Source organism: Koromonas soli (assembly GCF_059726265.1).
The window spans coordinates 1,897,915-1,953,397 of sequence record NZ_AP040872.1; the positions used below are offsets into that span (position 1 = coordinate 1,897,915).

Here is a 55,483-nt window from a genome sequence, read left to right on the forward strand (position 1 = left end):
CCGCAGCACCGTAACTCCAGATTCAGCAAACACTTGCGCCGTCGCCTTCAGTAGCGCAGATTCGCAATTCGCTCCAGCGCCGTGCGCCAGCACCAGTCCATCTCCCGAAGGCTGTTCCGGCCGATGCAGAAATCCCCGGACCTCCGGATCTCGCGTCGAATCCATAAACTCAGAGACCGTTACCTGCGACATGGCACCTTACCTGTGCTCATTATCATCCTTCCGCGACGCCTCCCATACCGGACGGAAATCGTAAGTGGGGTAGAACTCCGTACGGAACGCGCCCCACGCTCCGTGTTCGATCTGCAGGTTTATTTCGCGCAGTCGTGAGGAGGCGAATCGCAACGTCACCACCTGCCCGATTCCCATCATCACGTACCAGGACACCACCTCCACCCCTGCGGGCGGAAAGTTCTTCTGAAACCCGGTCTTCGCCAGATGAGCGTTAATCTCATCCAGCGTTTTCGTTTCATCGTGCCTCAAGAAGATGGTCATCATCGTCTTGTCCACGGCATTGGAATCCTCCGGGGTCTGTGCTTCTGCTGCGCTCGTCGCCACCGCAGCCGCTACCACCCCCGCACCCGCTTTTGCCAGAAACTCGCGCCTCGTATGCTCTGTCCTGGCTTCGGCGCGCCGCACCTGCTCTTCCCTGTTCTCATCCGGCATGAGTCTTTCTCCCCTCCACCTCGCGTCACTCAACAGCTATAGGTTCCTCGCAGAAACACAATCTGTTGATCCAGCGCATACTCTTTCAACACGTGTTCCAGGTAAGCAATCATTTCTTCCTGCATATCCTCTCGCGACAGCAGCGCAACCACGCTTTCTCCATCACGCACCGCCAGGTATTGCAGTCGATGGTCCTTCATCAGGTTCAGACATTCCTGCACCGGGTCACCTACACTCGCCGACACCTCGCATGGGGCCATTACCTCGCGCAAAGGTGTAGCCTCTGTCGCCTGCGCCGCAACACGGGCATATTCGCGGTCCGAAAAAATGCCAACAATTCGATCTCCGCGCATGACCAGCGCCGCCGGAGCGTCGTGCTCAGCCATCAACCGAAGGGCGTCACGCAAGCTTGCTTCTGCTTGCAGTATCAATGGCTTTGAACACTTCCGGTCGAGAATGCTCCGCAATGTCAGCGGCTCAACACGAGCATGACGAGGCATCTCGGCCAGCGTTCCCGATACGCGCTCATCCAGCACTTTCCGATGATTCTCCATCTCTTGACCTGTCCTGCTGCATTGGATGCGACCCGCTCCCGCACATGTTCAACTCTGCCGTTACACCTCCAACCTGCCCGCCGATTGCGGTGACAGCCTCGCGCGTCCGGGATATCCTGTCTCGCATGGAAATCCGAACCATTGCGCCTTTTCTCGACTACTTCACGCGGGTTCGCGAACGCACCCTGCGCATTGTTTCCTGCATTCCTCCCGGGCAGATTGATTGGCGTCCGATTCCGGACAAGTTTTCGCTTGGCGATCTTGCGCGCCACATCGTCGCAACAGAGCGTTATGTTTTCGTCGAGTGCGCCTGTGGTGGACGCAATCTCTACGCTGGCTGCGGACCCGAGTTGGCCCGGAACTACAACGAAGTCATCGATTTCATGCAGCGCCTGCACGCCGAATCCATGGCCATGCTGGCGAGCCTCACCGACGAGCAATTGCAGCAAAAATGCGCCTCCGCCGATGGCACTCCCATGACGACCTGGAAGCTTTTGCGCTCCATGATCGAGCATGAGATTCACCATCGGGGAGAGCTCTACGCCTATGTAGGGTTTCTCGGAGTAGCCGTGCCGCCGCTCTATGGACTTACCTCGGAGAAGCTGCGCGAAATCGCCGGTAAGAATTGATATAGGCAGCTCTTACGCCAGCGAGTTTCATTCCTGCATCCAACGGTCCCAACAGCGAGGTTCCTATGAGCTTCTTAGGATCGATTCTTGGCAGCATCGGGGGAAACAATCCCGAACAGAGCGGAGTGGCCCAGGTGCTGCTCGATCACCTTCAGAACGGACAGTCCGGCGGACTCGGCGGCCTGCTGCAACGGTTCCAGAATCACGGCATGTCCCAACAAGCGAATTCCTGGGTAAGCACCGGTGAAAACGAGCCTATTTCACCCGATCAGGCCGAACAGGGGCTTGGCTCCGACCAACTCCAGCAGCTTGCTTCTCGCGCAGGAGTTTCACCCACCGTGGCGAAGGTTGCGCTTGCCGCCCTTCTGCCCGTCATCATCGATCACCTCACCCCCAATGGACAGGTTCCCGAGCAGCCGACACTCATGCAGCGTATCTCAGGCCTATTGCAACGAAAGTCCGCCTAGGCAGCGCCATTCGATTGTGGCCCTGCGAACTATTTCGCATGTCCAACCGGGATTAAATAGATCGCGGTCTGGTTCGCTGGCAATGAAGTCGCCTGCTGCACCTGTTTCGGATCGACCCCACCAACGGGCACTGCTCCCAGCCCGAGTGCCGTCGCCTGTAGCAGAACGTTCTGCGCTGCGTGGCCAGCTTCCAGATTCACAAACTTCTCGCCCAGGCCTTTTCCTGCGCGGTCGTATTCGCCCGTAATCAGCAACACCGCAGGCGCATGTTTCACCGTTCCCTGCTCGCTCAGCAGCTCACGCACATCTTTGGATGAGCGCGGCAGCAATGCATGCTCGCCAGGAGCATACTCCCATAATCCGTCTGCGGTTGCGACATAGACGTGCAGATAATATTGCGCATGTGCAGAGGGAGCCGTGCGATGTCCCTTAGCGTCGGTAACTCCCTGCGCGGCCCATAGCAGCTGAGCAATCTCCTGCGAGGTCAGTTTCGTCGTCGTCAAGCTTCGCACCGAGCGTCGCGAAGCGAGCGCCTCGGTAAGCGTCATTCCGCCTGTCCGCGAAGCCGGCGGCAGTGCCACTTTCTTGTTCTCCGTTGCGCTCGATACCTGCGCGGCCAACGCGCCCTGCAACAACATGCCCGCTACAACACAGATTAGAAATGCACGCATAAGTCCTCCAATCGCACATTGAAGCACAATCAGAGCTGCATGTGAATGCACTCCGGCGCGTTCGCATTTGCGTGCGATATACTTCCTGATTCGCAGGAGGGAACACAATGGCGCAACCGTCTGATCACAACGAAAACTTCCGGCAGCATCATCCGAAGGTGTGGAATGCCTTCTCCAACCTTGCCGATGAGTGCCACGGTGAAGGCCCACTCGACGAGAAGAGTCGCCGCCTCATCAAGGTTGCACTCGCCATCGGTGCGGGCCTCGAGGGCGCCACGCACTCGGCCGTGCGACATGCGCTAGATGCCGGAGTCACTCCAGCCGAACTGGAGCACCTCACCGTACTCGCCATCACCACTCTCGGCTATCCATCCGCCATGCGCGCACTTTCATGGATACAGGATCAGGATGCGCAGCGAGCCTGACGAGACAATCCGCCACAATCACATCGGGAGAAGCTGATTTCAGGACAGCAGCAACTCCATATAAACATCCGCGCGTTCGTATGGGGAAGGCGTGATCTCTTCCGCCTTCATATGCCTGAATCCGAGCGATTCATACAGTCCTATCGCCGGATGCAGTCTGCTGTTCGTCTCAAGATAAAGCCTTCGTGCTCCCAGTTCGCGTGCCAGCTCGATTGCCCTGCTCAGCACTGCCCTGCCAATCCCTTTTCCCTGATGCGATGCCGTCACCGCCATCTTTGAAACCTCAAATTGCCGCTCGCCAATTGCAATCAGGGCGCAACACCCCACCACGCGGTCGCCGCAGACGGCCAGCAGAATTTGGCCTCCGCCATCCAAAATCACGGCTGGATCGCCGAGCAGCTTTCGATCTTTCTCTTCCAGACGAAAGTACCGCGTGATCCATTCCTCATTCAGGCGCCTAAAGGCATCCTCATCGCCCGCCCGAAAGGGCCGAACCGTTACCTCGCATTCCGTCGTACCAGACATGATCCGATTGTAATGACTTCCCGCGCCACATGGTCTCCCCTCCGCAAACCCCAAGAAGTCACGCCACGCACGCCTACCCCCTCTTGGGGCCGAAAACGCCAGTTCGGGCCATCAGCATCTATATGCCAATGGATGCTCTAGATTGAGAACTCAATGAAAGCCTTTTCAAAAGTAGCCACCGCAGTTGTCATCTCGATGCTCCTCTGTGTGGGAGTATGGGCAGCAGCCCGCTACGGACTGGCACAATCGCTTCTTTCGACAGACTTCCTCGGTCACCAATTCTGTTATCTGAGCAATCCAACACTTATCTGGACTGATTCCTTGGCTGACGGCCTCATATGGCTCTCCTACATCGCCATCGCCGTCGGATTAGCCCTGCTGCTGAAGAGCACTCAATCGCTTCTCGGATTCCGCTGGGTCTTCGTCGCATTTGGTCTCTTCATCGTGGCCTGTGGTTTTACTCACTTTTTCGAGGTGCTCACCATCTGGGAGCCTGTTTATTGGCTCTCGACTTCGGTCAAGGTTCTCACTGCCATTGCGTCCGTCATCACAGCGGTCGTATTCGTGCCCTCCGTACCGCGCGCCGCTGAAGCGATACGGATGTTCAACGAAGCGCATTCCGCGAGCGAGAAGAAGCGGGTCGAGGCACTCTCCAAGTTGCTCGACAATCAGGAGCGCATGCGCCTCGCTTCTGAGAGCTCCGGTTTTGCCACCTGGGAGCGAAGTCTTACCACAGGCGAGTTGTATTGGGATGAGCGCTGCCGGGCTTTGTTCGGAGTCAACGAGGAGCCACGCAAACTGTACTACGAGGATTTCCTGAAGCGGATCCATCCCGCCGAGCGTGCAGCAACCAAGGCGCTCATCGAGTCCTCGCTTGCGGAGCGAAACGAATACGACGCGACATTTCGCATTCAGCGCGACGATGGTGAAATCCGCAGCGTCATTTCGCGCGGCAAGGCATTCTGTGACGAGAGTGGTCGCCCCGTGCGGCTTGTCGGCATCATTCTCGATATCACACGTGAAAAGCAGGCCCAGGAAGCCCTTGTAAAAGCCGAGCGGCTCGCCGTCGCTGGACGCATGGCCGCCAGCATTGCGCATGAAATCAATAATCCTCTCGAAGCTGCCACCGGCTTCTTGTATCTCTCCCGCGGCGATGGGCGCGTGCCAGAGGACGTAAAGCAACACCTCAAGTTAGCCGAACAGGAACTGCAACGCGCAGCTAAGATCACGAGAAGCACATTGAGTTTCTATAGGGAATCTCCCACTCCCACGCAAGTCGATCTTGCCGAACTTCTCAACAGCGTCCTTGAATTTCAGCAGGCCCGGATCAGTAAAGCCGGAGTCTCCGTCGAAAAGCAATTCACTGGCGTAGAGCCCATCGTTGCCTATCCTGGCGAACTCCGCCAGATATTCACCAATCTGATTGCCAATGCAGTGGATGCCATGCCGGAGAATGGCAAGCTGGTGCTGCGCATTCATCCTGCGAGGAACTGGAAAACCAAGCACGCTGGCTACGCTGTTCTCGTCTCCGACAATGGCACAGGAATACCTCCGCATGTGCGGGCCAAATTATTCAACGCCTTCTTCTCTACAAAAGGTGAAAAAGGAACAGGGCTTGGCCTATGGATTACCCGGCAGCTCATCGAGAAGAATGGCGGGTCAATGAAGTTCCATTCCTGCACATCAGAGATAGGCAGTCCGCACGGCACGACGTTCCGAATCTGGCTTCCTGCTAATTAGCCCTGCCTTTGCTTTTGCTTTTCAGGTGTCATCCCAAGCGAAGCGAGGACCCCCTACCCTCTCCACCGACCTCCACGACCAACATGCGCCTCCCTACCGACATCCATATCACCATATCCAAAGGAAGTAGTGGTCGTCGCCGACGCCTCCGCGGGGGTAGGCCGGGCAACTGCACAGGAGTTTGCGCGTCATCGTGCGAGCATCGGACTCCTCGCCGGGCGAGGTTGGGCTCGAAGCGTCGTGAAAAGTCCCCACCGCCGAGCTCGCCGGCACCCATATTACGAATATCTCAGACACCGTTACCGCACAGGAGCGGCAAGCTGCCTGACCCGATTCCTATGATTGCTCCTTCGCGATCTCTTTCGCCTGCTGCTAGATGTCATACTCGCGCTTGAAGCCGAATCCAAGTTGATTGTCCAGATAGCGGATCTTCGTCGGCCGGAATACGTACAGCGTGCTCGCCTTCAGCGCAACCCGAAACACATTGCCCAGCCGAAAACGTGAGACATACTGTTTCGCGATTCGCTTTCGCAGCTCACGATCCTCGACAGCGCTTGCCTCTCCCTGCATCTGCACGCCTTGTATTTCGTTCCACTGCTCAACTTCTCTGTAAACAGTGACCTCGACTCTGGGAGCGATCTGCAGGTGACGGCTGTGCTCGCTCTTCTCTGAAGAAAACCAGAAAAGCGAGCACGCCTCATCGCACCAGTAAAACAGCGGCGTTGCGTGCGCAGTCCCCTCCTCCGAAACCGTTGCCAGCGACAACGTCGAGCGCTGCTGCAGAAATTCTCGAACATGCTCAAGCCCCGGGCCTTGCTGTTTCATCCTGATTGGCATATGCGTGTACGAGGATGATACATGCGCATGCCTTGCCTTCGCGCAGGTCCTACTTCTTCGGCCCCGCAGGGAAGTCCTTGGAGAGCTTTTGGATGCTGTCATCCGCTGGTGTCCCACCCTTGCAATTCGGATGACCGAACCCGCTCAGACTCGTTCCATCAGGCTGAGTATCCGTAATCATGTTGTCTCTCATGTGAGAACCTCCCCCAACAAGCACAGCGCGGCTTTGTGGTACCTAGCCTGCCCCCGACGTCCTCGCAGTTGAGATCAGCGCTTAAGGAACTTCGAGAGTCATTCATCGGCTTTATTGCTGGTTCTAGAACTGGTTGAGCAAAATCTATCGAAGATCCTGTAGAACACGATTACGCCGCCGCTCAGGTGTTTTTTGTGGCGGGTCGAAAGAGGTTCGAAAGGATCCTGAATCCGGCGCCCGAGATACAGAGCATGGGAAGTACGAGAGTCAACTGCTCGTGCGTATTGTTTTGTCGTACCAACGTGAGTACCAGAATCAGCTCCGAAAGCAGTAGCAGAGTCAACGAGAGCCCTCGATGAAATTTGCGAAGCTCGGACTGCAGCCACGAGTCAGGTTGGATCTCTATGACTCGGCCTTCATCAGAGTCGGTGCAGCGGTATTTGATTGGGCAGTCATTACAGTGGCGGGGATGCGCTCGATAGCGCACAGCGCTCGATTCCAGTGCCTCAGCGCGGTAAAGGTGTTTACCGTTGGGACATTTCCACACGTCCAAGTCCGAATGATAAGAGAAACCAACAATCGGGATCTTTCTTGTCCGTCGATGTGAATGGCGTGCTGCGAGTTCAAGGGCCGCAGCGACCAACGCGAGAAAGATCGCGTAGCCGGCTGCTAACAGTACCTGAACATCTACCCCCCACATCGTTTAGTCTCCCTTTGTTGAGCCGGTTAACTCGGTGAAGAGAATGTTCCCCGGCTCCTCTGCAGGGCCACGCTTTCTCATATAACGAACTCCCAACCAGCAGAGGTACAGAACAGGAAGCGTGCCGCCAAGAATGAATACGATATCGCCCGGAAGTCGCAGCCATTCGATGAGCGAATTGGTTGGATTTCCGACGAATTTCAGAGTGCGCGCGTCGTAATATCCGTAGGCGATGGAATGGTAGAGTTGCAGCACGCCCAAAGGAAATAACGTGGCAAACACCATCCACGCCAACCCGAGATTCAGCGACCAGAAACTGATCTTGGCAGCTCGGTCAGACCAGCGCTCTTCAGGAATGATGTAGCGCAAACAGAACAGAGCCAAGCCCACCGACAACATTCCATACACTCCCATCATCGCAGCATGGCCATGATTGGGCGTGAGGGCTGTGCCGATCTCGTAATACGACACCACGGGAAGATTGATCAGAAAGCCAAAGATCCCGGCACCCAGGAAATTCCAAAATCCAACTGCGGCAAGAAACATCACAGCCCAATAGTGCGGGAACAAGGTCTTGGACCTCGTTTCCTGCTCCGCTCCAAGTTGCAGAAAGCTCCATGCCTCCAGTGTCAGTAGCGTGAGAGGGATGACTTCGGCTGCGGAGAAGAAGGCTCCCAACGACATGTGAATTGCAGGCTCTCCTGAAAAGTACAAGTGGTGCATGGTGCCGATCACGCCGCCCGCGGAGTAGAGCACCATATCGAGATAAATCATCGTCAACGCGACGCGTTCATGTACTACGCCTAACAGCACGAACACATACGCAACCATGATCGTCGTGAACAGTTCCAGAAAGTCTTCCACCCAGAGATGCACAACCCAGAAGCGCCAGAAATCAGTGGTCGTGAAATGCGATCCCGGATGAGCGAGCAAACCAACGGCGTAAAATGCCGGAATGGACAGAGCCGAAAAGAAGAATAGCCAAGGCATATTCCCCATGTGATCGCTTTGTAGTCGTCCGCGAAGTCCACGAAAGAGGATGATCACCCAGAACAAAAGGCCAACAGTAAGCAAGATTTGCCAGAATCGGCCCAAGTCGAGGTACTCAAAACCCTGACTGCCAAACCAGATCCAGGCCTTGGTCTTGAACCATCCTTCAATCCCGAGATACTCGCCAATCAAGCTCCCAAAAACGACGATCGCCAAAGCACCCAACAGACCGTATGCCAGCAGGCTTTGACCATGCGGTTCGCGACCGGTGATCATCGGTGCCAGGAATATTCCAGCAGCGAGGTATGATGTCGAGACCCAGAAGATTGCAAGTTGCAAGTGCCACGTCCGCGCGATATTGAATGGGAAGAGGCGCGCAAGGTCGATTCCGAAGAAGTTAGAAATATCAGCCCGATAGTGCTGAGAGGCACCTCCCACAAGCGTTTGCAGCAAAAATAGCAGGCCCATGACAAGGAAGAACCAGGCACACGCCCGTTGTGCGGGGGTCAACAGAACTAGGTTCGGCGGACGAAATGAGACCGTCTGCTGTTCACGTCCATGCCAGCCTAAGAAGTTCCAGCGCCCAAATGCGGCAAACAGCAGACCAATTCCACCCAGTAGAGCAATGAGTGATAGAACGCTCCACACAATGGCATCGGCAGTCGCCCGGTTTTCGACAAGTGGTTCGGGAGGCCAGTTATTAGTGTAGGAGTATTGCAGGCCAGGTCTGAGGGTCGATGCCGTCCAAGCCGACCAACTAAAGAAAGCGGTTAATTGGCGAATCTGCTCAGGGTCCCTAATGGCATTGGGTCGAAGGCCATATTTGGTGGTTGGCTCACCGAAGAACTCGCCATAATAACTTCGCAGTTGTTCGAAGGCATGCACCTGTGCGGGCGTGTAGATCAGGACGTCGGCCGAGCCGTCGAACCGATTGTTCTTAAAGTCGGTTACCGTCTGTGCCTTTGCGCGATCAGAGGAGTCTCCTCCGTAAAACTCAGTCACGCTGAGCGCCGCCCGATGCAGGTAATCGGCGGTGAAATCCGGGCCCAGATACGCGCCATGTCCGAAGATCGAACCATATTCCATCAGACCGTTGCGAAGGAATACACCCTGGCCGGCAAGAACATCGCTACGTGTGAACAGAACATGGTCGGCGGTATCCGTGACTCGCGCCGGAATCGGCGGCTCACCAGTGTAGGTCCGGTACGTCAACATCCCCATCACGGTGAAGCCGAAAATCATGACGATTGCCACAGCCTGAATCCAGCCACGCGAGATCAGGAATTGCCGCCGTTGAGCTAGTTCCATTCCCTGCTCCTCATCTGTTTCATTGAATTTCGTGGATGCCTTGTACCTGTCCCAAATGACAGTTGCAAAGCTTATAGCAACGACCATCATCTGTAGGGAGTACGCCTGTCACTGCAACGGTGACGATTGACTTATTTACGGGAGCGCGTACGCCGACGAGCATTGTGAAGCTTACCGAAGTGGACATTTTGCTAAGCGAATGTCGGCAGTGCGTCTGGTGGCTGGAGGAACTATGAGTACACGTGATGAGAGTTGCAATTCCGGTGAATATCGCGCCAGTCTGACAAGGCTTCCTCAATTAGCTGAGGAGACCATCCAGTTCAACCTGCCGAAGGAACTGGAACAACTTCATCATGCCGGCGCCTGGGATCAAACGAGCGGGCGCAGTTCAAAGACCCTGGCAAAGTATGCAGACTTCAGAGTCGTGTTGATTTCAATGAAGGCGGGTACCCGCATGGATCAACATAGAGCCGAGGGCAGGATTTCAATTCAGTGTCTGGCGGGGAAGCTACGCTTACATCTTCCCAATTCACTACAAGCAGAACTGGCAGTCGGGGATGTATTGGTTCTGGATTGTGGGGTTCCTCACAACGTCGAGGCTTTGGCAGAGAGTGCATTTCTGCTAACGATCTGCTGGCCGAATCCGCACGGAGCGGAGGCAAGCATTGTGCCATGAGTTCTACGCTATCGAAGCGGCTGGAGCGAGGACCTTCGCACCTTGGTAAACATAATCTCGCGTGAATTGCAGGTTCGCTGACCCTCGTGCTCGGGGTGAAGCGCGCCAAATCCAATCGCTATGAAACGTGAGACAAGATGCTGAATCCAAGGCGGTCCATGGCGCCGGTCTAGATGAGTTTGCGCTGGATTGCATTCATCACCGCTTCGAGGCGGTTGTGGGTACGCAGTTTCTGGTTGATGTGATGCAGATGGTTCCGCAACGTCTGAGCGGTAATGCCTAGCTGCTGTGCTACATCGGCAGAGTCCCTTCCCTTTGCAAACAACTTCAGCACCTTCTTTTCGTGTTCGGACAATGAGGGAACCGGAGCGGCGCGCACCGCGCTTTCGCCTACACCAGTTAGCTCTTTGGAAAGATCCAGCATCTTGTGAACGAGGTCTTCGGTTCTCTTCTGATCTGTAATGTCGTGTGCGAGGTGCACGAGCAGGCGACGTCCCGTGCGCGGGTTATCGAAGACTACCGTTGACATATTGATCCAGACCCGCTGACCAGACCGAGTCTTCGCTCGCATATCGAAGTTCGGTATGCTTCCATCCTTCTCGACACACTGCAGTATGCAGGCGTGCTTGTGACACACTCGTGTGCCAAGCGGGCCTACCCCTTGGAATAGCTCATAGCAGGTTTTGGACAGCGCCTCGGACGCAGTGTATCCGAACAGCTTTTCGGCTGCTTTGTTCCATGAACATATGCTGCCTTCTCGATTGACTGTGAAGGCAGCATCGCTAGTACGTTCGAAAAGGGCAAACAGTTCGCTTTCCAACATTTATGCGGAGGCTCTTTCCTCATTAGTACAGATGCTTACTCAATAGTACGGATGCATCATTGCCCAGAATCGGTGCATGAGGCGAACATGGCACAAGTTCCTCTGCGTTCACTTTCGCTATCTCGGTTGGAGCGTATTTCGCGGGTGTCCGTGTTCTGCTAGTTAGTTGAAACAGGCGCGCGCCCGGCTAGGAGATACATGCAGGAGTTTGACAGGTGGTGATCCTGACTCACGAATCTCAATCAACTTGCCGGCGCTCATCGAACACTGGAGAGCAATCGGAAGTTTTGATGAAGCAGCACGCCACAGCAATTCCGTTGGTGGTGATGACCATAGGGCACTCCACCCGCCCGATCGACGTGTTCATTCAGCTCCTCAGGGCTCATGGCGTACAGAGGCTGGTTGACGTGCGCACGGTCCCGCGTTCACGACATAATCCGCAGTTCAATCGCGACCAACTGTCCCCCTCTCTGCATTCCGCTCGCATCCATTACAGCTATATGCCCGGTCTGGGCGGCTTCCGACATGCGCAGCATGACTCTGTAAACATCGGGTGGCACAACGCGAGCTTTCGCGGTTATGCCGACTACATGCGGACTTCTGAATTCCGGAAATGTTTGGACGCGCTGATAGGACTTGCACGGCAGGAGCGAATTGCGGTCATGTGCGCGGAGGCATTACCTTGGCGCTGTCACCGATCCCTGATTGCCGATGCACTGTTGGTACGAGGAATCGAAGTGCGCGAAATCACTAGCGCGACCGGCACGCGACTTCATTCTCTAACGACGTTCGCGCGGGTCCACGGAGTCCAGGTCACCTACCCTGCTGAACAGCCGGCGTAGTTCTGGCAAAATCATACCCGGAAGCGCGGCGCGAAAAGGTATCCGTCGCTGGAGGCCTCGGCGAACTTCGGAGAAAGCCCGACATCGCCACTTGTCAACGAGTACTGCAACAAGATTCAGGTCACTGACGTAGGCTCCTGGCCCAAGCCGCTGCGCCACCGAAGCCAGCGAGACCGGGTACGGCTATCTGAACAGTTCTCGCTTTGCGGCGTTGGAGATGGCTACGACCGCCGGATGTTGCAGCTTACGCTCACCAGAAATAGCGTAGAAGTGTTGTCGCACCTTGTTCGTACGACCGATGATGCGCAAGCCCTTTTCCTTTTGCAACGCCTTCTCCAACATGGACGGCATCGGAAACACGCCAACTCCGGTTTCACCAAAGGCGTGCAGCAAGGCGTAGTCCTCAAACTCGCCAACCACGGCGGGACGCACGCCTTCAGATTCAAACCAGTAGTCGAGCGCTCGACGAAGCGCCGTGTTGTCCGTGGGCAAGAACATGGGAGCGCCATTCAGAGATTTCGGGAAGGTGCGTTGATAACGCGCTGCTTGCCTAGCGGCCGCCACAAACAAGGTGCCGCATTCGCCGAGCAAATGGCTATACGCACGAATGTTCAAGCCTGGATCAACCGGGACATCCGACAGCACCACATCAAGCTCATGCGTCGCCAGTCGGCCCAACAGTTGTGTCGAGGTGGCTTCCCGGCAGACGAGGCGTACCGGCTCGCCTAGATGCAGTGCCGGCTCGATCAGTAACTGCACAATGATCTTTGGCACCGCGTCCACCACTCCTACATCCAGCCGCAGCGGGCGACCAGTAGGCCGATTCTTCACGACATCCACTAATTCGCGACCAAGGGAAAAAATGTCTTCGGCATAGCTATACACCGTTCGCCCCATATCCGTAAGGACCAGCCTGCGTCCGGCTCGCGCCAGCAGTTTCTCCCCCAGTTGATCTTCCAGCAGTTTCAACTGCGTGCTGATCGCCGGCGCCGACACACGCAGTTCGGTACTCGCCTTGCGAATGCTGCCGGCGCGAACAACTGTCCAGAAATAAAGCAGGTGATGGTAGTTGAGCCATTCCATGAGTACTGTCCTCCGCGAGAATGTAGTAATCCACTCAAGAAAATTGATTGTTAACTAAATATTATCAATGCCGTTTTGTTTATGTAGTTTTGTTAACAACGCTCATCTCCTATAGTCGTCCTAGATGAAACAACGTTGGAGGGAACACATGCAGATGGACTTTCGTATTCAGAATACTGATCTAGTTGCCGTGCTCAAGGGCTATATCGAAAGGCGACTGCGGTCTTCTCTGGCGCGTTTCGGCGGCCGCGTAGGGCAAATCTCTGTTCGGATTTCTGGCAGCGCCAGTGGCCAGAACGACTGCCGGATAAGCGCCGAAGTGCGGCCGTTTGGACGGGTGGCGGTTCGAGAAACCGATCCTGATCTGCTTGCCGCCATTGATCGTGCAACCGGACGCGTCGGACGGCTCTTCAGTCGCGAAGTCCAGCGAGTACGCCAAGCCCGCATGGGGCATGAGTCAATCAGGATTGCGGCGTAGTTACTGACGCAATCGGTCGCGACACTCTTCAAGTGAAGAGAGGAGAAGGAGTCGATTGTTCATGGATGCTTCGCACTTATGCGTAGGACTGCTCACCGGAGCGACGATTGTCCTATTGGTGTGGGTGGAAATCCGCTCGCGCCGAAACACGGCAGCGGAAACGGCACCAGTGCCGGAAGAAGCCACGCCTGATTTCAGGAAGAGCAAGAGGAGCTAATAACGTGGTCCGTGCCGCAGAGAATGCCGAACGTGCCGCTAGTTGTCTTGAAATTTCCTGGCAACAATATCGGAGTAGTTGTATGGAAACAGTTTTGACCGAGAGCATGCCTGACCTGCGCGTATCGAGATCGCGCGATTTGAAATCAGAGATAGCCGACTTATTGTAGCGAGTTGGCGCAGATCTCGCGGCATGTTCGGAAACTGAGCGAGCAGTGAATGCGTTCGCACTGCGTTGAAAAAGGAGTAGTGAGATGAAGCCACGCACAATCCTTGTCACTGAAGACGACTTACTGCGGTTGGAACGGATGGCTGAGGCCGCACGCAGATTCCAGCCGCTTAATCACGATCACTTGGCTCGGCTGGAAGAGGAATTGGAAACTGCCACTGTCCTCGGCAGCGACGATGTCCCGCGCGACCTTGTCACCATGAATTCCGAAGTTCGCGTCAAAGACTTGGATACGGGAAAGGTAGCGACGTACAAGATTGTTTTTCCGCGCGATGCGCGGGTCGCCGAAAACCGCATCTCAGTGCTTGCGCCGCTGGGGACTGCACTGCTCGGCTACCGCGCCCGGGATGTCGTCGAATGGGAAATGCCTTCCGGCCGCCGGCGGCTGGAGATTCAGGCAGTCCTGTACCAGCCTGAAGCCGCTGGTCACGCGCAGGCTGTGTGATCGAGAAGTCAACCGTGCAGATTTTGGACAGAGCCTTTCGGCAGGATTTCTTCATTCGTCCGGTGCGGGCGCGAAACGGTCTCACCGGAATGCCTACAACATTAATGTTAATGAATAATGACCCCTCAAACTCGGCTGAAGAGCTTTGGTCGCTCCGGGAGCGGGCAAAAGAGCTGAAGTGTTTGTACACGGTTATCTCGGCTCTTTCCCAACGCCACGAGGCACCTCCCGTTGTATTTAATTGGATTCTCAACGCAATTCCGCCAGCCTGGCAACACCCCGAAGAGACCACGGCCCGAATTGAGTACTTCGGTCGCTCACATGCCTTGAACGATTTCGTAGAAACTCCTTGGCGAATGCGCTCGACCATCTCAGTTTGGCGGACGCAAGTCGGCGCCATTGAAGTCGTGTACAAGACTCCAAAACCAGACGCGTGGGAAGGACCTTTTCTTCAAGAGGAACAAGAACTTTTGGACAACATCGCGCACCGTCTCGGCGAGTACCTGGAATGGAAGCAGCGCGAGCTGGGCGGTGAGCGACTGGGTGCTGCGCCAGAACACTGGCGCTGGCGACAGCGGTGCGCGGAACGAATCGCCGCCTCGATTGATCCAGCAAAATTCGGGGTTAAAGATGTGTACTTGTTCGGCAGCACCGAGCTCGGCAACGCTGGAGTAGGGAGCGACATTGACCTGCTCGTTGTATGCGATGGCAATGAGCAGCAGAACAGAGATCTCCAGAATTGACTTGAAGGCTGGAGCGTTGCGCTCGCCGAAGTTAGTTTTCAACTGTACGGTATTCCGAGTGACGGTATGCTTGACGTTCGATTCCTGAATTCAGCCCAGGCAAAGATCGAGATCTCATCTTTTGCGGCAGCTGGCCAGACGCTGCAGGCTCTGCCGGTCGGAGAGGCATCTGCAACGTCGCGCCGTGACGCGCGTCCAAAGATTTGATAAAAGCCATTATTATGGTCGAGTTCTTCCATACTCCATGTACCGCTCTGCGAGCATGATGAGCGTCCAGCTATAACCCAAGGGCATGTCTGCGAGATCCACGAATCTCACTTCCTTCGCCCACCATTCAGCTCTGGCCGGCCATGAGAGAGGGATGCATGGCCTCGCGAGCGTTATTTTCCGCCAGCACCCCGGAAGAACGGAAACTAGCGGAAATTAGGTCTTCAGAAACGCGAAAACGTCCGTTTATTCCGTTTTGTCCGCTTTCGACAGTAGCTCGTAAGCGATCGCAACATCTCTATTTAGCTTATTTTTCTGTGATTACAAGAGGTTCTGGCGGAGAGAGTGGGATTCGAACCCACGTTAGAGTTTCCCCTAAACACGCTTTCCAAGCGTGCGCCTTCAGCCACTCGGCCATCTCTCCGCTTTTTAGGCAGGATCCGCTTTCGCGAACTCTTCTATTGTAACGTACGCGGCCACTCTCGTGCGCCCGCCATCGGCCTCTGCGCGTGAATTGCTGTGGATTACTGCGAAGTTTACTGCTGTGCCTTGCTCATACCGCCCGCCGGAACCGCTCGCGACTGTCTCACTCCATCGCCATTTCCCGGTTTCGAGTAGTTTTCCAGCAGCTTGTGGTGCATGCAGTAGAGCGCCAACTCCAGCCGGTCGGAAACCCCCAGCTTGTCATAAACCTTCCGCAGATAGTTCTTCACCACCTGCTCCGTCGTGCCAACTTCCTGAGCAATGTCCTTATTGCGCAGCCCCTGAGTTACTCCCGCAATAATCTGCAATTCCTTGGAGTTCAACTTGATCTTCGCTCTCGGCGAGGTCAGTTGCGCAGCCTGTGCGCGGTAGGCTTCGATCACCCAGTTCACGCCCTTGTTATCCAGCCACGTCTCACCCGCGTGCACTTTTCTGATGCAGCGAATCAGCAGGTCCGGCGCAATCGAACGCGACACAATGCCGCGCACGCCGCGTTTCAGAAATTCACAAGTTTCGGTTTCCGTGGGTTCGGTCGCCACCATCACTACCTTCAGTGCTGGAGCCACCGCAAGCATGTTGCTCACTAGATCGTAAGGGGAGTCGCTCAACCCTCGTTCGAAAAGGATCAGGTCGGCGTTGTAGCGTCCCACGGCGGTCACCGCGCTGGCAGCGGACTCCACCTGGGCCACAATGCGGATATCGTCTTCTACCGCGATGATCTTCCGGACACCTACACGGAAGATTGGCTCGCTGTCAGCCAATATCATGCGGATTGAACCTTCTGAATCGTCCCCTAAACCGTCGCCCGGTGTTAGCGGATCGGCCTCTTCACTGGCCATCGTCATCCCGTCTCAACTACAGAGTTCGTTTAGATTATCGGGAGAATTTGTATTCGTCAATGATGGCCCCTACGGCTACTCTGTCGCCAGCAGGAGAGCAGCGCACAACTCTTCCCACACACTCCACCTGTACGTCGGTGTCTGAGCCGAGTGTCTGGGCTGGCATACAGATCGAAAACTTAATGGTTGACCCAACCGGGTAATCGACTCCGCAGTGGATCAGAACGCCGCCGGCCGAAATGTCCTGCGTCTCACCCTCGCGCACCCCTTCATTTCGCAGCAGGGAGACTGGCAGCCGCAATGGAAAGCGGACGGCGCAGCGTAGGTCGTTAGCGTGCTCAGTTTTCACATTCGCCAGCATAGCCTTGACCTCCTGAAATACATAATTACCAAAGTGTCCAAAATCGATATCCGTTCGAGTGCCACACCTATGTGCCCTTCGACTCAGAAACGCGTCGTCTCTGTAAACTGGAATCCTTCAACCCGCATCGCGGGCGCCACCATGTCGAATGCCTCTTCGCCGCAAGCCCTCGCTGGCTCGCTCAAATCCAGTACTTGGCGCAGCATCTGCAACACGCTTTGATTGAACCGGAAATTGCGAATCCCCTTGCCGAGCTTTCCATTCTCCACCAGGAAGGTGCCGTCCCTCGTCATTCCGGTCAATATCTTCTCGTACGCATCCACCTCGCGGATGTACCACAATCTCGTCACCAGCAGCCCGTGCTCGGTTTTCGCGATCATCTCATCGACCGTCTTTGCCTCCCCCGGCGCAACTCTGAACACAATATTGGATGCCGATTCGCCGCCCTCATTCGGCAAACTGAGTCCATGCCCGGTCGCCTGCACCCTTGCAAACTTGTCTGCCAGCTCTGAACGTCGAATCCGCGCCGCCGTTCCCCTTGCCATCGCCACGTCGCGCACCACGCCGTTTTCTACCAGCGTCAGAGCCTGCCGCCCCACACCCTCGCCATCAAATGCCGCCCCGGTCTGCTCCGGATGCGTCACGTCATCCACAATCGTTACGTTCTCTCCAAAGAGCTTCGTGCCCAACCGTCCATTCAGGCACGACCTCTGCTCCAGCAGTGCCAGCCCGCTGAAATCCGCCGCGAGAAAACCGATCAGGTCCACCACCGCCGACGGTTCCAAAATCACCGTGTACTTCCCCGGAGGCAGTTCAACCGGCGACACCGACAGCAGTGCCTTTTCCGCCGCAATCTCCGCCAGCCTTCGCGCATCCAGCCTCTTCGCGCTGACATAGTTCTGCTTCTGCCATCCAGAACTGTCGCTCGCCTGCATCGTCACCGACGCTTCTGCCAGCGTATGCCGGTCCCACCGCGCCACCCCATGCGAATTTAAAACGGCCTCGAAGCTTTCGCCGCACGAGTAGGTTCCCGCAGCGTTCAATCCACTCCGCCGCGCGACCTCCACCATCGCTTCCACCTGCTCCGCCCGATCCGCCGCCGACATCTCAGCCGTCTGCTCGCAGTATCGATCCAACTCCGGCGCGCTTCCCTGCTCCGACCCCGCCAACATCGGCAGCAGCGAATCATCTGCTTCCTGCACCCTTGCCAGCGCCTCTGCCTGCCTCACCACACGCGCCAGGCTCTCATCATCCACGCGATTCGTCGTCGCCCGTGCGGTGCGCCCGCCCAACTGCGCCCGCACAGAAACCTCGCATCCCTCCTCGCTCACATTCTGCGTAATCCCATTGTTCGCAAAACGCGTCAGCGCCGACCGTCCACCATGAATGGTGACTTCCACATCGCCAGCACCAGCCACCCGCTTCACCCGCTCAAACACCTCACCGCACCACGCCCTATCATTCACATTCATCAATCTTTCCCTACACTCTTTTTTCGGTGTCATCCTGAGAAACGCGAAGGATCCCAGCACACTTCGCATCTCGACTGCTATCCCAGGTCACCTGCACTGCACCCAACCTTGCGGAACCTGCACCCAACCTCTCAAACCTCGCGACCTGCCCCTACCCCCGATACGCTCCTCCCACCTTCACCCCCCTGAACCGTGCCGGAGCCGCGCCATGCCCTGTTCCCATCCCCTGTTCCGGCTGTCCCTTCCCACAGTTCGGAGTTCCCCACAACGTCCAGTACCTCTCATCGCATATCGCATCCATCGAGTTCCAAAACTCCGTCGTGATACCCGAGTACGAAGGGTTCCGCAGCATTCGTCCGCGCTTCCCTCCCTTGATCTCCCACGCCGCCTCGCACCCAAACTGGAAGTTGTATCGCTTGTCGTCAATCGACCACGAGCGGTTCGTCTCCATATAAATCCCGTCGTCCGTGGAGCCAATCAGTTCCTCGAAGCTCAACGGCTTCTCCCCCGGCAGAATGCTCACATTCGTCATGCGCACAATCGGAACCCGCGCCCAGCCTTCCGCCCGCATATGCCCGCCCGACCTGCTGCGCCCAATCAGCGCTGCCGTGTCACGCGATGACAGATATCCCTCAAACTGCCCCTTGGTAATGATCGGAACGCACTGCGCTGCCACGCCTTCATCGTCATAGGCAAACGTGCCCAGCCCCGGACCATGCTCCGGCCTCGCATCTGCCACCACGTTGACCAACTCGCTCCCATAGCGCAGCGTGTGCAGCTTATCCAGCGTCAGAAACGAAGTGCCCGCAAAATTCGCCTCATACCCAAGCACGCGATCCAGCTCAATCGGATGCCCAATCGATTCATGTATCTGCAATCCGAGCTGCGAAGAGTCCAGCACCACATCCCACCGCCGCTCCGGGCACTGCGGAGCTTTCAGCAGTTCGACGCACTCCCGTCCCACGCGCTCCGCATTCTCCAGCAGCTTCAAGTCCTCGACCAGCTCATATCCCTTCGTCTGATACTGTCCCCCAAACGAGTTCGGATACGACCGCGTCTGAATCGAGTCACCCTCAAACGCATGCGCCGCAAATCCCGCTCCGGTCGTCGTCCGTGTCTGGTGGATCGACGCGCCTTCCGTCGAATAGAACCATTGCTCATACCGCCCGAAGTGCATGCTCGTCTCTGCCAGCGTCACGCCTTCCACGCCCGTCAGCACCGCATCGATCTTCCTGAGTAACTCGAAGTTCTGCTCCATCGGCACGGTAAAAGGATCCATCGCGCAAGGCGACACCCACTCCGCCACCGCCGCTGGCTCTTTCGCCAACGCCACGGGAGCCACCTGCACCCGCGCCGAAGCCTTCGCAATCTCCACCGCCAGCCTCGCGCACTGCTCCACTCCTTCGCGCGTCAACACCTGCGTCGCTGCAAATCCCCATCCACCATTGGCGATCACCCGCACGCCCAGTCCAAGCGACTCCCCATCCGAAGCCACAGCCACGCGCCCATTCCGCGTTCCCAGCGCCCGCGCCCGCTCGTTCACAATCCGAGCCTCGGCATGACTCGCCCCTTGCGCCACCGCCATCCCCAACGCCCAATCCGCAATCTGCTTCATCTACGCTCCCGCCATCCGCGAATCGTCAATTCTAGCCCGTTTGCGACCAAACCAGAGGATTCCTGTCATCAGGAAGAAGTTTGGTTAGCAACCTTTTCGTTGCCATTGATGGCTTCCCAAAATGGGTGGCCCAGAGTTGGCGATTTTCCAACTCTGGGATCTGTGCGGAAGGGTGACGGCCTATTCAAGCACTCTGTCTGCTCTAAACAGTTCGAGCCGCCCGGCTTGTACCAGTGCCGCAAATGCGTAAGCTGCGGCTCAAGCAGCCCACGGCCCCTGCAGAGAACGAACCCAGTCTCGGAGAACTTTGGCTTTCTCCCGCAATTCAGGAGACCGCTCACCGTGTTCGTCGGCAGCTTGTGTCTCAAGCTCAGAAGCTTCTTTTTCCATATCGCTGATCGTGCGCGCCGAAGCGACAAAGTTGGGCTTCATGAGATGACCTCAATTCAAGGTACGAGTCCAGGGACAAGGTGGTTTCATCTAAGTTGAACTGCTCGACGATTGCTACACTATCTCAATGCTGCGCCCACCCCTCCGCTCCCTGCTTGCCGTTCTGCTGCTAACCTCATTCCTCGCCTCCTCCGCTGCCGCCCAACGCCGCTTCGACCAACGCGCCCCCGGAGACTTCGACTACTACATCCTCGCACTCTCCTGGGCGCCCAACTTCTGCGCCACCCACACCGGAAACGCCAACGAATGCGGCCCCGGACGCCACCGCACCTTCGTCGTCCACGGACTCTGGCCACAATCCGAGCGCGGACGCCTCGACCAGCCCTGCCAGCACACCTCGCCCGTTGCTCAGGACGTGGTCCGCTACGCTCTCAACTTCTACCCCGCCGCCGGACTCGTCCAGCACGAGTGGCAGTGCCACGGCATCTACTCCGGACTCTCTGCCCGCGACTACTTCACCGCCGTCGGACGCGCCTTCCAATCCCTGCAAATTCCGCCAGCTGTTTCCTCGCTCTCCAGCGACTCCCGCCGCGACTCCTCCGAACTCGTCCGCACCTTCGAGCAAGCCAATTCCTCCCGAGGCGCGTTCACCACCTCCTGCCACGATGGCGAGCTCGTCTCACTCGAAGCCTGCTTCACCAAGGATCTCAAGCTGCGTCCCTGCGGCTCTGGCCTGCACTCCTGCTCCGGCCCGCTGCTCCTGCGTGCTCCGCGCTAGCCGGAGCACGCCAAGCCACTTCGCCCCTCTCTCCCGCGTCCAAGACAGGGAGGAATCTCCCATGAACACTAGCTCTGCCCGCCCCCTCCGCGGACTCCTCTTCGGAGCCATCGCAGGACTCGCCGCCTCCTGGGCCATGAATCAGTTCCAGAATCTCGTCAGCCGTGCCACCGAAACCCGCCAGGAGCGCGAAGCCGCCTCCGCAGCGCATCAGGAAGACGCCACCATGAGGGCCGCCGACCGCCTCGCGCAGGGCATCCACTTCCGCCCGCTCTCCTACCAGGAAAAGGCCGTCGCCGGACCCGTCCTCCACTACGCCTTTGGCACCGCCATGGGAGCCATCTACGGCCTTGCCGCCGAGTACATCCCCGAAGCCCGCGCCGGATTCGGCACCATCTTCGGCACCCTGCTCTTCGCCATCGCCGACAAAACTGCCGTCCCCCTCAGCGGACTTTCCGCCGCCCCAACGAAATATCCCGTCTCGTCACACGTTCGCGCTCTCGCCTCGCACCTCGTCTATGGAGCCAGCGCCGAAGCCGTCCGTAGCACTCTCTCCCGCGCCGCCTGAGCAAACAAAAGGCCGCGATCTTCTCGCGGCCCACCTTAAACTTGAAACTCTGAAACCTTGACCCTACTGCTTCTCCATCCCCTGCGGAGTAAATGTCACTGTCGCTCTGCGCCCTTCTGCGCCCAGCGGACCTTCGGCCTTTCCGTTGTAGGTCACCATCACGCCCGCCGGATTCCCGACGATCAGCTTCAGTTGTTCTTTTGCCTTGTAGCTGCGCGTGCTTAGGTCAGGCTTGTCCGGATCCATCGTCAGCGTCTCGACCGTCTTCCCATCGCTACGCACGCTGATCCACGAGCGTGCCGTCGCCGAGATCGAAACCTCTACCGGAGCCGATGGCTGTGCACCCGCATTTACGCCAGTGCTCGGCGGCATGACCGCTTGGGATGTATTCGTGGGAGCGCTGTTCTGCGGAGTGTTTGTGGCTGTGCCCTGTGGAGTTGCTGCGTTCTGTGCCGCGTTTGTATCCGTCGGTGTCGCGGCGTTGGAATTCGCTGCCGGAATCGACGTAATCGGAGCCGCGGTCGTAGTTGGTGCCTGCGTCTGTTGCTGCTGAGCCGCCTGTTCCCTTGCTTCCTTGAGCTCTTTTCTGTGCTCGTTCAGCAGATAGCCGCCCACGCCTAGCGCCACCAGCAGAGCCAGAATCCCGACCACGGTCACCGCGCTGATCGACCACCATGGCTCGCTTTTCTGCGGTCGCGCTGCAATCATCTGCGTCGAAACCGTCTGCATATCCGCTTCCTGCGAAGGCAGATCGGCCGCTGCAATATATGCGGCGACGGCCTTTTCCTCGTCCAGCCCTACGCAGCGCGCATAGGAGCGAACGAATCCCTTGTTGAAGATTCCGCCGGGCAACAGCTCAAAGCGCTCATCTTCCAGTGCTTGCAGTATTCGCGTTCCGATCTTGGTCGTCTCCGCGATCTCTTGCAGCGAGATGTTCTTCGCCTTCCGCGCCTGCTTCAGACTTTCCCCAAACGATGCCAAGTAGGTCACCCTTGCCGAAAACTTGGAACTTAAGACTGCACTCTCTCAGCGCGCGCTTCGGCAGGCGCTCGCATCTGTTTCAATTGGAGATAACAGTTCTCTCATCATGATAGAAATCCTTGAAACGCAAAGTCAAACGCAAACAAGACAACTTCACTCCGGTTACATTACCAATTTCACTCACACTCCCCTCACTTTCGGGTTCTTCCCGGAGTAGCTGCAGGCTCTATAATGTGGCAGCTAGGCCTCGACTTACTGGCAATCCTTCAGGGCAAAAGAGATGACGCGACCGCAACCATCGGCGGAACATAAACGATCCAAGTCTGAACTCGCCATCCTGCACGACGTAGCCAAGGCGCTCACATCGTCCCTGAACCTCGACTCCGTTCTCCAGACCATCATGGAAAAGGTCGCGGCCTACTTTCAGCCCGACACCTGGAGCCTGCTCATGACCGACGATGAGCACCAGGAGCTCTACTTCGCCATCGCCGTCGGCGACGCCAGCGCCTCGCTCAAGTCCGTCCGTCTGCGCATCGGCGAGGGTATCGCCGGATGGGTCGCCAAGCACGGTGAACCCGTCGTCGTTCCCGACGTCGCGAAGGATGCGCGCTTCGCCTCGCGTGTCGATGAGATGACCAAGTGGAAGACCAAGTCCATCCTCTGCGTCCCGCTTGCCTCCAAGAGCCGAATTCTCGGAGTCATTCAGCTCATCAACGTTGACATGACCAGCTTCGGCAATGACCAGTTCATGCTGCTTCAGGCCCTTGCCGACTACGCCGCCATTGCCATTGACAACGCGCGCTCGGTCGAAAAGATCCAGGAACTGACCATCACCGACGACTGCACCGGACTCTACAACGCGCGCCACCTCTACAACACCATCGAGTCCGAGGTCTATCGCTCCAACCGTTTCGGCTACGAGTTCAGCGTCCTCTTTCTCGATCTCGATCGCTTCAAACTGGTCAACGACAACCACGGACACCTCATCGGCAGCCGCCTGCTCCAGGACATCGGCAACACCATCAAGAGCCACTTGCGCCTGATCGACTACGCTTTCCGCTACGGTGGGGACGAATTCGTGGTCCTGCTTCCCCAAACCGGCAAGAGTTCCGCCTTGGTCGTCGCCCGCCGCCTGCGCGATATCCTTCGCAACACCAACTTCCAGTTCGGCGATCTCAAACTCAACATCCGCGCCAGCATGGGAGTTGCCAGCTTCCCCGATGATGCCCGCAACGCCCACGACCTCATCCGCGAAGCCGACGAAATGATGTACACCATCAAGAACACCACCCGTGACGCCATCGCCGCCTGCGGCCTCGGCACCATCGTCTAACCAAGAGCGAGCGCGCAGCGCTCTCGTAGTTTCTTCTTTTGCTGTTGCCCTTGCTGTTGCTCTTGAATTTGAGGTGTCATCCTGAGCGCAGCGAAGGATCCCAGCTGCGGCTCCAATCTCCACCGCTGCCCCAGGTCACCAACATCGACCACCCGAAGCCAAGCATTGCCATCCTCTCCGCCTCCGCTTACCATCACCTCACAATGGAACGACGAACTTTTCTTCTCTCTACTCTCTTCACCGCCGCTTCGCTCCACGCCCATGGCTCCGAGTTCCCGACTTTCCTCGACAAAGCCTCGCCCTCGCTGAAGTTCCCCAAGAACTTCCTATGGGGCATCGCCACCTCTGCCTATCAGATCGAGGGCGGCATCCACGAAGGCGGACGCGGTGAGAGCATATGGGATCGTTTCTGCCACACTCCCGGACACGTCAAGACCGGCGAGACGGGCGACATCGCCTGCGACCACTACCATCTTTGGAAATCCGACATCGCACTCATGAAGTCGCTCGGCATCCAGAGCTACCGCTTCTCCTTCGCCTGGCCGCGCTTCCAGCCCACCGGCACCGGAGTCCCCAACCAGCACGGCATTGATTTCTATTCCCGCATCATCGACGAACTCCTCGCCAACGGAATCCGTCCCTTCCCCACGCTTTATCATTGGGACCTGCCGCAGGCTCTCCAGGATCGTGGCGGCTGGGCCTCACGAGAAACCGCCGACCGCTTCGCCGACTACGCGCAGATCGTCACCCGTGCCTACTCCGACCGCTGCAAGGAATGGCTCATCTTCAACGAGCCCAGCATGTTCGTAAATCTCGGACACCTTCACGGCAACCACGCGCCCGGCATCAAGGATCCGGCCATTACCATGTGCGCCGGACACATCGTCAACCTCGCGCAAGCCAAAGCCTTCCGCGCCATGAGATCCGTCTCCCCCAATCTCCGCATCGGCAGCGCCTTCAGCATGTCCCAGCCCTACCCTGCTTCAAATTCCGAAGCCGACCGCCTCGCCGCCGAGCGTTTCCATGCCTGGGAGAACATCTGGTATCTCGAACCCGCGCTCCACGGACGCTACCCTGCCGCCGTCGGCACCACGCCCGAAAAACTGCTCGACATCCGGGCCGGCGACATGGATCAAATCCGCGCCCCATTCGACTTCATCGGGATCAACAACTATTCCCGCGCCGTCATCGCTCACGACGACAAGTTCCCCATCCCCTTTGTAGCCATGCGCTGGCTCCACGGCACCGAAGGCTCCGAGACCGATCTCAAATGGGAAGTCTTCCCTCGCGGCCTCAACGAAATCGTTACCCGCATCTGGCGCGACTACCATCTGCCCATCTACATCACCGAAAACGGAGCCGCCTACAACACCCAACCCAACGCCGCGGGCCAGGTTCTCGACCAGCCGCGCATCGATTTCTATAGCTCCTACCTGGGCGAACTCGCGCGCGCCATCGCCGACGGTGCCGATGTCCGTGGCTACCATGCCTGGAGTTTTCTGGATAACTTCGAGTGGGCGGAAGGCTACATCCCCCGCTTCGGACTTGTCTATGTCGACTACAAAACGCAGGCTCGCATCCCCAAAGCCAGCGCCCGGTGGTACTCCCGCCTCATCGCCTCACAGAGAGGCTAAATCGCAGAGACCACGCGAGCCGAGCAAAATGCCTGCATCGTAGCGACCCCAAGCACCGCGGGTGAGAACACTCTTCCACCCGGCGAAGCCCCAAGCACCGCGGGTGCCCCATATAAGCTTGCCTCTTTTGGCAAGCTTATGTGGGACCTAATAAAGAAGCGCGAAGCGCTCTCCAACGGTCCTTCTTTTGCTCCTGTTCTTGATCTTGCCTTCGTTCTTGTCGTTGTTCTTGCTTCGATCTTGCAGTTGTTCTTCCTCTTGTTTTTGATCTTTGTGTCATCCTGAGCGCAGCGAAGGACCTCGGGTTTGTTCTTTACCTCTCCACCCCAAAATCCCAAACCGCTCCGTTCCCGTCGTCCCCCATAGCCGAAATCACGATCGCATACTCTCCCGGAGTTAGATCCTCCAGCGGAATGATCTTCCACCAATCTCCGCTGAACTTCTCCGCCCGCGATTTCAAGAAAGTTTCCTTCGAGTTCTGTTCTCCGCTCATCGACATCGTGTTCTTCGCGACCACTCGCAGATCCTTCTTCCTCTCCAGCCTCACAATCCTGAAGTGATCCGCCGGAATCACACCCTGATCGTTTTCGATATCGACGAAAATCGCCGGCTCCTTCGTGTGCACCCGCACCTTCGCCATTGGCCCTTTCAGCTCGATCGTCTGCACCTGGCTCGCCACCGGAATGATCGACCTGCGCAGCATATTCTTGCCTACATTGTCGTTCACCTGAATCTTGTTCGTCTCCACCTTGCTCAGCACCGGCTTTCCCGCGACATCTTCCAGCAGAAACACTCCTCCCTCTGCCGGCAGCCGCATCTCCGGAGCCACCAGCGGAGTGTTCAACTGCTCTTCCTTGCGCTTTGCGACCTCTTCTTCCGTTACCTGCTTCAACTCTTCCTGTGAGATCTTTGCCTTCTGCGCGTTCCACTCGTCCGTCGCTTTCCAATCGACCAGGGACGTGGGCATCTCCTCCCACTCGCCTCGCTCCGCGCTGAAATACTTCACCCGGTCGCCCTGTTTCTTCCACTCCGTCGCTACCTGGTAACTGCCGTCGGTCAGAATCAGCCTTTTTGCCGCCTGCGCCCATGCGGCTGGTGCGATCACCAGGCACAGCAACATTGCCACTGCCAACTCCTTGAGTTCCCGCGACATACTCCACCTCTTAGGCTCACAAGATACCACCGTCCGCCACATCCGTTGCCCTTGCCGGCCGATCTTCATCTCAGAATTTTGCCGGAATCTGTACCGCTCGACTTGCTCCAAGCTTCAATTTCGTACAAAATTGATTGTGCACCCCTCCAAAAATCACCAATTCCAATACCCCCTGGTTACGAGGACGATATGTCGGCAAAGTACATCTTTGTGACGGGCGGGGTCGTGTCTTCTCTGGGCAAGGGCTTGGCCGCTGCGAGCATCGGCTGCCTTCTGGAAAGTCGCGGCCTGCGGGTCAGTCTGCAAAAATTCGATCCTTATCTCAACGTTGATCCAGGGACCATGTCTCCCTTTCAGCACGGCGAAGTGTTCGTCACCGACGATGGAGCCGAGACCGATCTCGACCTCGGACATTACGAGCGCTTCACCCATTCGCGTCTGACGCGGGACAACAATCTAACCACCGGCCGCATTTATGAGCAGATCATCGCGAAGGAACGCCGTGGCGACTATCTCGGTAAGACCGTGCAGGTCATCCCGCACGTCACCAACGAGATCAAGGCTGCCATGAAGAAGGTCTCGCACGATGTGGATGTCGTCATCTGCGAAATCGGCGGCACCGTCGGCGATATCGAGTCGCTACCGTTCCTCGAAGCCATCCGCCAGATGCGTCAGGAGCAGGGCCGCGAGAACACGCTGTTCGTCCACGTCACCCTCGTGCCCTTCATCGCCGCTGCCGGAGAGCTCAAGACCAAGCCCACGCAGCACTCGGTCAAGGAACTGCTTTCCATCGGAATCCAGCCCGACATTCTTCTCTGCCGCACCGACCGTTTCCTCCCGCAGGACATGAAGAGCAAGATCGCCCTGTTCTGCAACGTCGAGGAGCGCGCCGTCATCACTGCCCGCGACGTCGCCAGCATCTATGAATGTCCGCTGGCCTTCGCACAGGAAGGTGTCGATAAGCTGGTTCTCAAGTACCTGCACATCGACGCCAAAGAGTCTGACATGAGCGAGTGGGAGTCTCTCGTCCACCGCGCCTACAATCCCAAGGACGAAGTCCTCATCGGCATTGTCGGCAAGTACGTCGAGTACGAGGATTCTTACAAGTCACTCAAGGAAGCGCTGGTCCACGCGGCCCTCAAGTACAATCTCAAGCTCAACGTGCAATGGATTGAAGCCGAAGGGCTTGAGACAAAGGACAAGGAAGACCGTAGCTACGAATCCCAGCTCACCGGGTTCGACGGCATCCTCGTTCCCGGAGGCTTCGGCAAGCGCGGCATCTCCGGCATGCTCAACGGCATTCGCTTCGCCCGCGAGCACAAGGTGCCCTACTTCGGAATCTGCCTCGGCATGCAGACTGCCTGCATCGAGTTTGCTCGCAACGTCTGCCACCTTGAGGAGGCCAACTCCAGCGAGTTCGATCCCGCCACCCCGCACCGCGTCATCTACAAGTTGCGCGAACTGCGTGGCGTGGAAGAACTCGGCGGCACCATGCGCCTCGGAGCCTGGGATTGCAAGATCGAGCCGGATTCACAGGCGCTGAAGGCTTACGGCAAAGCTGACATCAGCGAGCGCCACCGTCATCGTTACGAGTTCAACCGCGAGTACGAACAACTCCTGACCGGCGCCGGCCTTCGCATCACCGGCAACTCACCCGACGGAACCTACGTAGAGATCGTGGAGCTTCCCGACCACCCCTACTTCCTCGGATGCCAGTTCCATCCCGAGTTCAAGTCGAAGCCGCTCGAGCCGCATCCGCTGTTCTTGAGCTTCATCAATGCCAGCTACCAGCACCGTGCCAAACGACTGGTCCAGTCGCAGCCTGAGGACGAAAACCTGTATCATCGCCCCAAGGCTCAGGCCACCACAAAACTGCAATAGCTGTCATCGAGTAATAATTAACTAGACAGTTAGAAATAAGTATAAAGAAGTAGAAAGTAATTAGAAGCGGAAGATCAACTACCCCACCTTCAACTCGCAACCTTTGCGAGTTCAAGGTGGGGTAGTTGTTTTGCTCTTGCAGTTGCTTTTGCTCTTGCCTTTCGGTGTCATCCTGAGCGCAGCGAAGGCCCCCTACCATCCTCCTCCGCCCTCCAAGGTCACTACCGCCCAGCGCCCTCGCCTTCCCAAACGCAGTTCTGAGCCAAATCGCATTCCCCCGAAACATTTTCACTCATCGTCGCTGTCGAACTCGCCGGAAGCACGACTGTCATGCACGTCCCTGAGTTCGTCGTCTGCGCGCAGCTCTTCACTCGGAGCCGTCCATGATGTTGGTGCACGATCGTTGCGCTCAGCCACAATCCCACACCCGACCCCTTAAGAGCCTTGGTCGTAAAGAACGCTTCGAAAATCTTCTTGATGTTCTGCTTCGGAATTCCAACCCCATGATCTGCGATCGAGATTCTCACATCGCTTTCGCCCGGAGTCTTCCAGCGCGTCATCTCCGACACGCGCACTCGTATCTCCCCGCCCACATTGGAAGCCTCAATCGCATTGCGCACCAGGTTCGAAAATACCTGCCGCATCTGCGCCGGGAAGACCCTCACCATCGCGTTCGAGTTCCATTCCTTGCGAACTTGCAATTCCTTATCCACGATCATCCGGTTATGCAGCGCCAGCACATCGTCTATCAGGTCTGACACGCACATCTCCACCGGAGTTGTTGATTCGCGGTTGAACGCCAGTATCTGCCTTGAGATTCGCGATACGCGCTCGAGCTCCTGCTCCGCCGTCGCCAGATACTGCTTTGCGACCTTCGGATCGTCCAGTGCCCCGCGCAGCAGATACAGCAGATTGGTGATCGCCTCCAGTGGATTGTTGATCTCGTGCGCGATCGTATGCGCCGTCCGGCCCGTCGCCGCCAATCCTTCGTTGATCACCAGCGCCTGCTCCGCGCGCTTCCGCTCAGTCGTCTCCTCCAGGATGAAGATGCTGCCGTTCGGCACTTCCTGAATGATGATCGGGTCCACCCTCAGCCGGAAAAATCGCGTTCCCAGCTGCATTTCCTGCGCTACGTTGAGGGTTTCGACCTCAACGTTTTCGCCAAAGCTGTTCCGGATCAGTTCCGGCACCGTCTGGCGTTCGATCTCGTTGTAGGGGCGTCCCAACAGTACGCTCATCGAGCGATTGCAGCGCACAATGCGTCCTGTCTCGTCGGTAATCGCCACACCTTCATTCAGCGAATCGAAGGTCGCCTGCCACTGCCTAGCCGAGATCCTCGCCTGCGACTCTGCCTGATGCAGACGCATCAGCGATTTCACTGTCGCCACCAGCACTACAGGCTCGGCCGGCTGAGTCAGGTACGCATCCGCGCCGCTGCCCAGGGCATACAGCTTGCTCTCGGTGTTATGGAACGCGGCCGATAACTGCAGGATTGGAATATGGCTCGTATGTGGATTCGTCTTGATGCGGCGGCAAACCTCGTAGCCCAGAATGTCTGGCAGCTTCACGTCGAGGACGATCACCGTTGGCAGCGTCTTTGACATCTCCAGGGCTTCTCGTCCTGTTGCCGCCTCCATCACCGAGAACCCTGCCCGCGTTAAGGCGTGAACCGTCGTATATCGGTTCTCGTCGCGGTCATCCACCACTAAAACGAAATCCGTATTGCCACCTTTTCGCTCGATACTCACGAATCCATCCCAACAGCCGCCAGAAGATTCCTTATCTCTTCTGCGCCGTCCTCTCCTCCAAAAGGTTTCTTTGGATAAAACAATGCTTCCATTTCCTTCACGTGAGCGGCGTCCTGCGCTGAGAGCTCTCTCGAAGTATGTATGACCACAGGAATCTTCCTGGTCGCTGCATTGCTCCTGATCTCCCGCAGCACCTCGAAACCGTTCAGGTCCGGCATGACAATATCGAGGAACACTATCGATGGGATGTGAATATCTGCCAACCGGATGGCTTCTCGCCCGTTATGTGCCTCTAAAATACGAAAACCCAGCTTTCCCAGTATCTCGCCCAGTACATAGCGCGTTACTTCGTCATCATCCACCAGCAACGCAGACCGTGAACTTCGGCCATCGATCACTTCCCGAAGCGTGTTTGCCAGCGCCAGCGGAGACACAGGCTTGGCAAGGAATGCGTCAGCCCCAGCCTCAAACGCCGCTTTCGGATCATCCACAACGCTTGTCACAATCGTGGGTCCCGAGTAGCCGTGCGCCTTCATTTCCTTGATGTAGAACAGGCTGTCCTTCCCATCCAGATACCGGTCCAGCGCCACCGCTGCCGGAGTAGCCGCCTTCATCGCCGCACGAGCTTCGGGGATATTTGCCGCGAACATAAGCTTGTACTGGCTGTTTCGCAGCGACGCCTGGTGTACGAAGTTTGTCTCCTCGTTGTCTTCGATGAACAGCACCGTACGTCCCGGCTTCTGCATCGCCGGAACCGTTGCACGCCGTCGTTCCGCTTTTCCCACCGAGATCGGCAGCGTGACGATGAACGTCGAGCCGACTCCCACTTCGCTCTCCAACCGGATCGATCCTCCCAGCAATTCCGCCAGCTTTCGCGACAGCGGCAATCCCAGACCGGTGCCTTTCACTCGGCCCTGCATCTCGCTTTCAATCTGCACAAATTCTTCGAACACCCGCTCCTGATCTTCCGGCGCAATTCCAATCCCTGTGTCCTGCACGCGAAAGACGACTCTGTCCGGGCCTTCCATCTCGGCGCTCACCCGCACCTGTCCCTGCCTCGTGAACTTCAGCGCATTCGAAATCAGGTTCCGCAGGATCTGTGAGAGCTTGCCTTCATCCGTGTATAACGGCACCAAATCTGTGGCCGCATCAAACACCAATTCCAGGCTGTTGCTCGCCAGCAGAGGCTTCAGCATTCCTCTCAGCACGGCGAAGACGTCACTTACCTCGAAATGCCGTGGCTTGATGTCGATCTTTCCCGCTTCGACCTTTGCCAAATCCAGCAGGTCATTCACCAGCTCCGAGAGTTCTTCTGCCGATCGCTGAATGAACCGAACCTGCTTCTCCTGCTCGCTCGACAGTTCGCCGTCCGTGCGGCCCATCAGCATCTTGCATAGCGATGTGATCGAGTTCAAAGGCGTGCGAAACTCATGCGAAAGATTCGACAAGAAGCTTGTCTTCAGATCCGAGACGCGCCGCAAATCGTCCGCATGCTGATCCAGCTCCGCATACAGCGCTACCACCCCGCGATTCGTGTCCTCAAGTTCGCGATTCAATTCCGCAAGCTGCTCCTGCTTTTCGCGCAGCTCTGCGAGGGTCTTGAGCAGTTCCTGGTTCTGCCTCTCCACCTCGTCAAACGGGTCCGAAGCGCTCGATTTCGCTAGTTCGGCCACGATCCGCCGCACACCCTCTTCGTTTAGTGGCGTCGTCGTGCCCGGCAGCGCTTTACCGGCCTCCACCCGTGTACCCTGGGCTGAAGAGGTAATCCTGAACAGATCCATCAGCCGTTTCGTGCCGGTGATTCCTTTTCCCAGACCGGTCTTTGAAACGTAACGTCCATCCAGTACGCCGTCCAGATCGGCAATTCCCGGCCCCGAATCGCTCACCGCCATCACGAACATCTGCGGCACCGAATCGACGATCATGAACTCCACGACGCCGTCCTTCGCGTAGCGGAATGCGTTGCGCGCCAGCTCCGATACAGCCGTTGCCAGCCGTATCTGCTCCTGATGCTCAAACCCCAGAAGTGCTGCTATATCCCGTGCTCTTTGGCGTGCATGTACCACATGCCGTTCATGCCGCAGCCTGAGCGTCGAAATCGCAAAGGTTTTAGGATCGTTCATGCTCATATTCGCGAAACTAAAATAGTAGCGTCATCCCGCTTCCTGCAAAAATCCCTGAACAACACACCTGCAATCAATGCCGGATGTCTTGCAGCCAGCCCTGGATACTGTTCGAAATTCCAACGCGTCCCCAAGCCGTCGGAGTGCATGATCAGCGTAGAGCCCTCGTCCCATGGATACGAGAACTGGTGCAGCGTTCCCATCGAGTGCCCCACCGTGCCATTCATCGACACCATGCTCCGTGTCTTCCCGCCCGCATAGACTGCCCCGGCGATGTTTCCAGCGCCCACGTAGTTCACCACGCGCTTCTCATGCAGAATCTCTGCAATCGACACCGCCGCGCCCCGTGTCTTCGTGAGCGCCTGGTGAATCTCGCTCATCATTTGTTCTGGCGTGCGATGGGCTACTTTGTGAAACATCCTTATTGCTTCGTTCGCCGCCTCTGCCGCCGTAGGCCCATGGCCCAATCCATCCGCCATGATGTAAACACTGCGTCCCGGCGTCCATGCCACGCTCCACGCATCGCCGCAAACCGGCTCGCCCTGCAGTGCCACCGAGATCGCGCTCACCTCGCGCCCCGACTGCGAAGCATCCTGATTTCCATCCGCCGTGCGCAGCACCCGCGCCCACACTGCAGTGCCATGCCCAGGCAGCGAGTAAATCTGAAATGTTTCGGCTAATCTCGACATCGCTCCCATGCCATTTCCCGGAGTTCCTGCCGTTGAGAAACCGTCTTCCAGACTACGTCCAACATCTTTGATGCCCTGACCTCGATCCAGGGCAAACACGTCGATTCCGGCCGTATCGCCAAATTTCCAGGGACACAGTACGATGTGCCCTTCCTGTGCATGAGTGGCGATATTCCTCGCCGCCTCCGTCACGATAATTCCAAGCTGCCCCTGCCGCACTTCATCGAAATGCATCGATGAAGCCATTACCATCGCCGTCCGTCGCGCGTTTCCTGCCTGGCTTGTATCCGTCGCGCTAATCGGAATCTGGCGATGCTCCGTGGTAAGCATCCCTACGCTCATTTCCAGCGAACCGTGGTAATCGTTGTACCGCTCCCCGGTTTCGACTCGATCTCAAATTCGTTCATCAGGCGCTTGCTGCCGCCCAATCCCAGCCCCATTCCAGAGCCGGTCGTGTATCCATCTTTCAGCGCCAATTGAATGTCTGCGATTCCAGGCCCGGTATCCACAAATCGCAGCCGGATGCCCGTCCGTATTCCATTCATCACTTGCGCCATTTCGAGATGTCCGCCACCGCCATGCTCCAATGTGTTTCGGGCTAGTTCGCTGGCGGCGGTCACAATCTTTGTCTGTTCCACCAGACTGAATTTCATCTCTGTGACCCACGCCCGAACGCGCTGCCGCACGCTCACCACATCGGATTGGCTCTGAATGGGGATCTTCTCAGACTTCTGCACTGTCCCCATCGTACTCATCGTCTCCCTCGCGCATCGCAAGTTTCTCGCGCAGGTAGTCCATGCCGGACTCCACATTCAGCGCTGTCCTGATTCCTGGCAGCGACATTCCCAACTCAACCAGTGTGATTGCCACCGCCGGCTGCATTCCCACCACAACGGTCTCAGCGTCCAGCACCCTCGCCATCGAAGCGATATTGGCCAGCGTACGTCCAATGAAAGAGTCCACGATCTCCAACGATGAGATGTCGATCAGGACTCCCTTTGCTCCAACTTCCGAAATTCGATTTGTCAGGTCGTCCTGCAAAGTCAGTGCCAGCTTGTCGTGCATATCCACCTGGATCGTGACCAGCAGAAAATCTCCCATTCGTAGAATAGGAATTCTTTCCATTAAGCACCTCGCTGTTCAGAGGTGCTCGCGTTCGAGCCATTTGCCCTCGCCTGATGGGAGCGGATCACTTTCCGTCCGCTGCGCTCCAGTGCCAGCCACAGTGCATCCGACAGCTTCGCCTTCGTAACCACGTCTTCGAGATTGATTCCCAGGTGAACGATCGTCTGCGCAATCTGCGGCCTGATTCCGCTCAGAATGCACTCGGCTCCCATCAACCGTGCCGCCGTGATCGTCTTCAGCAGATGCTGTGCCACCAGCGTATCCACCGTCGGCACGCCCGTGATGTCAATAATTGCAAAGCGCGAGTTCGTGCGCACGATCGCCTCCAGCATCGACTCCATCACCACCTGCGTGCGCGCGCTGTCCAACGTTCCAATCAGCGGCAGCGCGATAATGCCATCCCACAAACTCACCACCGGCGTGGACAACTCCAGCATCTCCTCCTGCTGCCGCTGAATAATCTGGTCCCGGCTATGTATGTAGCTGTCCGTGGTGTGCAGCGCGAGTTCGTCAACGAAATCGTTGACCAGCGAGATTTGTTTGAACATCTCGTCGGGGTTCTTCCCCCAATGTTGCCGGATGAGACTGTAGATCGGCCCTTTCAGTGACACCACGAACTTTGCTGTATCTGAAGGCGTGAACCCCTGCGCCGCCCGCGACCCGGAAAGGCTCGCCAGCAACTGTTTCAGAGGCTGCCAGTCTGGCGCCTCAACGTTCTCCAGCTTTCCGGCCGCGCCTACGGCGACAATGGTCGCGAGCACTTCTGCTGCTTGCGAATTCAGTTCCTGCTCGTCCACCAGACCGCTTTGGCTGATGCGTTTCTTCAAGTCCTGAATCCACTCACGCATGATGGACTCACGATTCTGCTGGATCAGACTTAGCAAACCTTCCATGAATTCCTCCGGACAAATCTTTGCGGACCGCACCCCAGAGCTCTTAGCCCTTGATGCACCACGGCGGCAGTTCCCTGCCGCTTACCGAGACTATTTCTTGGGATTGATAATGACGAAATCTCTTGTGTGGCTCTTGGCTCCGGAGTTCAGCATGCACGCAACGCGCAGCTGCTCCGCTTAGTGAGATGCCTGATTCCTTAGCAAAGGTTGACTCACAAACAGGGATTCACAAGTCCCAGACGCTTCGCTTTAGAGCAAGCGTCGCCGCATTGAATCCGCACATCCCATGCACTCCGCCCCCCGGAGGCGTCGAAGACGAGCATAGATACACCCTGCGGTCTGGAGTCGCATATTGTCTCCACGTCGGACGAAACACGAACTGCCCCACACTCACCTCGCCGCCATTGATGTCGCCGCCCACCAGGTTCGAATCCATCGCCTCCAGATCGTGCGTGCGCCACACCTTTCGCGCCAACACGCATTCCTTGAAGCCCGGCGCGTAACGTTCAATCTGCGCCTCCAGTCTCGGTAGCATATCTTCAGACGAGCCATTCGGCACGTGGCAATATGCCCACACCACATGCTTCCCTTCCGGTGCGCGCGAGCCATCGAACAACGTCGGCTGCGACAGCAATACATAGGGCCGTTCCGCGTGCCGTCCCTTTCGCACTGCGTCTTCCGATGCGGCAATTTCCTCCAGCGTTCCGCCCAGGTGCAGCGTCGCCGCCCTTAGGCATTCCTTCGCCGTCCACGGAACAGGCTCCGACAGCGCGTAATCCACCTTGAACACGCCTGCCCCATGCCGATACCTGCCCAGCAGGTTCCGGAACGCCGGAGTAAAGCGTTCTCCCGCCAACCCGAGCAATGCCTTAGGAGTCACATCGCACAGCGCCACATTGAACTCGCCCAGATCCTCCAACCGCTCCACCCGATGCCCCGTCGTCACCGTTCCCCCGAGGCTTTTCAGATGCGCAATCAGCGCCTGTGTGATCGCCTGCGATCCGCCCCGCGCCACCGGCCATCCTACCGCATGCGCCGTCGCTCCCAAGATCACTCCAAACGCTGCGCTCATCGGCTCATCCATCGCCAGGAACGAATGCCCTGCCAGTCCCGCAAACATCGCACGCGTTCGTGCATTGCGAAATGCGCTCTTTGCAACCGTGGACGCCGGCAAGATTCCCTTCACCCCAAACGCTGCCGCCATCAGCGGATGTCGCGGTACGTGCAGCATCGGGCGCAGCAGATCCGTCGCAACACTCATCCAGTTTCTCGCCAGAGCCTCGACCAGCGTGCGCCACGCCTCGCCATCCTCTCCCAGCGTGCGCACCGCCTCATCCAGATCGCGCTCCAACACCACCGCCGTGCCATCGTCCAGCGGATGCGCCAGCGGTGCCGACGGGTGAACCCACTCCAGCCCATACCGCTCCAGCGGCAGCGACGAAAAATACGGCGATCCGGCCGCCATCGGATGCACCGCCGAGCCGAAGTCATGCTTGAATCCCGGCAGCGTTGACTCCATCGTCCGCGCACCTCCGCCCGGCTGCTCTTCGGCCTCGAACACCTCCACCCGCATCCCCGCCTGCGCCATCACGATGGCTGCCGCCAGCCCATTCGGCCCCGCACCCACCACCACCGCCCTGCGTTCTGCACTCATCGCTTTGGCTCCTCCACGGGAGGCATACTCACCACTGCCACTTTCCCATCCGGCAACCTCGCGAGCGTCGGCGCAAACGGCCCGACCAGTTCTCTTCGCCACCAGTTCCCCGTCTCGCGCTTCTCCTTGATCGAGGTCATCCAGTACTGCCACAGCACCGCCCGCACCTGCCGTGGAGGCTGCTTCGCAAACGGATTCCCCGCAAACAGCTCCAGCACATCCGGATCGTTCGCCAGCAACAACAATTCCGTGTTCGGCACAATCGCCGAATCCCTCCAGGTCTCGAGCGATGCGAACCACAGGTTCCAATCGAACCGCGGCTGATACGGCGCATAGATCCCCGGCCTCGCATCCAACGCCTGCGGCTTGTATCGAAACGGATACGCGACCCAGTTCACTCCATCTGCCGAACCTTGAAACTCAACCTCGTACCGTCCCCGCGTCATCACCGCAAACAGCCCATACTGATTCGCCACTCGAAACGGCTCAAGCGCTATCACTGGTGTCATCGGCAGCAACGCCCTGTGCGCCAGCATCGCGACCATCTTCGCCGACGTGGCATAGAATACCCAGCCCAGCAGCACCACCGACATCGCCAGCTTCAGCGCCCTAAAATGGGTTCTAAGCTTCTCGATCGAAGCGGCTGGTGCCCCGCCTCTGCCCTCTTTTGGCAGAGCTGCGTGTTTCAATGTCATCCACTTGCGAAGCCATGCCGGACTCCACCGCAACACAAAGCGGTCGTCCACCAGCAGTATCCCCAGCGCCAGCACGATGTAGTTCAGGAACGCATAATTCGCCGTCAGGATTACTCCCGCCTCCCACAGTGTCACAACCACAAACAGTGCGATGCGGAACCTTCGCGGCAGCAGGATAATCCATACCAGCCCTAGTTCCATCACCAGCGTCGCCACCACCGTGCCTGCGTGGAACCAGTGCGGCAGATGTTGCACATACCATCCCACCCAACTCGGCAGCGGACAATTCTGGTAGTACTCATCCATCGCAGTGAAGTTGTGCCACTGCGGATCACCGCTCGCCAGCTTCACAATCCCCGACTGGAAGTAAATCCGAAACCATTCCCACTGCAGCAGAAACAAACTGAAGCGCGATGGCGGCGTCGCCTCCCCCAGCCCCGGCCTCACTCCGGCTGGCGCAAAAAAGAGGCAGATGAATCCCGCCTCCAGCAACATCCCATCCGACTGATACCCCGAGAAGTCCCCCGCCGCCGCCACAAACGACAGGAAGCACACGAAACACACCGCCAGCATCGCCCTCGGCCACACATTCACCACCAGCAGCACCGAGGCAATCAATCCCACCCAGCACAACGCCATCACCATGTGCGTTCCGCTTGCCAGCCACAGCAGCGTCGGCGCATACCAATAGCGCACCACTCCCGAAGCCGATTCGCCAATCAGCTTCAGATATTCCGTCGCGGGCAGTATCCCGCGCGGCCCAATCAGTCCCTTGATTTGAAACAGGAGTGCATAGAAAGCTGAGAAGTAGATCAACCCCAGCGCGCGCACGAAAATCCATCTTGGCAACAGCCTGTCCGCCGCTCCAAACCGCGCCCCACCCTCACGCGAAGCAAACGCCCTGCGCAACAACGAACCCCGTGCACGCGCCGCCGGACTGGCCTTTTTCAGCTCCACGTCCTTCGCGCCGCCACCCATCGCTCGCCTTTGCTCTTGCCGTTGCCTTTGCTCTTGCCGTTGCCTTTGCTCTTGCTTGGTTCTTGAGGTGTCATCCAGAGCAAAGCGAAGGATCTCAGCGCCGCTCAAATATCATCCATCGCCCCAAGGTCACTTCGGCCACCACACCCCGGGTGCCCCATCCTTAAACTCGCGCTTTTTCGAGTTTAAGGATGGGATCGTTGCCCTTGCCTTTCCCTCCCTACTTCGCGTACTTCACCGAACACCCATACGCCCGTGTCGCGCTGGTCGCCACCGGCTTTCCTGCCATCGCCTGCTGCAACGCCGCGGTTACATAGTTCGTCGCGCCATTCACATCCGAAGCATCCGTCGTAGGCTTGTCATCAATCGCTCCTTCATAAATCAACTGCCCACTCGGGTTGATCACAAACATATGAGGCGTCGTCTTCGCCCCATACAAATGCCCCAGCTCGCCCTTCGGATCCAGCAGCGCCGCCGTTGGCGCGGCGTTCATCCGCTTCGTGTAATCGTTCTCCTGCTCCGCCGTTACGTACCCCTGTTCTCCCGGAGCCGACGAAACCACCGTCAGCCACACCACGCCCTTGCTCGTCCACTCCTTCTGAAGCCGCTGCATATTGCCGCTGTCGTAATGCTTCCGCGTGTACGGACACCCCTGATTCGTCCACTCCAGCACTACAAACTTCCCCTTATACTCGCCAAGACTGTGCTTCTGCCCATGGCTGTCCAACGCCGTGAAACCCGGAGCCGCCTCTCCCACGCGCAACGCAAACATCGCTTGCACCACCACCATCAACAGCAACACAATTCCGAGCTTCCTCATTCCTTCTTCTCCTTCTGCACCACACTCGAACTCACCGGCACATCCACCTCATACGCCTGCTCGCCATTCACCAGCACCCCCTTTAGACGTGCTGGAACCCCCCTCAGATGATCTGACTTCTTCAGCGCCAGCCTTATCAGCCCATCCGCATCTCTGCGCTCCTGCGCCGCCGCGTTGTCGATCACTTCTGCCTCTTCCGGAAAAAACATTGCCTGCTTGCTCTTGTCTCCCGCAAAGCTCAGCTCCAATGCATCTTGTGCATTCGCCACCTTCACTCGCATCCCCGCCGGTGCCGGCTTCGGAAGCCGACTCTCTGCTGCCCACAGCGTCCCTTCCGCTGCCTGATCTTTCTGTCCCACCCCCGCTACTTTCAAATCCGCCTTTAGCTCCGCATTCTGCGGCATACAAACGTCATGACACACCAGATACTTCAGTTCCCCATCCACCGCCACATTCGTCCCCGCCTTCACCGTCGCCGGAATCGTCAGCGAAGTCAGCAGCACCGTCGTTCCCTCATACCCATAATCCGTTCCTGCCGCGTTTGACATTCGTTCTGGTGCTGGCCACTCCAGCGGTGCGACGACAACTCCCTCCGGCACCTGCCACTTGATCCTCGGAGGCTCCCCCGAGTCCCCCGGATTCTTCCAATAGGTATGCCACCCTTTATCCGTCTCGATCTGTACTCCCACCCTCACCTGCGAGCCTGGCTTCGCCGCTTTCTGTTCCAGCACCAGTGATGCCCGCGAATGTGGGGGCGGAGCCGTCGCCTGCACCTCCTGCTTCCCTCGCGAACACGCCACCGTCATCAGAATTGAAAATAAAAAAGCAGCTAGAATCGCCCGCATTTCGTCAAACTCCACGGTGGTTAGATGAAGCTGAACACATAGGCGCAACCAAGCAGGGGACACCTCATGCGTTTCATGATTCTGGTCAAAGCCGATAGAAACTCTGAAGCGGGCACTCTTCCTGACCCTTCTCTCTTCGAAAAGATGGGCAAGTACAACGAAGAGCTTGTGAAAGCAGGTGTCATGCTCGCCGGAGAAGGCCTGCACCCAACTTCCAAAGGCGCCCGCGTCCGATTCGATGGAGCGCAGCGCGCCGTCACCCTCGGTCCCTTTGCTGGCGAACTCATTTCCGGCTTTTGGATATGGCAGTTGAATTCTCTCGACGAAGCCATCGAGTGGCTCAAGCGCGCTCCCTTCGACGGAGGTGCCGAAGTCGAGATCCGTCAAATCTACGAGGCCGCCGATTTTGGTGATGCCGTTACGCCCGAGTTGCGCGAGCAGGAGGAACGTCTTCGGCGCGAGTTGCAGGGAAAAAATAACCCATCCAGCTTGCAATAATTTCCCTGCGATGCACAGCAAGCATCCTGCCAAAACAACAATGCCGGACGACGGTGTCCGGCATTCCTTCCAATCTCTATGTCCTCATTCGTGTTCAGCGGCAGCAGATTTCTGCTTCGCCCGCAGCATCCGTTCTATGTCATCCAGGATGCGGAAAATACCTCCGCCCTTCATGAACATTCCGTCCGCCCCTGCTCCTCGCCACTCCGAAACCGGTATCGGATACGCCGAGAGAATAATCACCACCGGCCGATTCTCCCGCGACTTTGCCTGGCGAACTACTTCGAACCCGGAGGTCTCCCTCTCCATGCGCATGTCCGTCACCACCAGGTCATACGAGAGTTGATTCAGGCGCTTCGCTGCATCGCCGGCAGAAATGGCCGTGGACACACTAAAGTCCCGCGTCTCAAAAATGCTCTTCAACGTTTCAAGAACTGCGGTGTCGTCATCCACCAGCAAGGCGTTAAATGGCATGCTTCCTCGATCTTGCATTTTGCTCTATTAAACGTGGGTTTCGACGTCTGGCGCGGAGTAATCCACCCGTCTCGAAAGCGCGTCGGACGTGGCGTCCTTCAATGCCATATTGATGCGCTCCACAGCCTCGTCGGCGATTCTTTTTGCGTCCGCATCTCCCAGTCGCTCCACTGCGATATGCATCGGGAAAATAGCATTTCGGACATGGTGATTCAACTCAGCCACAATTGCCGCCCGTTGCAGCGCAACCTCAAAATGCACTTCTTCGTGATTCAGTTGAATTGCGAGCGTCACAATCACCGTCACCAGGCCACCAATACTGTTGGCAATCACCTGCCGGACCATGGTCGAGTGGTCAATCGGCATCAGCGCCATCTGCGCTATGGATGACACAATCCAAACCAGTACGCCCGCGGCTACAGCCTTCAGCACCTTGCGTTCTCTTTTACGTCGTACCTGCACGTGCCCCCTCCCTCAACCCTGCAAAGCAACCAGAACCTGTAAACTGCAGCAACTCAAATCTTCAGCAACATCAAATAAATAGATGAGCAAATTTACTGCCACGGCTCGTCTCATGCCCAGTTACTTTGGCCCTCGTTCGCCCTGCACTCCTTGAGTGTCCTCTCGTCAGTTCGGAGTTTCGTTCAGCGAAATATTAGCCGACCTCAAACAAAAGAGGCCCTTATCCGATCGGGCCTCTTTCTTGGCTTTGCTCATCGACAGCAGCCTAGCTCATCTGCTCCGAAAGGTAGCGTTCGTATCCAATTTCTTCGATCAGGTGCAACTGTGCTTCCAGCCAGTCCACATGATGCTCTTCATCCTTCAGGATATTCTGGAGGAAATCGGCTGTAGAGTTGTCTGACTCTTCCCGCGCAATCTTGATTCCGCGGTTGTAGAGCTGTACCGCCTGCAGTTCCAGTTGCAGATCGCTGGCCAGTTGCTCCTTTACATTCTTGCCCACATTCAGCTGCGTCGGCCCGCTAAGATTGGGCGTCGAATCCAGGAACAGAATCCGCTCGATCAGCTTTTCTGCATGCTTCATCTCGTCGATCGATTGTTTTTTGATGTATTTCGAGAGCTCTTCGTACTTCCAGTTCTCGCACATCTCCGCGTGAAGAAAATATTGATTAATCGCCAATAACTCTTCCTGCAGAGCCTCGTTCAATACGGCAATTACCTTGTCATTACCCTTCATCGCCTGTATTCCTCCGGGGATACGTCCGCTTAACGGAACAGTTATCCTACATGACGCACACACAAATCGTCACCACCCCACCCCAAGCACCGCGCCAAATTAGTGCTTGCGCACCGCCTTCTCGCGCACCGCGAACCTAAGCACCGCGGGTGAGAACTCCGTGCAAGTTAGCGAAGCGCTAAGCACCGCGGTTGCCCCATATACGCTTGCCTCTTTTGGCAAGCGCATGTGGGATCTAACGAAGAGGGCGCAAAGCGCCCTCCAAAGGTTTTTCTGTTGCCCCTTTGTCGTTGATGTTGCCGTTGCTCCTGCTTTTGTTCTTGTTTTTGTTCTTGGCTTTGAACTTGTCCTTCCACTCCTACCCCTTCGCGAAGCGAAGCACCTTGCTCTTCCCCCACCTCACCGCCGCCACTTTATAATTCCCCCATGCCCTTCTCCGTCCAGAACGTCTCCATCGGTGGTCCCGAACTTTTCCTCATTGCCGGCCCGTGTGTCATTGAAAGTGAGGAACATGCTCTCCTCATGGCCACCTCCATCTCCCTCATCTGCCGCGAACTCCACGTCCCGTACATCTTCAAAGCCAGCTTCGACAAAGCCAACCGCACATCCCTCAGCAGTTTCCGCGGCCCGGGAGTCGCCGAAGGACTCCGCATCCTCCGCAAGGTACGCGAAAAGGTCGGCGTCCCTGTTCTCACCGATGTTCACGAACCCTCGCAGGCCTCTGCCGCCGGAGAAGTTGTGGACGTCCTGCAAATCCCGGCATTCCTCTGCCGTCAAACCGACCTGCTCATCGCCGCCGCCCGCACCGGATGCGCCGTCAACGTCAAAAAGGGCCAGTTCGTCGCTCCGCAGGACATGCGCCACGCCGTCGCCAAGATCCGCGAAAGCGGCAACGACCGCGTCTCTCTCACCGAGCGCGGAGCCAGTTTCGGCTACCACAATCTCGTCGTGGACATGCGCTCGCTCGCCATCATGCGCGAATACGCGCCCGTAGTCTTCGACGCCACTCACTCCGTCCAACTTCCCAGTCAGGGAGAGCAGTCCGGAGGACAGCCTCAGTTCATCCCCGTCCTCAGCCGCGCCGCCGTAGCCGCCGGCATCGACGGCATCTTCATGGAAGTCCACGACAACCCCGCAAAAGCAAAAAGCGACGGAGCCAATGCTCTGCCGCTTGCCAACCTCAAATCCACCCTCCAGCAACTCCTCGCCATCCGCCACGCCATAGCCGTTTGACATCGGGGTGCGCACCCCCGTAAGCCACCGCCAAACAGAGCACCGCGGGTGCAACCATGAAGCGTGCACCACTGTTCACGCTCTTTCCGAACAGAGCACCGCGAGTCGTCGAAACATTCGACGTGCACCACCTTTCACGCCATTGCCGAACAGAGCGCCGCGGGTGCCCCATATACGCTCGCCTCTTTTGGCGAGCGCATGTGGCATCTGATAAAGAAGGCGCGAAGCGCCCTCCAAAGGTTCTTCTGTTGCCCTTGCTGTTGCCCTTGCTGTTGCCCTTGCTGTTGCCCTTGCTGTTGCCCTTGCTGTTGCCCTTGCTGTTGCCCTTGCTGTTGCCCTTGCTGTTGCCCTTGCTGTTGCCCTTGTTCTTGTCGTTGCTTTTCCGGTGTCATCCTGAGCGAAGCGAAGGCCCCCTACCCCACCTCCCCTTCACCACTCGGCAAAAGTTCCCTTCCAGCACCCTCTTCACCGAAACTTGTGAAACCTTGAAACCTCTGAAACCTTACCCCTACCTCTTCCACCTCCACGCCCACCCCGCATACACCTCATTGTTATCAATCCCGGGATTCCTCTGTGCCGTCTCGTTATTCGAGATGTGATGGTACTTGTACCCCACCAGCACCGACGACCTCTTGCCACTGAATACCTGCACCCCGCCACCGAAGTTGAACGTAAAGTTGAACTGTGAAGAGTTCGGCACCGGCTCCTGCCGCGTGAAGTACAGCACTCCTCCATGCGCATCGACAAACGGCTGCACCATCCTGCGATTGCGGAAATTCAACTGCATCCCCAGCGGCGTGACGCCTCCGGCATACGTCGTCGCCCCCGCACGCGAATAAAGCAGCTTGTGTTGCGAGTCGAAATAGTATTCCGTCGGCTCATTCAGCAGCGTCAGTGGTTCCACCTCAGCCACGCACTTCAACGCCAGCTGCCGCCATGTCGCGAAGGTAATCGCATACTGCCCATTCAGTTCTAACCACTTCCGGTTGGTCGCCTGGCCAATGGCGACATTGGAGTTCGGCGAATACCCCGCCCATACTCCAAGCTCTTGCGTACCTCGCCTCAGCGTTACTCTCTCATTCGTCTGCGCTGTTATTGACACACCAAGACCCACAACTACGGCCAATACCCGAAACCAATCTCTCATCCCCACATGGTACGATAACCAGCAGTAAACTCCTGTGCGTCTCAAAATAGAAACATGCAACCGTCATGCGGTTCGCATTCTGGTGCACACTTTTCCTGATCATGGACACTGCTGAAAAGGTAGTTCGCATTGAAGCTGAGGCCCTGGGCCGCCTCGCGGATCGTATCGCCGGTCCCATGGCTGCCGACTTCCACCGCGCGCTCGAGCTCATCCTCTGCTGCGCCGGACGCGTCGTCGTCACCGGCATGGGCAAGAGTGGACTCATCGGACGCAAGCTCGCCGCCACCTTCGCCTCCACCGGAACCCCCGCGCTTTACCTGCATCCTGCCGAAGCGCTCCACGGCGATCTCGGCATGGTAATGCGCGGCGACCTCGTGCTCGCGCTTTCGGCTTCCGGCGAGACCACCGAGATCCTCGAACTCCTGCCCACCATCAAGCGCCTCGGAGTTCCACTCATCAGCTTCACCTGCGATTCCCTGCACCCGACCAACGGCCATCCGCCATCCACACTCGCGCAGGCCGCCGATGTCGCGCTCGACTGCTCCATCCATAAGGAGGCCTGTTCCCTCGGACTCGCGCCTACGGCTTCCACCACCACCATGCTCGCCCTCGGCGACGCCCTGGCCGTTGCTCTCAGCGAGCGCCGTGGCTTCCGCGCCGAAGACTTCGCCGACCTTCATCCCGGCGGCAAACTCGGCAAGCGCCTCGCTCGAGTTTCGCAGCTCATGCACACCGGAGACTCGATTCCGCGTGTCACGCCCACCACGCCCATGATCGAAGTCATCTACGAAATGTCACGCAAGGGCCTCGGCGTAACCGCAGTCATCGAAGACGACGCCCTCATCGGTATCATCAGTGACGGCGACCTTCGCCGCCTTCTCGAACACCGCGGCAAAGATGTGCTCGACCTCACCGCCTCACAATGTATGACCACACATCCGCGCACCATTGAGGCGCAAGCCTTCGCCGCACAAGCCCTGGACATCATGGAGCAGAAGAAAATCACTTCGCTCATGGTCGTCGGTGAAGCAAATCGCCTCGAAGGCGTCGTCCACCTCCACGACCTCTGGGGAGTCGAGCTCGTCTAGCCAGCCGACCTAAAAACTAGCTCAAAAACATCGCGCGCTCCGGGATTAGCTCACTGCCCACCCCGGAGCGCGCAACTATTAACTTCCCAGTGAATCCTTCCCTCTGCTCACAGCCTGTTTACCACTTTCTCGACAACGCCGCACACGTCCTTATCAAACAGTGAACATTCGCTATTGCAACGGCTTTCCGTCGCCGGTCATCTGATCGAGCAGTTTTTGATCCTGAGCGATCAGCGCATCCGGCAGCGGAGCGTAGTGCAAACCGCTCGCCTGCTTCTGTCCATCTGTTACCACATACTTGATGAAACGCTTCACAACCGCTCTTTTCGCGGCGTCCGCCCCATCCTTCGTCACCATGAGGAACGTCAACCCCGTGATCGGATAAGCCTCCGCCGCGCTCGCCGGTGGATTCACAATCGGCGTCCTCACATCTGCCGCAATCTTATCCGCATACGCCGCAATCGCTGCTGACGCGCTCTCCGCGCTGGGCGCAACAAACTTGCCTGCCGCATTTTGCATTTCAGCCACCGGCAAATTGTTTCCAAGCGCATACGTCAACTCAACATAACCAATCGCGCCCGGAGATTGCTTCACAATGCCTGTCACGCCTTCGCTACCCTTGCCGCCCAAGCCCACGGGCCACTGCACGTTCGTCCCTTTACCCACTTTCTGTTGCCACTCCGGACTCACTGCCGACAAGTAAGTTGTGAAGATGTTCGTAGTTCCGCTGCCTTCTGTGCGATGCGCAACAACGATCGGAGTGTTAGGCAAAGCCGCGCCAGCATTGGCTTTCACGATCTCCGGATCTTTCCACGACTTGATCGTACCGAGAAAAATTCCAGCCAGCGCCTTCGATGTCAATCGCAGCGGCTTGTTGATCCCGGGCAGATTGTAGGTAATGCACACCGGCCCTGCACTCTCAGGAATCTGCAGCATCGGCGCAGCTCCCTTCAATGCTTCATCATCCAGAGCCGCATCGCTCGCGCCAAAATCAACAAGCCCTTTTTTCAACTGCTGAATTCCGCCACCCGAGCCGATAGATTGATAGTTGATCTGAACTCCATTGCTTTGCTGCTGAAAACCTTCAATCCACTTGCTCATGATGGGATACACGAACGTGGATCCGGCGCCAATGATCTGATTTGGATTACTGCTCTTGTTCGCAACTACTCCGCTGGAGCCAGATTTCGAATTGCATCCCAACCCGCACACAACAGTCAACGTCGCGAACGCCAACATCCATTTGCCGCTCTTCATAGGTGCCTTTCTAGGCGGAACTCGTCCGCTCTCAGGCAGCAGTATATGAATATCGTGTGAACAGAATGTTAAAGCCGCGTGTGTTGTTTCTGTTTGGAAGGAACTCTCTCCGGCTTGCGCGCTTTTGTCTTAGCGGATTTCTTTTCAGTGAAGAACCTATGCTGATGCGCGGCCATGTTTACTTTCAGTCCGAGAAACGTAACGCCCTCGGCCTGCAAATGCATACGCTGTTCAAACCCATGTTCGCCCGCCAGAAGAATCTTTCCACCCGCACCCACGATGCGATGCCATGGCAATCCCGTGCTTTGCGTGTGCAGTGCCCACGCGACTTGCCTAGCTGCTCCCGGATATCCAGCGGCGTACGCGATATCGCCATAGGTCGCAACCTTTCCACGCGGAACTCTGCTGACCTGCCGCAGCATGTCGCGAAACATACTGGTCTTTACTGGGTCTCGTTTATCTCCAGAAGCGTTGGCTTTTGTTTTCACCTTGCAATGTTCCGCATAATGGGCTTCTTTGGCGATCGTCGCACGACCTCGTGGAATCCAGCTTTTTCAAACATCGGCAGCACGCCCATCCACACGAACGCTGGAGGCAGTTTCTCTTTTAACTCCTGCGGATACCCCTCCACGATTTTGGCTCCGCGAGAACGTGCAAACTCAACTGCTGCGTTCAGCACTTCGACCGAGAGCCCCTGCCCTCGCGCCGTCTTTTCGATGAAGAAACATGTGATCGACCAGACTTTCTGATCGTCAATCGGAGCCCATACCTTCGACGCGCCGAGACGAGCGTACTCTTCGCGAGGAGCGACGGCGCACCATGCTACTGCGCGGCCCTCCTGGTATAGCAGCACTCCCGGCTCGCGTCCCTCATCTACCAGCGCTTTAATCGCTTTGCGATTGCCTTCGCCGCCATTCTGCTTGAATTCCCCACGCGACAGGCGCCACGTCATGCACCAGCACCCGCCACATGCACCGCGTGGGCCAAACAGCGCTTCGAAATCATTCCAAGTCTCAGGAGTTAAGGCCTTCCAAGTCTTCATAATCGATCAAGAATACTAGTTTCGCTCGCCGGACAGAAGCGCGTGATCAAGAGCCTGAGGACAATCTGCGCTGCTCACTACGAGGTTGCACTGAGTTCAAATGAGTCGCCACCAGAGCTACAATGTTAGTACATGGAATTATCGAAGTTGCAGCTGAAACAGTTTCTTCCTAAGGCGATCATCTGTCTCAAAGACTATTCCGCAAAGCTCTTCGCCGCGGACCTCGCGGCTGGGATCACAGTCGGATTAGTTGCTTTGCCGCTCGCCATGGCGTTTGCCATTGCATCGGGACTTACTCCGCAGGCTGGTATTTATTGTGCCGTTGTCACCGGCTTCCTGATCTCTGCGCTCGGCGGTTCGAAGATGCAGATCGGCGGACCGACCGGCGCGTTTGTCGTGGTCATCGCTGGGATCCTCGCCAAGCATGGTGTTCATGGGCTCTTTCTTTGCACCATGATGGCCGGAGTGATGCTGGTATTCATGGGCATCACCGGACTAGGCAAAGCGGTGCAATTCATTCCGCGCCCAGTCGTGATGGGCTTCACCAACGGCATCGCCGTACTCATCGCCAGCACGCAGATTCGCGACTTTTTCGGCCTTCGACTAGAGCACAATCCGGGCGAGTTCTTCGCGCGAATGAAGGAATTGATCGAACACGCCAGCACGATTTCGCTGCCCGCTACTGCTCTGGCGATTGCTTCGCTGGCGATCATCCTGCTCACGCCGCGAGTGACAAAGCGCGTGCCCGGCTACATCATTGCGATGGTTGCGGGAACTGCGGCTGCGACTCTGCTTCACCTTCCAGTGGAGACAATCGGCACGCGTTTCGGCGGAATCCCATCTGGACTTCCGCATCTGGATATTCCTGAGTTTCACACTAACTTGGTGCTGCCGCTGATTTCGTCCGCCGTAACGATTGCAATGCTTGGCGCGATCGAGTCGCTGATGTCGGCCGTGGTAGCCGACAACATGAGCGGCGATAAACATAATCCGAACGTGGAACTCATGGCACAGGGCGTCGCGAATATCGTTTCGCCAATGTTCGGCGGACTTCCAGCGACGGGCGCGATTGCGCGTACTGCAACGAACATCCGCTCCGGTGCAAAGACTCCGGTCTCAGGCATGATCCATGCCCTCACGTTGCTCGCAGTGTTGCTGTTCGCAGCGCCTCTGGCTCGCTTTATACCGATGGCGATCCTTGCGTCGATCCTCTTCGTCGTGAGCTACAACATGGGCCAGTGGGCGGAAACATGGCGTTTGCTCAAGGTAAACAAGTCCGCGGTTGCAGTCTGGTTCGTCACGTTTGCGCTGACGGTGGTCGCCGATCTAACGACGGCAGTTGAGTTCGGCATGATCCTCGCCGCACTGACATTCATCCGCAATGTCGCTGAAACTACATCCGTCTCACCAGTAACGAAAGACTACATTCTCACCGGACGCCCCCACGTTCTGCACGACAAGCACATTCCTGATTACGTTGAGGTCTTCTCGGTGCAAGGCGCGCTGCTGTTTGGCGCCGCGCAAAAGCTGGAGATCATTCTGCACCGGCTGGAAACGTTGCCACCCATTGTCGTCCTTCGACTGCGTGGCATGAGCGCATTGGATTCGACCGGACTGGGCGAAATTGAAGATATCGCTGGACGCCTGCGCGCATCCGGTCGTCATCTCTTGCTGTGCGGCGCGAAGGAACAACCTTCACGGCTTCTACACCAGCCTTCCTTTGTAGAGCTCATTGGTGCCGACAACCTCTGCAACAACATTCAGGAAGCATTGGATCGTGCCAAAACCATCATGGAGCAGGATGCAAGCGTTCGTCAGGCAGCTCTCCCCTCCGAATCGTAATTACGGCAAATCAAAAAGGGCATCGCGTGTGCGATGCCCTTTTCTGTTTGAGGAATTGACAGCTAGTTCGCAGCAACCTTCTTCACGGCCTTGGCGGCTTCGCGAAGAGCGTCTGCCTTGTCCGTCTTCTCCCAGGTGAAGTCCGCATCGTTGCGGCCGAAGTGGCCGTAGGCGGCGGTCTTCTGGAAGATCGGGCGGCGCAGGTTTAGCGACTCGATGATCCCCTTCGGAGTCAGCGAGAAGTTCTTGCGAACCAGGTCGCTCAGCGCTTCACGATCCAGCTTACCGGTACCGAAGGTTTCAACCAGCACGCTGACGGGCTCGGCAACACCGATGGCGTAAGCGAGCTGAACTTCGGCGCGGTCGGCGAGTCCGGCGGCGACGATGTTCTTGGCAATGTAGCGCGCCATGTAGGCAGCGGAGCGATCAACCTTGGTTGCGTCCTTGCCGCTGAATGCGCCACCACCGTGACGGCCCATGCCGCCGTAGGTGTCCACGATGATCTTGCGGCCGGTCAAGCCGGTGTCGCCCATCGGTCCGCCAACGACGAAACGGCCAGTCGGGTTGATGTGATACTTCGTGTTTTCATCCAGCAGGTTGGCAGGTACGGTGGACTGAATGACGTACTTGAGAATGTCAGCGCGGAGCTGATCGGTGGTGACCGAGTCAGCATGCTGGGTCGAGATCACGACGGCATCGACGCGCAGCGGCTTGCCGCTTTCGTCGTACTCGACAGTGACCTGGCTCTTTCCGTCTGGACGCAGGTAAGCAAGCTTCCCGTTCTTGCGAACTTCGGTGAGCTTGAGCACCAGCTTATGCGCGAGGGAAATCGGAGTGGGCATCAACTCGGGCGTTTCGTTGGTGGCATAACCGAACATCATGCCCTGGTCGCCAGCGCCGCCGGTATCCACACCCATTGCGATGTCGCCGCTCTGCTTGTTGATGCTGGAAATGACAGAGCAGGTGTTCGAGTCGAAACCGTACAGCGCGTTGTTATACCCGATCGAGCTGACTACGCCGCGTACCAATTCCTGGAAATCGACATAAGCTTTGGTGGTGATTTCGCCAGCAATAACGACGAGGCCGGTGCAGGTGAGGGTCTCGCATGCCACGCGACTGTAGGGATCCTGCTCCAAACAGGCGTCGAGGATTGCATCGGAAATCTGGTCTGCGATTTTGTCGGGATGCCCCTCGGTCACCGACTCAGACGTGAAGAGAAACTTGTTATGGGACGACAATGTAAAGCCTCCTAGAAGCCAGGCCCGTTTACGTCTCGGACAGGAGAGGGTGCCGCAAGCCGAGATCCGGACTATAGCTCTCGAAAAGTGTACCGTGCGGAACTCTTCTAAAACAATGCGGCATAAGCCCGAAGGAGAAATCAGGAGTTAAATGGGGAGATCGAGGATGCGAGTGGGCGAGCAGCCCTCCTCCGGGCGAGTTGAAGTTCAGTTTTGCTCTGATCCCATGTCTCTCCTGCTACCAATGGCGCTGACGCAAGCGGAGTAGCTTGTTACAATCAGCTTTCACACTTCAAGAAACGGGAATCGTCTAAGCTTATGCAACGCTGGTCCAAGCTGTTCATCCCCACCCTTCGCGAAGCTCCCGCCGACGCGGAAGTTGCGAGCCACAAGTTCCTGGTGCGCGCAGGATACATCCGTCAACTGTCGGCCGGGATCTACTCGTATCTATTTCTGGCGCAGAGAACCATCCTCAAGATCACGAACATCGTGCGCGAGGAGATGGACACGATCGGACAGGAATTCTACCTGCCTGCGCTGAATCCGCGCGAAGTCTGGGAGGCAAGTGGCCGCTGGGAAGTGATGGGCGACAACATGTTTCGCCTGAAGGATCGCAAGGGCGCCGACCTGTGCCTGGGCATGACACATGAAGAAGTCATGACCGACATTGCGCGCAAGGAACTGCGCAGCTACAAGCAGTTGCCGCAAATCTGGTACCAGATCCAGACGAAGTTCCGCGACGAACCACGTCCGAAGAGCGGACTCCTGCGCGTGCGCCAGTTCACGATGAAAGATTCCTACTCGTTCGACATTGATCGTGCGGGTCTGGACAAGAGTTTCGATCTGCACGACGCCGTCTATCGCCGCATCTTCAAGCGCTGCGGCCTCGAGTTCGTGGCCGTCGAGGCGGACTCTGGCTCGATGGGCGGATCGCAGTCGCAGGAGTTCATGGTGTACACCGATGCAGGTGAAGACCTCGTTGCTTCCTGCGCAAAATGCGGCTACGCGGCAAACCTGGAGAAGGCAACTTCCAAGCTGGAAGCAGTCGAAGAGCTTGCGCCCAACGCCAGCGGAGCGCGCGAAAAGGTTCACACACCGGGAACGAAGACCATCGACGAGGTTGCGGCCTTCCTGAAGACTCCCGTGAACAACAACATGAAGTCGCTGGCGTATGTCGTGACCGACGGTGCTTCGGCGAAAGGCGCTCCGGTGTATCGTCCGCTGTTGGTGCTGATGCGCGGCAACGACCAGATGAACGAAGCAAAGCTTTCCAGCGCAATCGGAGGACGCGAGTTCCGCCCGATGCAGGAAGAAGAGATCGTCAAGTACTTTGGCTCGCCTGCCGGATATCTTGGACCGGTGGGACTGAAGCAGGTGCGACTTGCCACCGACAATGGCAAGTCGAGCTACGCCGGAGAGGCAGAGCACTTCATTGTACTGATGGACGAGGCACTGCGTGGAAGAAGGAACCTTGTCGGCGGAGCTAATGAGGTAGATCATCACTTCACCGGCCTGAACGTAGGCACTGATTTCGAAGTGACCGGGTACGCCGATCTTCGCAGCGTAGTAGAAGGGGAAGGATGCCCACGCTGCGGAGAACCGCTGAGACTGGGCAAGACCGTTGAGATTGGCCACATCTTCAAGCTCGGCTATAAGTATTCGGAGTCGATGGGTGCGAAGGTTCTCGACAAGGACGGCAAGGAAGTCACGATCATCATGGGCAGCTACGGGATCGGTATCGAGCGCATCCTGACGTCCTGTGTTGAACAGAACCACGATGACAACGGCTTCTGGCTTGCCCCCTCAATCGCGCCGTTCACCGTGGTAGTGGTGCCGACGAACGTGAAAGACGCCACGCTGGTTGAGGCTTCCGAGAAGATTGCTGCCGAACTCGAAGCTGCCGGATACGATGTACTAGTCGATGACCGCGATGAGAGGCCGGGTGTGAAGTTTAAGGATGCTGACCTGGTCGGAATTCCCTATCGTGTGAACGTAGGCAAGAGCCTGGCGCAGGGCAAGGTTGAGATTTTCGAACGCGCAAAGAACCAGAAGGCTGAAGTTGAGGTCGCGGATGCAGTGAAGCATTTGCTTAGTCTCTACAACCCAAAGGCATAGGAGAAGCCCCATGAGAGAGTGGAAGTCGATTTTTGGTCTGCTTTTGCTCCTCGTGGGTGGCTTTGTGTCCTACAGATTGTTCCCCGTGTATTGGGGTGATTATCGTCTCGGACGTTTGTTGGACGAGCAGTCGATCAATGCTACCTATAGCACCAAGAGCGATTCCGAGATTGCCTCATCAATTGCGCAAAAGGCACAGGATTTCGATGTGCCACTTGCGCCTGAACAGGTAACGATTCAGCGAACCGGATCAGAGCTGATGATTTCGGCGAAATACACGGCCCACGTGGATCTTCCGTTTTATCCGTTTGATATTCACTTCGACACCTCGAGCCGGAACAAGAATCCGATGAGGTGAGCTGGAGTTCGATGAAAGAGGCCGGGTGAATGCAGCCCGGCCTTCTTATTTCACGTTTGCTAAACCCTTACCGTTCTTGAGTCCTCCGCTTGGTGATTCAAGCTTTATCTGCTTGAATGAAGCATTCTAGAGCCGGTGTAATGCAGACCCGCTTTCTTGCGCCACTCCGGTGTCTTACAATACGAACAGCATCACTGTGGCCATCAAACTGAAAATTCCGACTTCCTCGTCCACTGGCAAGCGAACTCCGATCCTTCGCGCTGCTGTCGCCATCGTCATCCTGCTCGCACTCTGCTTCTTCGGAGTCTTTGCTTTCTATTACGTGAGGTATGACCGGATCATCTCCAAGCGGATGAGCGGACAGATCTTTTCGAATTCAGCAAAGATCTATGCGCGCCCTGTTGCCGTGCATCCGGGGGACAAGTTCACGCCTTCGCAGATCGCAACAACGCTGCGCCGGGCAGGCTATCTTGACGCTGATACTGGCACCGATTCTGCCATGGGCACCTTCCGCCTGATCAACGGCGGAGTGGAAGTGCGCCCGGGGCCGCAGTCCTATCACTCCACCGATGGCGCCAGAATCATGGTCGGTTCTGATGGCCGGGTGGATCGTATCGTCGGAGTTGGAACGAACTCAGGGGCATCGCTCGATTCTTACGAGTTGGAGCCCGAGCTGCTCACTGCGCTCTTCCAGGGCCAGGAGCGCACAAAACGGCAGATCCTGCGCTACAACGACATTCCCAAGGTTATGGTGGAGTCAGTGCTGGCGATTGAAGACCGCAAGTTCTTCGAGCATAGCGGCATCAACTGGGTCAGCCTGATCGGTTCCTTCGTCACCGACGTGCGTGGAGCAGGCAGAAGACGCGGCGGTTCGACGATCACGATGCAGGTGTCGCGCGGCTTCTTCCTGACTCAGGAGAAGACCTTCAAGCGCAAAGCGACCGAGATGCTGATTGCGATTGAACTGGAACAGAAGTTCAACAAGCAACAGATCTTTGAGTTGTATGCCAATCAGGAATACATGGGCCAGCGCGGATCTTTCTCCATTACCGGTTTTGGAGAGGCGGCACGCTCGTACTTCGGCAAAGACATTAAGGAGATCACCCTCCCCGAGGCGGCGCTTCTAGCTGGATTGATTCAATCTCCAAACAATCTCTGGAATCCGTACAAGCGCCCTGAAAAAGCACTGGAACGGCGAAACGTAGTGCTGGACTCGATGGTTGAAACCGGAGCCATCACGCGTCAGCAGTGTGAAGCGGCCAAGGCCACTCCGCTAAAGCTGGCTCCCCCCAATGTGGAAGCCAGCGATGCTCCGTACTTCGTGGACATGGTGAAGGACACGCTCGCCAGCAAGCACTCCGAGTCGGACCTCAACGAGAACGCTTACCGTATCTACACCACGATTGATCCCGACCTGCAACATGCGGCGGCGGAAGCCGTCTCCGAAGGCATCAAGCTTGTTGATGAACAGGTCGCAAAGCAGCGCACCAA

General features: G+C 57.3%; 59 protein-coding genes and 1 tRNA gene (2 of these 60 running past the window's edge). 23 read left to right on the plus strand and 37 right to left on the minus strand.

The features are described 5' to 3' along the window. The 3 genes in view from AC6IY8_RS08255 to AC6IY8_RS08265 are tightly spaced (at most 29 nt apart) and all read right to left on the minus strand, a layout consistent with a single transcriptional unit that may run on beyond the window. On the minus strand, positions 1-192 hold the 5' portion of the coding sequence (locus AC6IY8_RS08255) for an alpha/beta hydrolase family protein (protein ID WP_497778316.1). It extends 477 nt beyond the left edge of the window; only the first 192 of its 669 coding nucleotides appear in the window; it begins with the start codon at positions 190-192; the stop codon falls past the left edge of the window. 6 nt (positions 193-198) lie between these two features. Next, on the minus strand, positions 199-666 hold the full coding sequence (locus tag AC6IY8_RS08260) for a twin-arginine translocation signal domain-containing protein (protein ID WP_497778317.1): 468 nt from the start codon (positions 664-666) through the stop codon (positions 199-201). A gap of 29 nt (positions 667-695) precedes the next feature. Next, a complete protein-coding gene (locus tag AC6IY8_RS08265) occupies positions 696-1,220 on the minus strand; it encodes a CBS domain-containing protein (protein ID WP_497778318.1) in 525 nt (174 codons plus the stop codon). A gap of 125 nt (positions 1,221-1,345) precedes the next feature. On the opposite strand from AC6IY8_RS08265, the gene AC6IY8_RS08270 reads away from it, so the two are divergent. Both AC6IY8_RS08270 and AC6IY8_RS08275 read left to right on the plus strand, forming a co-directional pair. Continuing rightward, positions 1,346-1,849 carry a DinB family protein gene (locus tag AC6IY8_RS08270; protein ID WP_497778319.1) on the plus strand — a complete coding sequence of 168 codons (504 nt, stop codon included), beginning with the start codon at positions 1,346-1,348 and terminating at the stop codon, positions 1,847-1,849. Between the two features lie 65 nt (positions 1,850-1,914). Then, entirely contained in the window at positions 1,915-2,316 is a 402-nt protein-coding gene (locus AC6IY8_RS08275) for a YidB family protein (RefSeq protein ID WP_497778320.1), read from the plus strand. A 29-nt stretch (positions 2,317-2,345) separates the two neighbouring features. Here AC6IY8_RS08275 and AC6IY8_RS08280 read toward each other — a convergent pair whose 3' ends face one another. Beyond that, entirely contained in the window at positions 2,346-2,987 is a 642-nt protein-coding gene (locus AC6IY8_RS08280; RefSeq protein WP_497778321.1) for a nitroreductase family protein, read from the minus strand. 107 nt (positions 2,988-3,094) lie between these two features. Here AC6IY8_RS08280 and AC6IY8_RS08285 point away from each other — a divergent pair, with 107 nt between their 5' ends. Further along, positions 3,095-3,412, plus strand: a complete 318-nt coding sequence (locus AC6IY8_RS08285; protein ID WP_497778322.1) for a carboxymuconolactone decarboxylase family protein — start codon at positions 3,095-3,097, stop codon at positions 3,410-3,412. Positions 3,413-3,451: 39 nt separating this feature from the next. Here AC6IY8_RS08285 and AC6IY8_RS08290 read toward each other — a convergent pair whose 3' ends face one another. After that, the gene (locus tag AC6IY8_RS08290) at positions 3,452-3,937 is read right to left on the minus strand and encodes a GNAT family N-acetyltransferase (RefSeq protein WP_497778323.1); all 486 of its coding nucleotides are present in this window, start codon (positions 3,935-3,937) and stop codon (positions 3,452-3,454) included. A 153-nt stretch (positions 3,938-4,090) separates the two neighbouring features. Here AC6IY8_RS08290 and AC6IY8_RS08295 point away from each other — a divergent pair, with 153 nt between their 5' ends. Continuing rightward, positions 4,091-5,677: a sensor histidine kinase gene (locus tag AC6IY8_RS08295; RefSeq protein ID WP_497778324.1), complete on the plus strand. Its 1,587-nt coding sequence runs from the start codon at positions 4,091-4,093 to the stop codon at positions 5,675-5,677. Positions 5,678-6,049: 372 nt separating this feature from the next. On the opposite strand, the gene AC6IY8_RS08300 is transcribed toward AC6IY8_RS08295, so the two are convergent. The 4 genes from AC6IY8_RS08300 to AC6IY8_RS08315 form a co-directional block, all read right to left on the minus strand. Then, the gene (locus AC6IY8_RS08300; RefSeq protein WP_497778325.1) at positions 6,050-6,502 is read right to left on the minus strand and encodes a pyridoxamine 5'-phosphate oxidase family protein; all 453 of its coding nucleotides are present in this window, start codon (positions 6,500-6,502) and stop codon (positions 6,050-6,052) included. A gap of 61 nt (positions 6,503-6,563) precedes the next feature. Then, positions 6,564-6,707, minus strand: a complete 144-nt coding sequence (locus AC6IY8_RS08305; protein ID WP_497778326.1) for a hypothetical protein — start codon at positions 6,705-6,707, stop codon at positions 6,564-6,566. A gap of 181 nt (positions 6,708-6,888) precedes the next feature. Then, a complete protein-coding gene (locus AC6IY8_RS08310; RefSeq protein ID WP_497778327.1) occupies positions 6,889-7,407 on the minus strand; it encodes a transposase in 519 nt (172 codons plus the stop codon). Positions 7,408-7,410: 3 nt separating this feature from the next. Beyond that, complete coding sequence (locus AC6IY8_RS08315; RefSeq protein WP_497778328.1) at positions 7,411-9,705, minus strand: nitric-oxide reductase large subunit; 2,295 nt, start codon at positions 9,703-9,705, stop codon at positions 7,411-7,413. A 232-nt stretch (positions 9,706-9,937) separates the two neighbouring features. Here AC6IY8_RS08315 and AC6IY8_RS08320 point away from each other — a divergent pair, with 232 nt between their 5' ends. Beyond that, entirely contained in the window at positions 9,938-10,381 is a 444-nt protein-coding gene (locus AC6IY8_RS08320) for a cupin domain-containing protein (RefSeq protein WP_497778329.1), read from the plus strand. A gap of 169 nt (positions 10,382-10,550) precedes the next feature. Here AC6IY8_RS08320 and AC6IY8_RS08325 read toward each other — a convergent pair whose 3' ends face one another. Then, positions 10,551-11,204: a response regulator transcription factor gene (locus tag AC6IY8_RS08325; RefSeq protein ID WP_497778330.1), complete on the minus strand. Its 654-nt coding sequence runs from the start codon at positions 11,202-11,204 to the stop codon at positions 10,551-10,553. A gap of 290 nt (positions 11,205-11,494) precedes the next feature. Here AC6IY8_RS08325 and AC6IY8_RS08330 point away from each other — a divergent pair, with 290 nt between their 5' ends. Then, complete coding sequence (locus AC6IY8_RS08330) at positions 11,495-12,046, plus strand: DUF488 domain-containing protein (protein ID WP_497778331.1); 552 nt, start codon at positions 11,495-11,497, stop codon at positions 12,044-12,046. 183 nt (positions 12,047-12,229) lie between these two features. Here AC6IY8_RS08330 and nhaR read toward each other — a convergent pair whose 3' ends face one another. Next, positions 12,230-13,129, minus strand: a complete 900-nt coding sequence (gene nhaR, locus AC6IY8_RS08335; protein WP_497778332.1) for a transcriptional activator NhaR — start codon at positions 13,127-13,129, stop codon at positions 12,230-12,232. A 154-nt stretch (positions 13,130-13,283) separates the two neighbouring features. Between nhaR and AC6IY8_RS08340 the strand changes: the two genes are divergently transcribed. The 5 genes from AC6IY8_RS08340 to AC6IY8_RS08360 all read left to right on the plus strand — a co-directional run bounded on the left by AC6IY8_RS08340 (position 13,284) and on the right by AC6IY8_RS08360 (position 15,447). Continuing rightward, positions 13,284-13,607, plus strand: a complete 324-nt coding sequence (locus AC6IY8_RS08340; RefSeq protein WP_497778333.1) for an HPF/RaiA family ribosome-associated protein — start codon at positions 13,284-13,286, stop codon at positions 13,605-13,607. Between the two features lie 61 nt (positions 13,608-13,668). Beyond that, entirely contained in the window at positions 13,669-13,824 is a 156-nt protein-coding gene (locus AC6IY8_RS08345) for a hypothetical protein (protein ID WP_497778334.1), read from the plus strand. A gap of 253 nt (positions 13,825-14,077) precedes the next feature. Next, positions 14,078-14,497: a nucleoside diphosphate kinase regulator gene (gene rnk / locus AC6IY8_RS08350; RefSeq protein ID WP_497778335.1), complete on the plus strand. Its 420-nt coding sequence runs from the start codon at positions 14,078-14,080 to the stop codon at positions 14,495-14,497. A 356-nt stretch (positions 14,498-14,853) separates the two neighbouring features. Further along, entirely contained in the window at positions 14,854-15,240 is a 387-nt protein-coding gene (locus AC6IY8_RS08355; protein ID WP_497778613.1) for a nucleotidyltransferase domain-containing protein, read from the plus strand. A gap of 66 nt (positions 15,241-15,306) precedes the next feature. Continuing rightward, positions 15,307-15,447, plus strand: coding sequence for a hypothetical protein (locus AC6IY8_RS08360; RefSeq protein ID WP_497778336.1), 141 nt, complete (start codon positions 15,307-15,309; stop codon positions 15,445-15,447). Positions 15,448-15,781: 334 nt separating this feature from the next. On the opposite strand, the gene AC6IY8_RS08365 is transcribed toward AC6IY8_RS08360, so the two are convergent. The 6 genes from AC6IY8_RS08365 to AC6IY8_RS08390 all read right to left on the minus strand — a co-directional run bounded on the left by AC6IY8_RS08365 (position 15,782) and on the right by AC6IY8_RS08390 (position 20,649). Continuing rightward, a tRNA-Ser gene (locus AC6IY8_RS08365) sits at positions 15,782-15,871 on the minus strand. A 112-nt stretch (positions 15,872-15,983) separates the two neighbouring features. After that, a complete protein-coding gene (locus tag AC6IY8_RS08370) occupies positions 15,984-16,775 on the minus strand; it encodes a response regulator transcription factor (RefSeq protein WP_497778337.1) in 792 nt (263 codons plus the stop codon). A 28-nt stretch (positions 16,776-16,803) separates the two neighbouring features. Next, positions 16,804-17,130 (minus strand): PilZ domain-containing protein, encoded by a 327-nt coding sequence (locus AC6IY8_RS08375; protein ID WP_497778338.1) that lies wholly within the window; start codon positions 17,128-17,130, stop codon positions 16,804-16,806. 83 nt (positions 17,131-17,213) lie between these two features. After that, positions 17,214-18,602 (minus strand): TldD/PmbA family protein, encoded by a 1,389-nt coding sequence (locus AC6IY8_RS08380; protein ID WP_497778339.1) that lies wholly within the window; start codon positions 18,600-18,602, stop codon positions 17,214-17,216. A 151-nt stretch (positions 18,603-18,753) separates the two neighbouring features. Beyond that, positions 18,754-20,217, minus strand: coding sequence for a TldD/PmbA family protein (locus tag AC6IY8_RS08385; RefSeq protein WP_497778340.1), 1,464 nt, complete (start codon positions 20,215-20,217; stop codon positions 18,754-18,756). A 258-nt stretch (positions 20,218-20,475) separates the two neighbouring features. Further along, complete coding sequence (locus AC6IY8_RS08390) at positions 20,476-20,649, minus strand: hypothetical protein (protein WP_497778341.1); 174 nt, start codon at positions 20,647-20,649, stop codon at positions 20,476-20,478. An 85-nt stretch (positions 20,650-20,734) separates the two neighbouring features. On the opposite strand from AC6IY8_RS08390, the gene AC6IY8_RS08395 reads away from it, so the two are divergent. Together AC6IY8_RS08395 and AC6IY8_RS08400 are read left to right on the plus strand one after the other, a co-directional pair. Further along, entirely contained in the window at positions 20,735-21,385 is a 651-nt protein-coding gene (locus AC6IY8_RS08395) for a ribonuclease T2 family protein (RefSeq protein WP_497778342.1), read from the plus strand. A gap of 61 nt (positions 21,386-21,446) precedes the next feature. After that, positions 21,447-21,953 carry a DUF1440 domain-containing protein gene (locus AC6IY8_RS08400; RefSeq protein WP_497778343.1) on the plus strand — a complete coding sequence of 169 codons (507 nt, stop codon included), beginning with the start codon at positions 21,447-21,449 and terminating at the stop codon, positions 21,951-21,953. A gap of 63 nt (positions 21,954-22,016) precedes the next feature. Here AC6IY8_RS08400 and AC6IY8_RS08405 read toward each other — a convergent pair whose 3' ends face one another. After that, positions 22,017-22,934, minus strand: a complete 918-nt coding sequence (locus AC6IY8_RS08405; RefSeq protein WP_497778344.1) for a helix-turn-helix domain-containing protein — start codon at positions 22,932-22,934, stop codon at positions 22,017-22,019. 280 nt (positions 22,935-23,214) lie between these two features. Between AC6IY8_RS08405 and AC6IY8_RS08410 the strand changes: the two genes are divergently transcribed. Continuing rightward, positions 23,215-24,267: a sensor domain-containing diguanylate cyclase gene (locus tag AC6IY8_RS08410; protein WP_497778345.1), complete on the plus strand. Its 1,053-nt coding sequence runs from the start codon at positions 23,215-23,217 to the stop codon at positions 24,265-24,267. 203 nt (positions 24,268-24,470) lie between these two features. Next, on the plus strand, positions 24,471-25,901 hold the full coding sequence (locus AC6IY8_RS08415) for a GH1 family beta-glucosidase (protein ID WP_497778346.1): 1,431 nt from the start codon (positions 24,471-24,473) through the stop codon (positions 25,899-25,901). Positions 25,902-26,214: 313 nt separating this feature from the next. Here AC6IY8_RS08415 and AC6IY8_RS08420 read toward each other — a convergent pair whose 3' ends face one another. After that, on the minus strand, positions 26,215-27,054 hold the full coding sequence (locus AC6IY8_RS08420; protein WP_497778347.1) for a hypothetical protein: 840 nt from the start codon (positions 27,052-27,054) through the stop codon (positions 26,215-26,217). Positions 27,055-27,243: 189 nt separating this feature from the next. Here AC6IY8_RS08420 and pyrG point away from each other — a divergent pair, with 189 nt between their 5' ends. Continuing rightward, the gene (pyrG, locus tag AC6IY8_RS08425; protein WP_497778348.1) at positions 27,244-28,935 is read left to right on the plus strand and encodes a CTP synthase; all 1,692 of its coding nucleotides are present in this window, start codon (positions 27,244-27,246) and stop codon (positions 28,933-28,935) included. 221 nt (positions 28,936-29,156) lie between these two features. On the opposite strand, the gene AC6IY8_RS08430 is transcribed toward pyrG, so the two are convergent. The 10 genes from AC6IY8_RS08430 to AC6IY8_RS08475 form a co-directional block, all read right to left on the minus strand. Then, entirely contained in the window at positions 29,157-30,683 is a 1,527-nt protein-coding gene (locus AC6IY8_RS08430; RefSeq protein ID WP_497778349.1) for an ATP-binding response regulator, read from the minus strand. Beyond that, complete coding sequence (locus AC6IY8_RS08435; RefSeq protein WP_497778350.1) at positions 30,680-32,806, minus strand: ATP-binding protein; 2,127 nt, start codon at positions 32,804-32,806, stop codon at positions 30,680-30,682. The genes AC6IY8_RS08430 and AC6IY8_RS08435 overlap by 4 nt, the downstream gene beginning before the upstream one ends. Before the next feature lie 2 nt (positions 32,807-32,808). Next, complete coding sequence (locus tag AC6IY8_RS08440; RefSeq protein WP_497778351.1) at positions 32,809-33,825, minus strand: SpoIIE family protein phosphatase; 1,017 nt, start codon at positions 33,823-33,825, stop codon at positions 32,809-32,811. Positions 33,826-33,833: 8 nt separating this feature from the next. Next, positions 33,834-34,250, minus strand: a complete 417-nt coding sequence (locus AC6IY8_RS08445; protein ID WP_497778352.1) for an anti-sigma regulatory factor — start codon at positions 34,248-34,250, stop codon at positions 33,834-33,836. Further along, positions 34,219-34,620 (minus strand): STAS domain-containing protein, encoded by a 402-nt coding sequence (locus AC6IY8_RS08450; RefSeq protein ID WP_497778353.1) that lies wholly within the window; start codon positions 34,618-34,620, stop codon positions 34,219-34,221. The genes AC6IY8_RS08445 and AC6IY8_RS08450 overlap by 32 nt, the downstream gene beginning before the upstream one ends. Next, entirely contained in the window at positions 34,620-35,513 is an 894-nt protein-coding gene (locus AC6IY8_RS08455) for an STAS domain-containing protein (RefSeq protein WP_497778354.1), read from the minus strand. The genes AC6IY8_RS08450 and AC6IY8_RS08455 overlap by 1 nt, the downstream gene beginning before the upstream one ends. A gap of 226 nt (positions 35,514-35,739) precedes the next feature. Then, positions 35,740-37,167 (minus strand): phytoene desaturase family protein, encoded by a 1,428-nt coding sequence (locus tag AC6IY8_RS08460; RefSeq protein WP_497778355.1) that lies wholly within the window; start codon positions 37,165-37,167, stop codon positions 35,740-35,742. Beyond that, positions 37,164-38,840, minus strand: a complete 1,677-nt coding sequence (locus tag AC6IY8_RS08465; RefSeq protein WP_497778356.1) for a lipase maturation factor family protein — start codon at positions 38,838-38,840, stop codon at positions 37,164-37,166. The genes AC6IY8_RS08460 and AC6IY8_RS08465 overlap by 4 nt, the downstream gene beginning before the upstream one ends. A 220-nt stretch (positions 38,841-39,060) precedes the next feature. After that, on the minus strand, positions 39,061-39,660 hold the full coding sequence (locus tag AC6IY8_RS08470; protein WP_497778357.1) for a thioredoxin family protein: 600 nt from the start codon (positions 39,658-39,660) through the stop codon (positions 39,061-39,063). Further along, positions 39,657-40,505, minus strand: coding sequence for a protein-disulfide reductase DsbD domain-containing protein (locus AC6IY8_RS08475; RefSeq protein WP_497778358.1), 849 nt, complete (start codon positions 40,503-40,505; stop codon positions 39,657-39,659). The genes AC6IY8_RS08470 and AC6IY8_RS08475 overlap by 4 nt, the downstream gene beginning before the upstream one ends. 66 nt (positions 40,506-40,571) lie before the next feature. Between AC6IY8_RS08475 and AC6IY8_RS08480 the strand changes: the two genes are divergently transcribed. After that, positions 40,572-41,003: a YciI family protein gene (locus tag AC6IY8_RS08480; RefSeq protein ID WP_497778359.1), complete on the plus strand. Its 432-nt coding sequence runs from the start codon at positions 40,572-40,574 to the stop codon at positions 41,001-41,003. Positions 41,004-41,087: 84 nt separating this feature from the next. On the opposite strand, the gene AC6IY8_RS08485 is transcribed toward AC6IY8_RS08480, so the two are convergent. From AC6IY8_RS08485 to bfr, 3 genes are all read right to left on the minus strand, one after another. Further along, the gene (locus tag AC6IY8_RS08485) at positions 41,088-41,477 is read right to left on the minus strand and encodes a response regulator (protein WP_497778360.1); all 390 of its coding nucleotides are present in this window, start codon (positions 41,475-41,477) and stop codon (positions 41,088-41,090) included. Between the two features lie 27 nt (positions 41,478-41,504). Beyond that, positions 41,505-41,939: a hypothetical protein gene (locus AC6IY8_RS08490; protein WP_497778361.1), complete on the minus strand. Its 435-nt coding sequence runs from the start codon at positions 41,937-41,939 to the stop codon at positions 41,505-41,507. A gap of 265 nt (positions 41,940-42,204) precedes the next feature. Further along, positions 42,205-42,672, minus strand: coding sequence for a bacterioferritin (gene bfr / locus AC6IY8_RS08495; protein ID WP_497778362.1), 468 nt, complete (start codon positions 42,670-42,672; stop codon positions 42,205-42,207). Positions 42,673-43,098: 426 nt separating this feature from the next. On the opposite strand from bfr, the gene kdsA reads away from it, so the two are divergent. After that, complete coding sequence (gene kdsA / locus AC6IY8_RS08500; RefSeq protein ID WP_497778363.1) at positions 43,099-43,905, plus strand: 3-deoxy-8-phosphooctulonate synthase; 807 nt, start codon at positions 43,099-43,101, stop codon at positions 43,903-43,905. 508 nt (positions 43,906-44,413) lie between these two features. On the opposite strand, the gene AC6IY8_RS08505 is transcribed toward kdsA, so the two are convergent. Continuing rightward, positions 44,414-45,052, minus strand: coding sequence for an acyloxyacyl hydrolase (locus AC6IY8_RS08505; protein ID WP_497778364.1), 639 nt, complete (start codon positions 45,050-45,052; stop codon positions 44,414-44,416). Between the two features lie 101 nt (positions 45,053-45,153). Between AC6IY8_RS08505 and AC6IY8_RS08510 the strand changes: the two genes are divergently transcribed. Beyond that, positions 45,154-46,140 (plus strand): KpsF/GutQ family sugar-phosphate isomerase, encoded by a 987-nt coding sequence (locus AC6IY8_RS08510; protein ID WP_497778365.1) that lies wholly within the window; start codon positions 45,154-45,156, stop codon positions 46,138-46,140. Positions 46,141-46,311: 171 nt separating this feature from the next. Here the strand turns inward: AC6IY8_RS08510 and pstS are convergent, their stop codons facing one another. The 3 genes from pstS to AC6IY8_RS08525 all read right to left on the minus strand — a co-directional run bounded on the left by pstS (position 46,312) and on the right by AC6IY8_RS08525 (position 48,439). Next, on the minus strand, positions 46,312-47,397 hold the full coding sequence (gene pstS / locus AC6IY8_RS08515) for a phosphate ABC transporter substrate-binding protein PstS (protein ID WP_497778366.1): 1,086 nt from the start codon (positions 47,395-47,397) through the stop codon (positions 46,312-46,314). A 68-nt stretch (positions 47,398-47,465) separates the two neighbouring features. Further along, positions 47,466-47,831, minus strand: coding sequence for an MGMT family protein (locus AC6IY8_RS08520; RefSeq protein ID WP_497778367.1), 366 nt, complete (start codon positions 47,829-47,831; stop codon positions 47,466-47,468). Positions 47,832-47,881: 50 nt separating this feature from the next. Beyond that, complete coding sequence (locus AC6IY8_RS08525; protein ID WP_497778368.1) at positions 47,882-48,439, minus strand: GNAT family N-acetyltransferase; 558 nt, start codon at positions 48,437-48,439, stop codon at positions 47,882-47,884. A gap of 132 nt (positions 48,440-48,571) precedes the next feature. Here AC6IY8_RS08525 and AC6IY8_RS08530 point away from each other — a divergent pair, with 132 nt between their 5' ends. Continuing rightward, the gene (locus AC6IY8_RS08530; RefSeq protein WP_497778369.1) at positions 48,572-50,281 is read left to right on the plus strand and encodes a SulP family inorganic anion transporter; all 1,710 of its coding nucleotides are present in this window, start codon (positions 48,572-48,574) and stop codon (positions 50,279-50,281) included. A gap of 62 nt (positions 50,282-50,343) precedes the next feature. Here the strand turns inward: AC6IY8_RS08530 and metK are convergent, their stop codons facing one another. After that, on the minus strand, positions 50,344-51,519 hold the full coding sequence (gene metK, locus AC6IY8_RS08535; RefSeq protein ID WP_497778370.1) for a methionine adenosyltransferase: 1,176 nt from the start codon (positions 51,517-51,519) through the stop codon (positions 50,344-50,346). A gap of 318 nt (positions 51,520-51,837) precedes the next feature. Here metK and AC6IY8_RS08540 point away from each other — a divergent pair, with 318 nt between their 5' ends. From AC6IY8_RS08540 to AC6IY8_RS08550, 3 genes are all read left to right on the plus strand, one after another. Then, positions 51,838-53,634 carry a proline--tRNA ligase gene (locus AC6IY8_RS08540; RefSeq protein WP_497778371.1) on the plus strand — a complete coding sequence of 599 codons (1,797 nt, stop codon included), beginning with the start codon at positions 51,838-51,840 and terminating at the stop codon, positions 53,632-53,634. Positions 53,635-53,644: 10 nt separating this feature from the next. After that, positions 53,645-53,992 carry a hypothetical protein gene (locus AC6IY8_RS08545; RefSeq protein ID WP_497778372.1) on the plus strand — a complete coding sequence of 116 codons (348 nt, stop codon included), beginning with the start codon at positions 53,645-53,647 and terminating at the stop codon, positions 53,990-53,992. Positions 53,993-54,188: 196 nt separating this feature from the next. Then, positions 54,189-55,483 carry the 5' end (the start) of a transglycosylase domain-containing protein gene (locus AC6IY8_RS08550; protein WP_497778373.1) on the plus strand. Its footprint extends 1,315 nt past the window's final position, so only the first 1,295 of its 2,610 coding nucleotides appear in the window; the start codon lies at positions 54,189-54,191; its stop codon lies off the right edge, out of view.

Coding starts and splice junctions, on each gene's coding strand:
- pyrG (WP_497778348.1), top strand. CDS start 27,244: ATGTCGGCAAAGTACATCTTTGTGACGGGCGGGGTCGTGTCTTCTCTG.
- AC6IY8_RS08455 (WP_497778354.1), bottom strand. CDS start 35,513: ATGGAAGGTTTGCTAAGTCTGATCCAGCAGAATCGTGAGTCCATCATG.
- AC6IY8_RS08520 (WP_497778367.1), bottom strand. CDS start 47,831: ATGTTTCGCGACATGCTGCGGCAGGTCAGCAGAGTTCCGCGTGGAAAG.
- AC6IY8_RS08475 (WP_497778358.1), bottom strand. CDS start 40,505: ATGCGGGCGATTCTAGCTGCTTTTTTATTTTCAATTCTGATGACGGTG.
- AC6IY8_RS08280 (WP_497778321.1), bottom strand. CDS start 2,987: ATGCGTGCATTTCTAATCTGTGTTGTAGCGGGCATGTTGTTGCAGGGC.
- kdsA (WP_497778363.1), top strand. CDS start 43,099: ATGCCCTTCTCCGTCCAGAACGTCTCCATCGGTGGTCCCGAACTTTTC.
- AC6IY8_RS08460 (WP_497778355.1), bottom strand. CDS start 37,167: ATGAGTGCAGAACGCAGGGCGGTGGTGGTGGGTGCGGGGCCGAATGGG.
- AC6IY8_RS08355 (WP_497778613.1), top strand. CDS start 14,854: ATGCGCTCGACCATCTCAGTTTGGCGGACGCAAGTCGGCGCCATTGAA.
- AC6IY8_RS08380 (WP_497778339.1), bottom strand. CDS start 18,602: ATGAATGTGAATGATAGGGCGTGGTGCGGTGAGGTGTTTGAGCGGGTG.
- AC6IY8_RS08420 (WP_497778347.1), bottom strand. CDS start 27,054: ATGTCGCGGGAACTCAAGGAGTTGGCAGTGGCAATGTTGCTGTGCCTG.
- AC6IY8_RS08340 (WP_497778333.1), top strand. CDS start 13,284: ATGGACTTTCGTATTCAGAATACTGATCTAGTTGCCGTGCTCAAGGGC.
- pstS (WP_497778366.1), bottom strand. CDS start 47,397: ATGAAGAGCGGCAAATGGATGTTGGCGTTCGCGACGTTGACTGTTGTG.
- AC6IY8_RS08435 (WP_497778350.1), bottom strand. CDS start 32,806: ATGAACGATCCTAAAACCTTTGCGATTTCGACGCTCAGGCTGCGGCAT.
- AC6IY8_RS08330 (WP_497778331.1), top strand. CDS start 11,495: ATGAAGCAGCACGCCACAGCAATTCCGTTGGTGGTGATGACCATAGGG.
- AC6IY8_RS08545 (WP_497778372.1), top strand. CDS start 53,645: ATGAGAGAGTGGAAGTCGATTTTTGGTCTGCTTTTGCTCCTCGTGGGT.
- AC6IY8_RS08305 (WP_497778326.1), bottom strand. CDS start 6,707: ATGAGAGACAACATGATTACGGATACTCAGCCTGATGGAACGAGTCTG.
- AC6IY8_RS08370 (WP_497778337.1), bottom strand. CDS start 16,775: ATGACGATGGCCAGTGAAGAGGCCGATCCGCTAACACCGGGCGACGGT.
- AC6IY8_RS08265 (WP_497778318.1), bottom strand. CDS start 1,220: ATGGAGAATCATCGGAAAGTGCTGGATGAGCGCGTATCGGGAACGCTG.
- AC6IY8_RS08300 (WP_497778325.1), bottom strand. CDS start 6,502: ATGAAACAGCAAGGCCCGGGGCTTGAGCATGTTCGAGAATTTCTGCAG.
- AC6IY8_RS08395 (WP_497778342.1), top strand. CDS start 20,735: ATGCTGCGCCCACCCCTCCGCTCCCTGCTTGCCGTTCTGCTGCTAACC.
- AC6IY8_RS08440 (WP_497778351.1), bottom strand. CDS start 33,825: ATGCTTACCACGGAGCATCGCCAGATTCCGATTAGCGCGACGGATACA.
- AC6IY8_RS08410 (WP_497778345.1), top strand. CDS start 23,215: ATGACGCGACCGCAACCATCGGCGGAACATAAACGATCCAAGTCTGAA.
- AC6IY8_RS08295 (WP_497778324.1), top strand. CDS start 4,091: ATGAAAGCCTTTTCAAAAGTAGCCACCGCAGTTGTCATCTCGATGCTC.
- AC6IY8_RS08510 (WP_497778365.1), top strand. CDS start 45,154: ATGGACACTGCTGAAAAGGTAGTTCGCATTGAAGCTGAGGCCCTGGGC.
- AC6IY8_RS08540 (WP_497778371.1), top strand. CDS start 51,838: ATGCAACGCTGGTCCAAGCTGTTCATCCCCACCCTTCGCGAAGCTCCC.
- AC6IY8_RS08285 (WP_497778322.1), top strand. CDS start 3,095: ATGGCGCAACCGTCTGATCACAACGAAAACTTCCGGCAGCATCATCCG.
- AC6IY8_RS08260 (WP_497778317.1), bottom strand. CDS start 666: ATGCCGGATGAGAACAGGGAAGAGCAGGTGCGGCGCGCCGAAGCCAGG.
- AC6IY8_RS08450 (WP_497778353.1), bottom strand. CDS start 34,620: ATGGAAAGAATTCCTATTCTACGAATGGGAGATTTTCTGCTGGTCACG.
- AC6IY8_RS08325 (WP_497778330.1), bottom strand. CDS start 11,204: ATGTTGGAAAGCGAACTGTTTGCCCTTTTCGAACGTACTAGCGATGCT.
- AC6IY8_RS08480 (WP_497778359.1), top strand. CDS start 40,572: ATGCGTTTCATGATTCTGGTCAAAGCCGATAGAAACTCTGAAGCGGGC.
- AC6IY8_RS08360 (WP_497778336.1), top strand. CDS start 15,307: ATGCTTGACGTTCGATTCCTGAATTCAGCCCAGGCAAAGATCGAGATC.
- AC6IY8_RS08415 (WP_497778346.1), top strand. CDS start 24,471: ATGGAACGACGAACTTTTCTTCTCTCTACTCTCTTCACCGCCGCTTCG.
- AC6IY8_RS08390 (WP_497778341.1), bottom strand. CDS start 20,649: ATGAAGCCCAACTTTGTCGCTTCGGCGCGCACGATCAGCGATATGGAA.
- AC6IY8_RS08465 (WP_497778356.1), bottom strand. CDS start 38,840: ATGGGTGGCGGCGCGAAGGACGTGGAGCTGAAAAAGGCCAGTCCGGCG.
- AC6IY8_RS08445 (WP_497778352.1), bottom strand. CDS start 34,250: ATGAGTACGATGGGGACAGTGCAGAAGTCTGAGAAGATCCCCATTCAG.
- AC6IY8_RS08505 (WP_497778364.1), bottom strand. CDS start 45,052: ATGAGAGATTGGTTTCGGGTATTGGCCGTAGTTGTGGGTCTTGGTGTG.
- AC6IY8_RS08525 (WP_497778368.1), bottom strand. CDS start 48,439: ATGAAGACTTGGAAGGCCTTAACTCCTGAGACTTGGAATGATTTCGAA.
- AC6IY8_RS08385 (WP_497778340.1), bottom strand. CDS start 20,217: ATGAAGCAGATTGCGGATTGGGCGTTGGGGATGGCGGTGGCGCAAGGG.
- AC6IY8_RS08485 (WP_497778360.1), bottom strand. CDS start 41,477: ATGCCATTTAACGCCTTGCTGGTGGATGACGACACCGCAGTTCTTGAA.
- AC6IY8_RS08310 (WP_497778327.1), bottom strand. CDS start 7,407: ATGTGGGGGGTAGATGTTCAGGTACTGTTAGCAGCCGGCTACGCGATC.
- rnk (WP_497778335.1), top strand. CDS start 14,078: ATGAAGCCACGCACAATCCTTGTCACTGAAGACGACTTACTGCGGTTG.
- AC6IY8_RS08400 (WP_497778343.1), top strand. CDS start 21,447: ATGAACACTAGCTCTGCCCGCCCCCTCCGCGGACTCCTCTTCGGAGCC.
- AC6IY8_RS08470 (WP_497778357.1), bottom strand. CDS start 39,660: ATGAGGAAGCTCGGAATTGTGTTGCTGTTGATGGTGGTGGTGCAAGCG.
- AC6IY8_RS08345 (WP_497778334.1), top strand. CDS start 13,669: ATGGATGCTTCGCACTTATGCGTAGGACTGCTCACCGGAGCGACGATT.
- AC6IY8_RS08315 (WP_497778328.1), bottom strand. CDS start 9,705: ATGGAACTAGCTCAACGGCGGCAATTCCTGATCTCGCGTGGCTGGATT.
- nhaR (WP_497778332.1), bottom strand. CDS start 13,129: ATGGAATGGCTCAACTACCATCACCTGCTTTATTTCTGGACAGTTGTT.
- AC6IY8_RS08275 (WP_497778320.1), top strand. CDS start 1,915: ATGAGCTTCTTAGGATCGATTCTTGGCAGCATCGGGGGAAACAATCCC.
- AC6IY8_RS08375 (WP_497778338.1), bottom strand. CDS start 17,130: ATGCTGGCGAATGTGAAAACTGAGCACGCTAACGACCTACGCTGCGCC.
- bfr (WP_497778362.1), bottom strand. CDS start 42,672: ATGAAGGGTAATGACAAGGTAATTGCCGTATTGAACGAGGCTCTGCAG.
- AC6IY8_RS08290 (WP_497778323.1), bottom strand. CDS start 3,937: ATGTCTGGTACGACGGAATGCGAGGTAACGGTTCGGCCCTTTCGGGCG.
- AC6IY8_RS08320 (WP_497778329.1), top strand. CDS start 9,938: ATGAGTACACGTGATGAGAGTTGCAATTCCGGTGAATATCGCGCCAGT.
- AC6IY8_RS08530 (WP_497778369.1), top strand. CDS start 48,572: ATGGAATTATCGAAGTTGCAGCTGAAACAGTTTCTTCCTAAGGCGATC.
- AC6IY8_RS08270 (WP_497778319.1), top strand. CDS start 1,346: ATGGAAATCCGAACCATTGCGCCTTTTCTCGACTACTTCACGCGGGTT.